We start from the raw sequence: 57,671 nt of genomic DNA on the forward strand, positions 1-57,671 counted from the left end.
CGAAGCAAAATCATCAAAAGAGCCATCAAAAATCATCTTTAACCAGGATCCGCTAAACGATCTGTTTGTTATTGTAGCTTTGCCATTGCTTTGTGATTTTTACAACGTTCTGATTTATATATGATTAGTTAAAAATAAGACTACTATAGCGAGTAGGGAAGACCTCTGTAGTGAGTTAAAAGACTACTATGGAGAGCAATTAAACTGCTGTAGCGAGTAGAATAACCGCTGTAGTGAGTGCTAGTATCCCCAATATCGAGTAACGGCGATCATCGCTTGTTCAGATCACGGATTTTTCAAATGCCGAAAAAAGAACAAGAAAACAAACTGATAGCTGAGGCCTTCAGTGAAACGGATAAACGAACCGGCGAGGTTGTGCACCTCACGCCGAACAGTAATAACACCGTTCAGCCGGTAGCGTTAATGAGGCTGGGACTCTTCGTTCCGACCCTCAAATCCACTGCGAATGGCAGAAAAAATCAGTTATCCACCATGGATGTTACTGATGAGCTGAAGCAGCTGACGATCGTTAAGGCCGAAGGGTATGAAAATATCAAGATCACCGGCGCGCGGCTTGATATGGACAACGACTTTAAAGCATGGGTTGGCATCATTCATGCGTTTGCCAAGTACAAGGTGCTGGGAGACAGCGTTACGCTGCCTTTCGTCGATTTTGCCAAACTCTGCGGCATCCCATCACTTCGTTCTTCTGCGAAGCTCAGAACGCGTCTGGAAGCCTCTCTGACGCGTATTGCGACGAATACCATCCACTTTACCAATAAAGAAGGGGAGTATTACGTTACGCACCTTGTCCAGTCGGCAAAATACAGCGTGAAAAATGACACTGTCACTTTGCAGGCGGATCCCAAGATCTTCGAACTGTATCAGTTTGATCGCAAGGTACTCCTCCAGCTCCGCGCTATTAACGAATTGGCGCGTAAAGAGTCCGCTCAGGCGCTTTACACCTTCATCGAGAGTTTGCCCCCGGATCCTGCACCTGTGTCCATGCAGCGCTTACAGGCGCGATTAAACCTGACTTCGCGACCAAACACCCAATATGCAACGGTCAGAAAGGCGATGGAGCAGCTCAAGGAGATTGGCTACCTCGATTACACTGAGTTTAAGCGGGCCAGTACCGTCTACTTCTCCATTCATTATCGACAGCCCAAGCTCAGACCTGCGAATATCCCTATGAGTCTTCCTGAACTCGGAGAGGACGATCTTGATGGTGAGATGGATATCGTTCCGGTTAAGCAGAAGGTGAGGGCGAAGCCGGTTGCGAGAGCGAAGAAAACGAAGGAAGAACCGGCAGGCAAAATGGTTATGCTCTCTGATGAGGAGCTTGCCATCTTAGAAACCATCAGGAAAACCAAAAAAGCTGACCAGGCTTAGCATCAATCTGCTGAAACTAGTCCCCCCACTGCTGTAGTGAGTTGTTACTCGCTACAGCAGTCTTTTGCCTTCTATCCTCAGAACATATTCAGGCTAGTGACTCGCTACAGCAGTCTTTTTACTCTCTATAGTGGTCATTTTTCTCCTTGGAAGGGAACCGCTGCAGAGAGAGAGAAGACTTAAACACGTGGCAAATATGACCACTATAGAGAGATAGAGGTGAAGCACATTATCTTCACTTTTCATAACCCCCCTGGTACTTACTAACTTGGGAGGCCTTTATACAACTAGTGTTAGTGCTCACTAACATTGAGGGTCGACGTTTATTGAAAATATAGATCCCGCACATTAAATAACCTGTGAGTATCACTCTGATCATCCGATTCTCACCACTGTAGTCATCCTCGGAATGGTGGTTACTCCCCATAGTGGTTATGCTGAAATCCTGCCATTACTCGCCATAGTAGTCATTCTTGAAGTAGGTGCTTCGCATCTGTTCATCGGCAATTTGCACCGTATTTAAGTGGGGGTGTAAGTATCCCTGCAAAACGAACCGTTCACTTTTAGAGATCTTCCGACATACTGTTTATGTTTCCGGAGGAGATTGCCATGCGTAAAGCACGATTCACCGAACACCAGATCATCGCCGTGTTGAAGTCTGTTGAAGCTGGAAGAACGGTGAAAGACGTTTGCCGTGAGGCGGGTATTTCTGAGGCTACTTACGACAACTGGAAAGCAAAGTTCGGCGGTTTGGAAGCCTCTGATATCAAAAAGATGAAAGATCTGGAGGATGAAAACCGACGTCTCAAACAGATGTTTGCCGATCTCAGTCTCGAGTGTCGGGCACTGAAGGACGTTATCGAAAAAAAGCTTTAAAACCAGCGATAAAACGGGAACTCGGCAGGTATCTGTTTCGTCGTAAGGGAAAGCAGCGGTTGCCAGTGCGTAACCCGGCACCACTGGCGACGCCAGAAGCGTTAAACCAGAGTTGGTCTGTCGATTTTATGCACGATGCGCTGGTCTGTGGCCGACGCTTCAGGACCTTTAATGTGGTGGATGATTTTAACCGTGAAGCGCTGGCGATAGAAATCGATCTGAATATCCCGGCTCAGCGTGTCGTTCGGGTTCTGGACAGGATCGTGATAAACCGTGGCTACCCGCTGAAGATGCGGATGGACAACAGACCCGAACTTGTCTCATTAGCACTGGCACAGTGGGCAGAAGAACACGGCGTACAGCTCGAATTTATTAAACCGGGTAAACCAACGCAAAATGCATTTATCGAACGGTTCAACCGGACATACCGGACAGAAATCCTGGATTTTTACCTGTTCAGAACACTGAATGAAGCGCGGGAAATTACAGATCGCTGGCTGATGGAATATAACAGCCAGCGACCTCATGAATCTCTGAATAATCTGACACCGGAAGAATACCGGCTGATGGCTGATAAAACCGAAGTCTCAAAAAGTGCCTGGAACTAAAGCAGGGATACTTACAGGAACAGGGCGGCGCGAAGGTGACTCGCCCGAGTGAATTGCTGGATCCGACACTGATTTTCCCGGTTAATAATCAGCAGAAGCTGACTAAACAGGTAACGCATTACCTGGATGAAGGCGGGAACATCACTTTTTGACCTTTAAAGGCGTTGATCATATGGCGTCTGCACGTAAGTTTTTCTATATCAATGCCGCACGGGCATGGTTGTTTAAACAACAAAGAGTGTGATCCACACCTCTCCTGTTACCCCGTTCGGGTGAAAATACATATCAGCCGAACGGTCATCAAAGTGAGCAATCCCCACAAAAAATATAGATAAAAACCAATTTAATCATGTGGTTATGTCTATTTTTTATCTGAAAAATCTATTGACAGTCTCTTCCTTGCATACCTAGATTATAAAGGCATGTCGTTAATTGTTACAACAACAATCTTTTAATGTTGCAGACATGTAAGTGTGCTGGCGGCAGCAATTCTTACTTCTCGCATCTGCAAGATTTCGCACCGCCAGCCTGTAATCAACTTACGTATTGAGATTACTCATGAATTCATCACTTGAAGGAAATACCAGGATCTCAGGTTGGCGCGGATGGTGCATGGTGGGATTTGGCATCTTGCTGATTCTCATCGGTGCCGTCCTTGCTGTGCCGGGCTTTAAACTGGTTCGACTCTCTGGCAGTCCCTACTACCTGGTGATGGGGGTAGTGTGGATTGTTGCTGGTTTGCTGGCGGTATTGCGTCGCGCGAGCGGATTGTATCTGTACCTGATCAGTTTCCTTGCCACTCTGGTGTGGTCACTTTGGGAATCGGGCCTGGACGGGTGGGCGTTGGTGCCACGCCTCGATCTGGCTCTGCTATTCCTGATTATTACTGTGGTGCTGATGCCAGCCCGCCGCGCAGACGGCTCACGCGCTTATCGACGTTATGGTGTGGGATTACTGGTGGTGACAGTGGTGGGGCTGGCAATTGCCATTCCACTGGCGCAAAAGCCCTATCCGGTTGAAGCGGCGACGACGCCGGAAGGTAATTATTTCGACAGTGCCACCACACCGGCAGCGCAGGACTGGCCGACCTATGGTGGTGGTCACGGTGCACAGCGCTTCTCTGCGCTGACGCAGATCACACCCCAGAATGTCAGCCAGTTGAAACGTGTCTGGATGTACCACACCGGTGAAGCACATACGCCGAATTTTGGTAACGAACTTACCCCCATTAAAATTGGTGATGTGGTGTATGGCTGTACCATCCGCCATAAAGTATTTGCGATCGATGCCGCTACCGGTAAACAGAAATGGATGTTCGATCCGCAAACTCCGGCAGAATCCTCCCCGCCCAACTCGGCCTGTCGTGGTGTGGCTTACTATGAAAATCCTGCAGTCCCTGCCGATCAGGCCTGCTCGCAGCGCATCATTGTGGGGACGCTGGATGCTAAACTGGCGGCGGTGGATGACCGTACCGGTGAACTGTGCCAGGACTTTGGTCATCACGGCTTTGTCGATCTGATGGAGGGTATGGGGAAATGGCCTGCGGGTATCGTTTCCGTCACCGCGGCACCGACAGTGGTGAAAGGCGTGGTGGTCACCGGCCAACAGGTGATGGACGGTCAGCTACGCCATGCACCTTCTGGTGTGGTGCGTGGTTATGATGCCGTGACCGGTCAGTTACGCTTCGCCTGGGATATGGAACAACCGGATATCACCACCACACCGCCAGCGGGTAAAACCTACTCACTTGGTACGCCAAATATGTGGTCCACGGCTGTGGCCGATGAAAAGTTAGGGCTGGTGTATCTGCCGATGGCGAACTCGGCGGGGGATTACTACAGCTCCACTCGTACCCCGGAAGAGCGTAAATACAGTTCCTCGATAACAGCGCTGGATGTCACCACCGGTAAACCGCGTTGGGTGTATCAGTTCGTGCATAACGATGTCTGGGACTACGATACCCCCGCGCAGCCAAGTCTGGTGGATTTCCCTACTGATAAAGGCCCGGTTCCGGCGCTGATTGAGACCACCAAGCAGGGGGATCTCTGGGTGTTGGATCGTCGCACCGGGATACCTTTGCATAAGGTCGAGGAACAACCAGCTCCACAGGGTGGTGTGGAGCCAGAAGAACGTGCTAAGACCCAGCCTCGTTCACTGTACAGCCACACACAGAAACCAGACCTGACAGAAAAAATGATGTGGGGTATTTCGCCCATCGATCAACTGGTGTGCCGTATCCAGTATCGTGAAGCTAACTATCAGGGCATCTTTACGCCACCGAGCGCGGATAAACCCTGGATTGAATATCCGGGTAACAACGGCGGATCAGACTGGGGCAGCATCTCAGTTGATGTGCACAATGGTGTCATCATCTCCAACTATAACGATCTTCCCAGTTATTCGCGTCTGGTGCCTCGCGCAAAAGATGACGAAATGGGCGTGTTCTGGCTGGGTGACTCGCGTTATAAAAAACCACCGCCGGGACGCAATCGTCCCCAGGCCGGTCTGCCTTACGGTCAGGATGTTAACACCGGCTGGGTGTCCAATATCGGCGTGATCTGTAAACAGCCGCCGTTTGGCATGATCAAAGCCATTGATTTGGCGACGGGTAAGACGCTTTGGGATCGTCCACTGGGTACCGCAGAACGTAACGGCCCCTGGGGACTGCACTCCATGTTGCCGTTGCAAATCGGTCTGCCGAATAACGGCGGTGTTTTAACCACGCAAAGTGGCCTGGCCTTTGTCGGTGCAACGACCGATGACTACTTGCGCGCAATCGACGTGAAAACCGGTAAGACATTATGGAAAGATGAACTTCCGGCTGGCGGGCAGGCGACGCCGATGACTTATGAGGTCAATGGTCAGCAATTCCTGATCATCATGGCGGGCGGTCATCACGGCATGATGACGCCAGAGGGTGATGAAGTCATTGCTTATGCCCTGCCTGATAAGGTCTGATTTTCCCTTCAGTTAAATGACCTGCTGTGAAGCAGGTCACAATTCCTTGACAGTGAAAACCCACTTACCTAGATTATCTAGGTAAGTGGGTCATCCGGATTGATACCTGATGACATGGAATCCTTATGAATCAGGAGTCGTTATGGGCAATCAGCCGACTGAACCTGTCCGTCAGTCAAAGGTGCCTTTCTGGTTACGTCTGACACCCGTCAAAGCAGAGGAAGTGAGCGCGCTGCTGATCTGTATGATCTACATCTTCTGCGTTTTATCTGCCTATTATGTCCTGCGCCCAATCCGCGACACCTTTGGTATTGATGGTGGGATGCACAATCTGCAATGGCTGTTCACTGCCACATTACTGGCAATGCTGGCCCTCAATCTGCCCTTTGCGGCGCTCTCCCGAAAACTCCCGCGCAAAAAGCTCATTCCCCTGGTGTATCGCTTTTTTATCAGCCATTTACTGATTTTTGCTGTGCTGAAGTTTTATCTACCGGTTGATGCGCAGGTGTGGCTGGGTAGAGTGTTTTTCGTCTGGCTGTCGGTTTTTAACCTTTATGTCGTGTCGGTGTTCTGGTCGCTGGTGGCCGATATCTTTTCGCGTGAACGTGCCAGTCGGCTGTTTGCCATGATGGCCGCCGGGGCAACGTTGGGTGCGATAGTTGGATCGGCCACCACCGCGTTGCTGGTCCATCGTTTCAATACCATCGGTCTGTTCGTGCTGGCGGCGGTGTTGCTGGAATGTGCCGTGATGTGCGTAAAACGGCTAAACAGCGTGACTCATCTGGCGGATGAGGCCAATGATGGCGTAGTCCAGACGCAACCGCTGGGCGGAGGGGTGTTCTCAGGCATTGTGCGCATCGCGCAATCTCCCTATTTGCTGAACATCTGCCTGTATATGTTGCTCTACTCCGTCACTTCGACGTTGATCTATTTCCGCCAGGCCGACCTGGTACACCACCTTTTTCAACATGACAGCGATCGTACCGCCTTTTTTGCCACCCTTGATTTGGTGGTGAATGTGCTGACGCTGGTGACGCAGTTATTTATCACCAGCCGCCTGATGGCGCGTTATGGCACGAAGCTGGTACTCGGTCTGCTGCCAGTCATTACGCTGCTGGGATTTGCCAGCCTGTCGCTCTGGCCGGTGGCTGCTTCGATTGTGATGTTCTCGGTGCTCAGGCGTGCCAGTAATTTTGCCTTGGCGCGCCCGGCACGCGAAGTCCTGTTCACGGTGTTAAAACGCGAAGACAAATACAAAGCCAAAAACGTGATCGATACCGCTGTGTATCGTACCGGTGACCAGGTGGGAGCATGGAGCTGGGCGGCAATGAATGCGGCAGGTATGAGTGGCGGCATGCTGCTCTGGTTGGCCTTACCCCTTTCGCTGATCTGGCTGGTCAACAGCCAGTGGCTGGGTCGTAAACAGATACAACTTGAAGAGAAAACCTTTTATCCCCTCAAAGAGACATTGCATGAAAACAGTCACTCTTAACGGTCAGACAGTTCCCGCTATTGGTATGGGGAGCTGGCATTTAGGCCAGGGCAGGCATAGCGCACAGGCGGAAATCAATGCGTTACGTGCCGGTATTGATAGCGGGTTGAAGGTGATCGACACCGCCGAAATGTACGGTGACGGCCGTTCTGAATCGCTGATTGGCCAAGCGATTGATGGCCTGCGCGATAAGGTGTATCTGGTATCAAAGATCTATCCTTACCATGCTAATCGCCTGATGATGGAGCGTAGCTGTAACGACAGCCTGAAGCGACTCAACACCGATTGCCTTGACCTTTACCTGCTGCACTGGCGTTTCAGCAGTATCTTGTCTGAAGCGGTATCAGGTTTTGAGAAACTGAAACAGCAGGGGAAAATTAAGGCGTGGGGCGTCTCCAATTTTGATGTCAGCGATATGGAGGATCTGTTTGCTACCGAGAACGGTGATCGCTGTGCAACTAATCAGATTTTTTATAATCCGGCGAGTCGTGGCATTGAGTTTGATTTGATCCCCTGGTGTAACCGGCATCGTATGCCGATGATGGCGTACTCCCCGCTGGGTGGTGAAGGAGCATCGCTGCTGCGCCATCCGTTAATCACCCAGTTGGCAGCTAAATACCAAACCGGACCCTCCACCCTTCTCCTCGCCTGGGTGATCCGTAACGGCAATATGATCGCCATACCGGAGTCAGGTGAGGCGGCACATATTAAAGAGAATGCCGCCGCATTGGGTGTGCAGTTACAAGCGACGGACCTCAACGCGATGAACGAAGCCTTCCCACCTCCGACGCGTAAGGTGCCGCTGGAAACGCGTTAATGCTGCGCGGTTTTCTTCCACAGTGCGCACATGCTGCGGCTGCGTAATTTCAAATGAAGCATACGTGCGGCGAGGATCACAACCGCCGCCGATTCGAAAGAATGGTAGTACAGGGAGCTGTTGGGGGAGCTAAAAATGTTCCACAGCAGCGCCAGTAGCAGGGCGCATGACGTCATCTGGCAAGCGATCATCGGGGTACACAGCCAGTGGTACAGGCGCACCCCTTCAAGCTGATTGCGGTGAATCGCCAGCAGACCCGCCCAGGTGACGCAACCACTGAGTGCAGCAGTGATCACCGCTGGCCCACCGTGGTGATTGGTCAGACAGGTAAACACGGCAAACACGATGGCGATAATGATGCCGAGATTGATCAATAAGGTGTTGCGCAGTTTACGCGTGATCAATACCACAGCAAATTCAGCGGCCAGGTTCTGTGGGGAACCAAAACGTTGCGTCACGCGCAGAGCCGCCTGTTCTGGGGAATCGTTGCTGCATTCCACCGCTTCATAAAAATGCTCACTGATCTCCAGACAGATGTTGTCTGCATATTTCTGCTCAAAACTGAGTTCATGCTTTAACTCCAGCAGATAGCGTTGCGCAGGTTCTGGCAGTTCAGTCAGCGTGGACATTATGACCTCTGCAATAAAGAGGAGACAGCCAGGGAGTAGCTATCCCAGGCTTCGCGTTTTTTCACCAACTCCTGCTGACCTTCTTTGGTCAGTTGATAAACGCGACGTTTCCGTTTGGATGGCGCGATCTCCCATTCGGCACCAATCAGACCGCGTTGTTCCATGCGGTGCAGTAGCGGATAAACCGTACCTTCCTGGAAGGAGAGGACGCCATCAGTTAGCTGGTGGATCAATTCAATTAACGCATAGCCATGACTGGGGCCACGCTCCAGCGCGGCAAGTATGACCATTTCAATATGGCTCTTCAGATTGTCGTCAGCACTGCTTCTCATGGTCATTTTCCGCTTACAAAGATAGATACAAACTTCGCCGTTATCTTAGCTTGACTTAGGCTGCCTTGATACCTAGTTTATCTAGGTATTATGATGAGACCGGATGGTTGATTTTGCAATCTGTTCCGGTACTGGCAGACCACAATATTTCAGGAAGGGATATGGCTCACTTCACCCGACGCAACTTTTTGCAGCACTCGGCGCTACTGGCTTTCCTTTTACCCTCTCTTGCCGTGCAGGCCGCAGACAGTTCAAACGCGATGCCAATGCAGTTGGTCAATCAATGGCGTCTGTCGGCTGATGGGTGGGTGCCCAATAATCCTGCCTTACCTGCTATGCATTTCCACATGGCACAGCCGGAGACGGCTGTGGGCGGGTTGATTAAGGCCGGATGGACGCAGCAATGGCAGGGTAAACCCTTCGGGTATCAGCATTTCCACAGCAACACGCATGTGATTTTTGTCGTGGCGGCGGGTAACGGTCAGTTGCAGATCGGTGGCGATAACGGCGAGGTGGTATCGGCCGTCGCTGGTGATGTGATTTTCTTACCGGCAGGGACGGGTCAGCGCCTGATGCATAGCAGCCATGATTTTTTGGTTCTGGCCTGTTATCCCAAGGGCAACAGCTGGGATGTCTGTCGATCGGCGATCAATGCGGAAACGCTGCAAAGAGCGGCAAACCACAAACTGGAAAATCGCACCCGCCGATTTTTTAACAGCAGCGGTACGGTGATTTAAATCATATTTACACGAGAGAAACCTGATGAGCGGAAATATTAAGCTGGTTATTGCCAAATTTATTGCGCAGGAAGGTAAGGGGGAGGCGTTATATGAAGCGATTGAACGCTGTATCGCACCCAGCCGCGCAGAAAAGGGATGTATTCATTACGATGTTTATAAGAGTACGGAAGATGATCATATCTTTCTCATCCACGAAAAGTGGCAGGGCGAACAGGCCATCCAATTTCACTTCGAGCAAACCCATTTTAAACGTCTGATTGCAGAAACCGATCCGTTACTGGCTGCCGTACCCGATATTAAAAGCATCGATTTATAATCAGTAAGAAAGGAGAAAACCGTGTTATCACGCGTTCATACAGGATTATTTGCAGGCCTGATGTTATGTTCAGCAGGGGCGCTGGCTGCACCCTTTACGCTGCACTCAAACCAGTTCCACAATGCAGGAAAGTTACCTGTTGCGATGGGCGGTGGTGGTCAGTGTCCGGGGCAGAACGTTTCACCGCAGCTGAGCTGGAGTGGCGCACCCGCCAACACCAAAAGTTATGTGTTGCTGATTGAAGATCCGCAGGGAGCTAATGGTCTGGGCATGACCCATTTTCTTGGCTACGGTATCGACAGCAGTCGCCATCAATTTGCTAAAGGGGATCTGACCGGCGTTGTCGGATATACCGCTGGCACTAATGGTAAGAATGTTCAGGGTTATTCCGGCCCTTGCCCACCGGTGAATAGTGATATTCACAACTATAACTTCACCTTAATTGCTACCGATTTTGCTCCGGATGCGCTGCAAAAAGGGCTGGCGAGAGATGCCGTCATGTCGCAATTGAAAGGTCACGTTCTGGCATCAGCGGGTCTGGTCGGTCAGTTTATTATGCCAAAGAAATAAGGGAAGAAAATGCCAGAAATTACTGTGCACATGGTGAGCGGGCGTACCGCTGAGCAAAAGAAAAAATTGATGAATGGAATTTATCAGGCGGTGAAAGACGCGCTGCCGGTTAAAGATGAATACATTGTTATTTCTCTGATTGAAACGGACAAAGAACACAAGTCTCGCGGCGGTGTTTTATTTAAAGATCTCTAATTAACAGGACAGTTGTCATGCTTATTTTAATTACCGGAGCCACCGCCGGATTCGGCTGGGATATGGCACTGCGCTATGCGCAACAGGGTCACAGGGTGATCGCTACCGGGCGGCGGCAGGAACGTCTTGATGATCTTAAAGCCATTGCCGGAGACAACGTTTTCACCCTCAAGCTGGATGTCAGTGATTCACTGGCTGTCGATAGCCTGCTGGAACAACTGCCGCTGACATGGCGGGACATTGATGTACTAATTAATAACGCCGGGCTGGCACTGGGGCTGGAGCCTGCTCAACAGGCCAGTATCGACGACTGGAACCGGATGATTGACGTCAACATCAAAGGTCTGGTGCATGTAACAAGGGTGGTTTTACCGGGGATGGTTGCACGCAATCGCGGCCATATTATTAATCTCGGCTCGACGGCGGGCAGTTGGCCCTATGCGGGTGGCAACGTCTATGGCGCGTCAAAGGCTTTCGTGCGGCAGTTCAGCCTGAATTTACGCACCGATTTAGCGGGTACAGCGGTACGTGTTACCAATATTGAGCCAGGGCTGGTCGGTGGAACTGAGTTTTCCGATGTTCGGTTCAAAGGTGATGCCGGGCGCGTTGAACAGACGTATGCCAATACGCAACCCCTGTTGCCGGAAGATATCTCTGAAGCCATTTGGTGGGTCAGCAATCTACCTGCGCATGTGAATATCAACACGTTGGAAATGATGCCAGTTTGCCAGTCATATGGCGGATTGCGCGTGATTAAAGGGGAGTAAAAGACGGTCCGTGTAGCGGCGCAATTTATCGCACGCCTTTTAAAACAGCGCGATAAATCGTACCGCTATGGGGATTACATTACGGTTTAGCCAGGCTTTCCCTTACCTTCTTCACCTCTTTCTCCGTCACGGTCGGTGCATCGTTACTCCAGCCACTACGCACAAATGTTGCCAGTTGCGCCACCTGTTCATCACTCAGTCGGGAAGCAAAGCCCGGCATCGCCATCACAGAAGGCGCTTTCGGTGTCGAAGGGGTCTGAGCCCCTTGCAGGATGATGTTGATTAAACCGGTTGGGTTATCCGCTACCACCACATCACCCCCGTTCAGGCGCGGGAATATTCCTTTGGCACCGTTGCCGTCGGTCCAGTGGCAGGCTTCGCAGTTATTCATGTACAACATCTGTCCGGCATTAAGATTATGGCCCTGGGTCAGGTAATCAGCGGTTTTCTGTGTCGCCTGTTGTGCATCAGCGCGGCGATTGATCACCGGGGTATCCGCAGGTAATGACTTGAGATACGCCGCGATTGCGTGCAGATCCTGATCATTCATATGCTGCATACTGTGCTCAACTACACCGGTCATTTCCCCGCCCACTGAGGCAAAGTCATTACGGCCTGTGGCGAGGTAATCGGTAATGTTCTGGATACTCCAGGTTGGCATACCGCGCAGGGGCGGCACTGGCCAGCCATTTAATTCCCCACCCGCGAGATACTTGTCGCTGGATTCATTCAGGGCCTTCTCCTGCATGCCGATGCCCCTTGGGGTATGGCAACTGCCGCAGTGACCGAGCGTTTCCACCAGATATTTACCGCGATTGATATCGTCAGGCACAGCGTGGCGGGGTTCAAACGGCTTATCCTCGGTGAACGCAACATTCCAGAACCACATGCCCCAGCGCTGGCTGAAGGGGAACATTAATGACGTTTCCGGTGCTTTTTCAGCTACAGGTTTTACGCCTTTCATAAAATAGACATACAACGCGTGAATATCTTCATCGGTAATTCCGCGATAATCCGGGTAGGGCATCGCCGGATAGAGATGCTTACCATCGCGACGAATACCCTTGCGCACCGCGTCAGCAAATTCCTGTTCGGTGTATTTACCGATACCGGCTTCGGGATCAGGTGAAATGTTGGTGGAGTAGATCACTCCCATCGGGCTGTCAATCGCCAGGCCACCACCAAACTCTTTACCACCAGCAATAGAGTGGCAGGCGGTGCAATCCCCGGCGCGCGCCAGATATTCCCCTTTGGCGATAAGCGCGGCATCCTGATTGTCAGCTGCCTGCGCCGCCGTGCTCATCAGGCCAGCCATCAGCAGATAATGAAGTTGCAGTTTCATGGTTATCTCCTTATGCCTGCACCAATGGGCCGGGGTTGTTCAGATATTGTTCGCGAATCGCTTTTGCTGACCAGTACGCCAGTCCGGCGACCATCGCCGAGGGGTTGGCATAGAAGTTTTGCGGGAAAGCATTGGCGCCCATAACAAAAACGTTATGAACATCCCAGCTTTGCAGATAGCGGTTGAGCGCGGAGGTGCGAGGGTTATCGCCCATAATGGCGCCACCGGCGTTATGCGTGTTGACATAGTTCGGCGAGCTGGCGAAATGACTATCCATCTTCAGAATGTTATGCGAGTACTGAGTTGGATTGAGGTGTTTGGTAATCGCCTCCATTTTCTCTTTCAGGTACTGCAACATCCGCAGATCGTTTTGCACATAATCGTAAGTCACACGCAGCAGAGGCATACCGAAGCGATCTTTGTACACCGGATCGAGGTCCAGATAGTTGCCACGCGTTGCCATATTGCTGGCTTCGAGCTTGACGCCCATCGAATGGCCGTAACTTTCTTTCAGCGCTTTTTTCCAGCCGCTGCCCCATGATGGCGCGCCTTTCTTCACGGCGGCTGCCATCGGCGTGCCGGTCGGCTGTGAACTGTAGATTTTCGCACCACCAATAAAACCCAACGCCGCCGTATCAATATTACCGGTGCCATAGTCGCTGATCACCGAGCCAGTTGGCCCTGCCGTCGCGAATGGGTTGAACTCAAGGTTATCGAAGAACAGGGTAAATCCGCCGCCATACTGGTGGGTATAGTTACGACCAATTACGCCTTCTTCGGTGATGGGGTTGTAGGGTTTGCCGATTGAGGAGTTCAGTAACAGGCGCACATTGTTCAGGCCAAAGGTCGACAGGATTACGATGCTGGCGGGCTGAAATATCTCGTCGCCATTTTCATCAATGTAAGTCACACCCGTCGCTGTTTTACCATCGGCATGTTTTTCCACTCGGATCACGTTGGCGCGGGTTTTATAGTCGAAGTTTTTAAACTGCTTCAGTCGGTCGAGGATAGCGGTTTGCGGCGAGGCTTTTGAGTAGTTCAGACAGGAGTAAAACTGACAAAAACCGCAGTAGTTACAAGGGGCAATCTGCTGACCATACGGGTTGGTATAGGGAACAGAGACCGCAGCCGACGGCATCGAGTAGGGATGAAGCCCCATCTCCTGGGTGGCCTTACGAAACATCGTCGCATTGAGGCTATCTTCCAGTGGCTTGTTGGGGAAGGGGTTGGAACGCGCACCTTCAAACGGATCCCCTCCCTGCTGGATCACGCCACGCAGGTTGCCGGTCTCACCGGAGGAGCCACAAACTTTGTCAAAAAAGTCCATATGCGGCTCAATCTCTTCCCAGCTTACAGGAAAATCAGCAATACGCAGTTCTTCATCCAGTTGACCCGATTTGAAATGTTCGTCGGCGTACGTTTTCATTTTAAGGTCAACAGGTGTTGGGCGGGTGATCATCCCGGTCCAGTGCAGACCTGCGCCACCCACACCATCACCCAAACGGAAAGCACCCAGTTCACGCATCGGCAGCGCAGTTTCTGAGGCGTTGTGGCGAATGGTGAAAGCCGCATCATGTGGGCTTTGCATGATTTTATGGCGTTTGGTGAAGGCCAGTTCATCGGCTGGCTTGGGATAAGCGTAATCGCTGTTCAGACGGTCTTCGCCACGCTCCAGCGCGCGCACTTTTAATCCGGCCTGCGCCAGCTCAATACCCATAATCGAGCCAGCCCAACCTAAACCGACGATGATGACATCGACGGCGTCATTGATCTTTTTCATTTATTTTCCAGGAAGAATCAGGCTTGCTCGCCGCTAAGAGATACCGGGCCAAGGGGATATTTAACGTTATGGATCTTTATCCATTGCGGGAAACTGGCGCGTGCACCGGGGAAATTAATCATCTTCCAGGCTGCCATATTTTTATTGCCGCCGTATTGCGGATCGGCCAGATAGCCTTCTTTGGTATTTTCCAGCAGTCGGGTAAAAAAATATCCTGCGTTCAAATCAGCTTCGCCAAATTGCGCAAAATCAGCGACATTTTTTTGCAGCTCGGTTAACACGGCATCCTTAATTTTATCCGGCAGGTCGCAGAAGTTTTGGTTGTATTTGATGCGAGTGTATTGATTGGTCAGTGAAATACCTTTGCGGTACAGCACCTGTAATGGGAAGGGCATCTGATAGCCGAACAGCAGACTGGCATGGCTGTTGAAGGGGCCATCCATATACCAGTCGTCTCCCTTGCCATAAGGGGTCAGCATCTGCTTATCGATGAAAACCGGCACATGAGTTTCTAATGCACCGGGACCTTCTCTGTCGGCAGGGATCAAACGGTCACAGGCGGCCAGTATAAATTGCCACTCTTCTGCGGTGAAAAATACCGGCTGATATTGTTTTAACTCATCCGCAGTTGAAGGGACTGCGGCAAAGACACTACTCACACCGCCTTTCATCCCGAATGAGGCGATGCCAATCAGCGACCCAATAATAAAAGGACGCCTTCCAATACGACAGGGTTCATTTGCCATTTGCTTTCAGTTTCTCGTTATCGTGCGAAAATCATTCACTTGCCTGGTGGGAATACAACGCTTCATTACTGTTAACGAATCGACGTTAATATTTAAATAGCCTTAGAAATCCTGTTGCCATTTTGTAACGGCGCATAATAGGCGCATTGGTAGCACATGATCACGTCATCTGGTTTATATAAACTATTTGAATAATCAATATCTATCTAGTTACATGATTTATATATAAAAACAAAAATGTATCCAATGGTACATTTACACTTTGTTTTATCTTAACAACCCTGAGAAATGTTTTCGCTCATTAATCATGCAGCTTGCAGACACAGCAGCGTTAACAATTGGCTATTTATTGTTCCTGGAATATTTAAAAAATAACAGCTTTCCCGAATATCCAGGAAAGCTGTGGAGGAAGGTCAGGCAATCAATATGGCGCGAATATCATTCACGTTGGTCAGGGTGGGGCCGGTCATCACCAGGTCGCCGATGGAGTGGAAATAACTGTAGCTGTCATGTTCATCCAGATAAGTGGCCGCATTCAGGCCATTCAGCTTACCGCATGTCAGCGTGTCCGGTGAGATGATGGCACCGGCTGCATCTTCCGTCCCGTCGATACCATCCGTATCACCGGCAATCGCCCAGATACCACTTTCTCCCTGAAGGGCACAAGCCAGACTGAGCAGGAACTCGGTGTTACGCCCGCCTTTACCCGCCCGGCCATGGGTCACCGTGACGGTGGTTTCACCCCCTGACAGCAACACCGCTGGCCCTTTAATCGGATGACCATACTGTTTCACCGAACGGGCGATTCCCGCCATCACGACGGCAACCTGGCGGCTTTCGCCTTCAATGGCGTCACCGAGAATCAAAGGGGTTAGGCCATGCTGACGCACTGCCGCGGCAGCGGCTTCAAGGGCTAATGCCGGGGTCGCAATTAACTTCGTCTCCGCACCTCCCGTCTGCGGAAGTACGCGCTGTGGCTGCGTCAGTACATAACGCACCGGTTCTGCCACCGGAATGCCATAGCGTTCCAGCACCTTCAGCGCATCCGCTGGCGTGCTGCTATCGGCGACCGTCGGGCCAGAGGCGACATCGGTTGGATTATCGCCGGGAACGTCACTGATAATGAGCGTGACCAGCCGCGCTGGTTGCGCCAGCACTGCCAGTTTGCCGCCTTTGACCGCAGAAAGATGGCGGCGCACCAGATTCATCTCCCTGATATTTGCCCCGCTGTGCAGCAATGCGCGGGTAATCGCCTGCTTGTCGGCCAGCGTTAATCCTGGAGCGGGTAAAGCCATCAGAGCCGAACCGCCACCAGAAATCAACGCCAGCACCAGATCATCCGGGGTCAATCCACGCAGCGACTCCACGATCAGCATCGCGGCGGTTTCACTCATGGCGTCAGACACCGGGTGGGCCGCTTCCAGAATACGAATGCGGCCAGCAGGGACAGCGTGACCATAGCGCGTTACTACAACACCACTGACATCTACATCTGGCCAGGCCGCGTCTACCGCTGCGGCCATTGCGGCAGAGGCTTTACCCGCGCCAATCACCACACAACGACCTTTGGGTTTTTCAGGCAATGCCGGGGGAATGACAGGCCCGGGACGGGCACTGTCAACAGCACGCTGAAAGATATCTTGCAGAATCTCTGCGGCCTGTTCATCTCTCATGATTATGCGGTCTCAGCTACGGTGGCCTTCGAGGTGATAAATTCAACCACGGCTTTGGTCACATCTGCGGTTTTTGCCGTACCGCCCACGTCCGGCGTCAGAATGCCTTTGGTGCAGGCATACTCAATACCTTCCATTACCAACGCAGCCGCATCATGTTCGCCGAGATGTTCCAGCATTTGCACCGCCGTCCAGAAGGTGGCGATCGGGTTCGCGATGCCTTTGCCAGTGATATCAAAGGCTGAACCGTGGATCGGTTCGAACATGGACGGGAAACGATGCTCAGGATCGATATTGGCAGTCGGGGCGACACCCAGGCTGCCTGCCAGCGCACCGGCCAGGTCAGAGAGAATGTCAGCATGCAGGTTGGTTGCGACAATGGTGTCCAGGCTCTGTGGATGCACGGTCATGCGATGTGTCATGGCATCGACCAGCATCTTGTCCCATTTCACATCTGGGAACTCCTGTGCCACTTCGGCGGCGATCTCATCCCACATCACCATACCGTGACGCTGGGCATTGGATTTTGTCACTACGGTCAGCAGTTTACGCGGGCGAGACTGCGCCAGTTTGAAGGCGTAACGCATGATGCGGGTCACACCCACACGGGTGAAGATCGCCACTTCAGTACCGACCTCTTCAGGCAAGCCACGGTGTGCACGGCCGCCGTTACCAGAGTATTCCCCTTCAGAGTTTTCACGCACGATCACCCAATCCAGATCGCCTGGTCCACGATTACGCAGCGGCGAGGTAACGCCCGGCAGGATTTTGGTCGGACGCACGTTAGCGTACTGGTCGAAGCCCTGGCAGATCGGCAGGCGCAGGCCCCACAGGGTGATGTGATCCGGCACATCTGGCGCGCCCACGGCACCGAAGTAGATCGCGTCGAATTTCTTCAGCGTTTGCAGGCCGTCTTCCGGCATCATCACACCGTGTTTTTTGTAGTAATCCGAACCCCAGTCAAAGGTCTCGATATCAAATTTCAACTGCGGATTCTGGCGTTCCAGGGCATGGAGCACCTCAACACCGGCAGAGATCACTTCAGGGCCGATACCGTCGGCAGGGATGGCGGCAATTGAGTAGTTACGCATGTTATTTCTCCAGTTAAATCAATGTGTATGAGGATGTGGAATATCGACTGTCTGCGGTTTATTCGCCTGGGCAGACAGAATCAAAACAATCAGGGCCGACAGGGCGAGCAGACCCGCGACGAAGTAAAGCCCCCAGGTGTAGCTACCGGTTTGTTGGCGGATCACGCCAATCATCATCGGCCCCACGAAGCCACCGAGGTTGCCAATCGAGTTGATGGTGGCGATACCGGCAGCAGCGGCCGGGCCACTGAGAAACAGCGTTGGCATACTCCACAGCGGGGGTTTAGAGGCGCTGATACCAACCGTCACGATGGTCAGTGCGATAATCACCGCCACCAGGGTGCTGGCATTCCCGGCGTAAATCAGCCCGGCGGCTGCGAGCAGGCAGGCACCAATAACGTGCCAACTGCGTTCATTTTTGCGGTCGGAATGACGCGCCCACAGAATCATGCCGATAACGCCAATCACTGCCGGGAAGGCATTCAGGAAGCCAATTTCCAGCGATGATGCTCCGAAGCTATGGATGATTTGGGGGGACCAGATCCCGAGGGTGTAGAGGCCAGCTGAGGTGCCGAAATAAACCAGCGCCAGCGCTAACACACGCTTGTCAGCCAGCCCGCGCCAGGCGCTGGTATGACTCTGTTTTGCTGCACGCGCCAGTTCTTCGGCCTGCATAGTATTTTGCAGCCACTCACGTTCCTCATCGGTCAGCCATTTGGCTTTTGCCGGGCGGTCGGTAAGGAAGAACAACACCACGATGCCAAACACCACAGCGGGAATGGCTTCCAGCACAAACATCCACTGCCAACCGGCGAAGCCCATCAGGCCGTGCATCTCGAGCAATGCAGCGGAGATCGGTGATCCGAGCGCGGTGGAGAGTGGCGCAGCCGCCATAAAGATCGCCGTAACCTGAGCGCGTTTTGCCGCCGGGAACCAAAAGCTGAGATACAGAATGATACCGGGGAAGAAACCGGCTTCCGCGACACCGAGCAGGAAGCGCAGCGTGTAGAAGCTGGTGGTACCCTGGACAAATGCCATGCAGCCTGACACTAAACCCCAGGTGATCATCACGCGGGCGATCCAGATGCGGGCACCGACCTTATGCAGTATTAAGTTTGATGGTACTTCGAAGAGAAAATAGCCAAGGAAAAAGATCCCAGCCCCCAGGCCAAATACGGTGGGGGAGAAACCTAAATCCTGATTCATGGTTAAAGCAGCAAAACCAATGTTTACGCGATCGAGAAATGCGATGAAGTAGAGCAGCATGATGAAAGGGACAATGCGCAACGTCACTTTACGCATCACCCTTTTTTCGAGGTGATTATTCATATTAAAGTGCTCCAGATTGTGTAGGGGTGTGTTATTTTTTTGTAATCAAGTTCAGTATGCAGTTTTGGATTAGCAGATCATTAATGTACGATTATATAAATTATTTGAATAATGCTTTGGCGAGGAAAATGTGGATATAAATCAATTGCGTTGTTTTGTCGCCGTGGGCAAAGAGTTACATTTCGGTCGTGCAGCCCAAAGAATGGAAATGATGCCTGCGTCACTTTCTCGCTTCATTCGATTACTTGAAGAGGACCTGGGTGTCCGGCTTTTAAATCGATCAACGCGCAATGTTTCTCTCACTGCGGAGGGGGCGATTTTTTTTGACGAAGCGAATAAACTCATCGATCAATTTGATGCCCTGGCGTTGCGATTTAAAGGTGGGTTAAAAGATGAGCGTCGCACCTTAAGAATTGGCGCGATTGACAGTGCGGCACGCGGATTAGTCCCGGCGTTATTGAACCGGTTTGTTCCGACGCATCCCAATACGGACATCCATATTATTGAAGATAAAACCATCAACCTGTTGCCTAAATTAAAATCGGGCTGGCTGGATATGATTTTTTTTCGTGCACCGCAAATCATCGATGCATCCATTTCCGTGCGTTTTATTACGCGCGAAAGTTGTGTCCTGGCAGTACCGGCCAACCACCCACTTGCCGAACGTAGCGAAGTTGCATTAGATGATTTCAAACATGAAGCGATGATTATCCCGGAAAGACGCACTCGCCCGCATAGTCATGATCTGACCATGAGTATTTATAAACTGGCGGGGCTGACACCGGTGATTGCGCAATTTGCGGAAGAAAAACAGACCATTCTAAGTCTGGTGGCTGCCGGTCTTGGACTGGCGGTGGTGCCTGCATCATATCGCAACATGAATAGCGAAAATGTGGCCTATATTGATCTGCAATTAGATGAAAATATCAAAGGCCTGCCGTTGAGCATTGCCTGGCAGAAGGGCAATGAAGATGAGTATTTAAGGGATATGCTGAAGCTACTCACCGATCATAAGAGTGAACTTACCGGGAAATTGTGATGTTTTGCGTATGCAGACGGGGAAGTTCTCGTCTGCAAAGGTATTGCAGTGATGAGAATCACTTTTATTTAATCATTTTTTCGTTCAATCCTCGCCCGGCAACAATTTGAATCGGATCACATTTTTGCATATTGGTTTTCTGGTCAATTGTTTCTTAATCGTGTAATTAAGTTTGTCTCACTGTAAAAACAAATCATTATCAGCTGAATTAAGTGATCCAGGTCAATCAAAAGGAGGTGGTGGATTTTTTCTGTGGATTGTGTGAATTATTTATATAACCAGGCTGCAATGATTGCCTGAGTTTAATTCATTATAGTTTTTCCAGTGCAATGTAAACATCAGTCCGAAATGTACCCTCTGATAATACTTAAAAGGCTGGAAATTATGAGTAATGATATTGAACATCTCACGTTGCGGAAAATAACGTGGCGCATCGTCCCTTTTGTTATGTTTGCCTACTTTATTGCTTTTTTTGATCGAATAAATATTGGCTTTGCGGCATTAACCATGAATCAGGATTTAGGATTTTCCTCATCGGTGTTTGGTCTTGGTGCTGGGCTGTTTTTTGTTGGTTATTTTATTACCGATGTCCCCTCAAATGTTATTTTGCAAAAAGTTGGCCCACGTATCTGGCTGGCGCGCATTATGATTAGCTGGGGCGTGATAGCCGCCTGCATGATGTTTGTGAAAAGTGCCAGCGGATTCTATCTGTTACGTTTTCTGCTGGGGGTGGCGGAAGCGGGCTTCTTCTCCGGCATCATCCTCTATCTCAGCACCTGGTTTCCGATTAAACGCCGCGCACAAGTGATTGCCTTTTTTATGGCGGCAGCGCCGATCTCGGCCATGCTCGGCTCGCCGTTGGCCGCCACCATTCTCAGCATTCACGGCGCACTGGGCCTGAAAGGTTGGCAGTTGATGTTTCTGCTGGACGCGATTGCCGCTGTGGTGCTGGGTATTTTCACCTTCTTTTATCTGAATGACCGTCCAGAAAAAAACAGCTGGCTGAATAAGAGCGAGACCGCATGGTTAATTACCACCCTGGAGCAGGAAGGTAAGAATAAAGCACCAGGCGAGAAAACCAGCCTGTGGAAAGGACTCTCCGATATTCGCGTGTTGACGCTGGCCATCGTTTATTTTGGCACCTCAGCCGGGTTGTATTCTCTTAATATCTGGTCTCCACAATTCCTGAAATCCTTTGGCCTGACCACCCTGCAAACGGGTTTTATCAATGCGTTGCCCGCTGCTCTGTCGGTTATTGCGATGATCAGCTGGGCAAAACACTCCGACAAAACCCATGAACGTACCTGGCATGTGGTGTCTGCCTGTTTGCTGGCGTGCGTCGGTTTCATTCTGGCGGGTTCGGTGCACAGCTTAATACTGGCGGTGGTGGCGCTGGTGATGGCCAGCGTCGGCATCTCTTCCTGCAAGCCACCACTGTGGAGCATTCCGTCACTGTTCCTGAAAGGCCCGGCAGCCGCAGCCGGACTGGCAGCGATCAACTCAATTGGCAACCTTGGCGGTTTTGCCGGGCCGACAATTATTGGCTGGCTGAAAGAAACCACCGGCAGCTTCTCTCTGGCGATGTACTGCGTGGCGGGAATGTTACTGCTGTCGGCCATCCTGACCCTTTCGATTCAAATTAACCGCAAACGGGAAGCGGTGAACAATTCCCTTGCCTGATTTCTTGCTGGAGAACCCTTGTGAGCACATTAACTGCTGTTGAAAACCTGACGGACATTATGACCCGATTTACGGGCTACGTGGGTAAACGTCTGCCAACGGACGTGATGAAAAAACTGGAAGCGCTGCGCGAGCAGGAGACCGCTCCTTTAGCCTGCGTTGTTTATGACTCGATGTTTGAAAATCAGAAACGCGCAGATGAACTGGACCGCCCGTCCTGCCAGGACACCGGCGTGATTCAATACTTTATTACGGCGGGAGCGCGTTTTCCTTACCTCGGTGAACTTGAGGAGGTACTGCGTAGCGCCACGTTGGAAGCCACACGTAAGGCACCTTTGCGTCATAACGCGGTGGAAACTTTTGTAGAGAAGAACACCGGCACTAATACCGGTTCGCGCGTGCCCTGGTTGGACTGGGAAATTATCCCTGATGACGATGGTTGCACTATTGAGGTGTATATGGCGGGTGGCGGTTGCTCTTTACCCGGCGCGGCGAAGGTGCTGATGCCTGGTCAGGGCTATGAAGGGGTTAACCAGTTCGTGTTTGATGTGATCACCTCCTACGGCGTCAATGCCTGCCCGCCGTTACTGGTGGGGGTCGGGGTATCCACCTCGGTTGAGACGGCGGCCCGGCTGTCGAAAAAAGCCATCCTGCGCCCGGTCGATTCACGTCATCCCAATGCGGATGCGGCAAAGATGGAGGAACTACTGGAATCGGGTCTGAACCAGGTTGGATTGGGGCCGCAGGGGTTAGGCGGCAATGCTTCGGTGATGGGGGTCAATATTGAATCGTCGGCGCGTCACCCCTCCACCATCGGTGTCGCAGTGTCTACCGGCTGCTGGGCGCATCGCCGTGGAGCCATCCGTTTCTCTGCTGATTTATCGTATGAAATCCTGTCTCATAAGGGGGCGGTACTGTGAAAAAAATCCTGACAACGCCGATTAAAGATGAAGATTTACTGGCGTTAAAACCCGGTGAAGTGGTTTACCTGACCGGTACGCTGGTGACCTGCCGTGACGTGGCACATCGCCGTTTAATTGAATTGGGTCGTGAACTTCCGGTGGATCTGCATGGTCTCGCCATCTTCCACGCCGGGCCGATCGTCGTTGAGAAAGGGGACAACCAGTTCCAGATGATCTCAATTGGCCCGACGACCAGTATGCGTATGGAAAAATTCGAAAAAGAATTTATAGAGAAAACCGGTGTGAAGTTGATCGTTGGCAAAGGTGGCATGGGGCCAAATACCGAAGAAGGGTGTCGTCAGCATAAAGCGGTACACGCGATATTCCCCGGCGGTTGCGCCGTGCTGGCAGCAACCTGCGTCGAAGAAATTGAGGATGCCCAATGGCGGGATTTAGGCATGCCGGAGACATTATGGGTGTGCCGGGTTAAAGAATTTGGCCCGTTAATCATCTCTATTGATACTGAAGGTAACAACCTGATTGAAGGTAATAAGCAAGTTTATAATGAGCGGAAATTGCCGATTATTGAAGAGATTAACCAGCAGGTTAAATTTATTAAATAGCCTGATGGCTGAGGGTTTATATGAAACTGTTGAGTTTTATTCATCCCAACACCGGGAAAAGAACGTGGGGATATCACCAGAATGATAAAGTGTATGATCTGGGGCATCATTGCCCGGATTTAAAATCTGCTTTGATGAGTAATTTTCTGCACGATATTCGCGATGTTGATGAGCAATTCCCGGCATTTTCTCTGGATGAAATTACCTTTCTGCCGGTGATTGATAATCCGGGTAAAATTTTCTGCGTGGGTATGAACTATCAGGATAAACGTATCGAGTTTGAACAAACCATTGATGCTCCGACGTTGTTTGTACGTTTTCCGGATTCACTCACTGCCCACAGTACGGAGTTGTGCAAGCCAGAGAGCAGCGATGAATTTGATTATGAAGGTGAGTTGGCGGTGATTATTGGCAAGCACGCCAGTAATGTGAGTTGTGCTGACGCACTGCAATATGTGGCAGGCTACAGCTGCTTTATGGATGGTTCAGTGCGTGATATGCAGTACACCTGGTTTACCTCGGGGAAAAACTGGCAGAAAACGGGTGCATTTGGCCCCTGGATGGTGACTAGCGATGAAATAGCCAATCCTCAGACGCTGTCCATCAATACCTGGCTGAACGGGCAACGGGTGCAGCACGATTCAACACAAAATATGGTGCGTTCTGTTGCAGAACTCATTGCTTATATCTCCCGTTTCAGCCTGCTCAACCCAGGGGATGTTATTATTACGGGATCGCCGGGCGGGGTGGGGAAGAAAAGGAACCCGCCGTTATTTATGCAGGAGGGCGATACCATCGAAGTTGAAATCAGCGGGATAGGGCGTTTATCGAATAGAGTGGCGGGTTTAAGGGTGATTCAGTCACTTAATTCGTAGCCTCAACCGGGCAGTGATCAATATATAAGCGCCACGACGAACTCACGTTAACCCAATAGGGTGTGAGTTCGTCGTTAAAGTAAGGTTTGGTAGTAGGATGCTTCGCCTCGCCGGGCTACGATGATTATGACGTCTATCGTGAAATTTAAAATCCATCATTTCATCAGTGCAATAATCAGGCGGCAGGGCAGGGCAGAGCATGAGTCAGCCCTGCCAGCGCCATTCTGGCTGGCTGAGATGTTTGGCAAAAAAGTCCGACAGGGCCTTTACCTTAAGCGGACGGCTGCGTGATGTCGGGGTAACAAAGTAGAGCCCGCCCTGGGTCATCGTCCACTCATCAAGCAAATGCACCAGTCTCCCGTCTTTAAGATACTCGGCAGCGATAAATTCGGGCAGCTCAGCGATACCCAGCCCCGCCAGCAGAGGCGGCAATAGCGCATCGGAGTTGGTTACCCGCAACGGGCCATTCGGCACAATATCTTCCTGCAAACCAGATGCGTGGTTAAACCGCCACACCTGGCTTCGTGCCCTGTAGGCATAGCTGAAGCATTGCCGGGCTGAAAGCTCGCGCGGATGCTGCGGCATACCGTGTTGCGCGAGATAAGCCGGAGAGGCCACCAGATACTGCGTCACCGCACACAGCCTGCGCGCTACCAGCGAGGAATCCGGCAGCGACGCAATACGCAAGGCGGCGTCAAAGCCTTCCGCGATCAGATCGACTGATGCATCTGACAGATGCAGATCCACGCTAAGTTCCGGGAACTGGCGGATAAGTTCTGGCATCAGGGGGGCAACCCAACGCAGTCCAAATGACATCGGGACAGCCAGCCGCACCTGACCGCGCGGTTGTACTGCCAGATCGTGAGCTTCGCTTTCCATTTCTTCAGCCTGGCGATACATCTCCGAGGCCTTCGTCACCATGCTCTGGCCAAACTCGGTGAGAGCCAGCTGGCGTGACGTTCTGTTAAACAGCCTGCCACCCAGGCGTTCCTCAAGCCGCGCCACAGCGCGTGATACGGTCGGTACGGATACGCCCATCACTCTGGCAGCTGCAGCAAAAGAACCTTCCTCTGCCACCTTTGCGAACATCGCGAGTCCTTCAAAATCGGGAAATTTGTTCATTTCAAATTTGCAATGATGAGTTTCAAATCATTCTATTTTGAAAATCACCTTTCGTCGATATGCTTTTCTCATCGCGATGACAACCGTTGTCGCCCGTGACTCAGATTCGGGTCTTTAACGCATCACAGGGATAAAAAATGAAAACTAACCGCATCGCTTCAACACTGTTTGCTTCCTCTCTGTTACTGGGCGCGGCCAGCGTCTCTGCACCGGCCTTCAGCGCTTCCCAGCCACCGCTGGTCACGATTTCCGGGGTGGATCATGCCGGGATTAACGTCCCGGATTTGAATAAAGCCATCGCATTTTTTCAGACCACTTTCGGCGCGACCCTGGAGTCAGACATCACCCCGGGAGCCATCCCGGATGCGTGGAAAGCGGCTTTCAACTGGCATCAGTCCAGTGAACTTAAGCGTTTTGTCATGATGCGCCTGCCGGATGGCACCGGTGTGGAACTCTTCCAGTACCAGGGTGAGTTAATCGGTCATGAGCGTCCTCATCAGGATGATGACGCAGCGACGCACATCGCGCTGAAAACGCATGACGTGAAGACCAGCTATGAAGCCATCAAGAAAGCCGGGCTGAAAACCCTGAACGAGCCGGTGACAAATGCCGATGGCACCCAGTGGTTTTACTTCCTGACGCCGTGGGGCTCGCAGATTGAGTTGGTTGGCAAAGTGAAAACATCAAACTGACAGGACACTGACATGAACAAGATCTTTAGCCAAGGCTTACTCCTGACCGCTCTGTTGGCAGGCACCTATAACGTATTTGCGGAGAACACCACCATGAATATCACCACAACTGAAACCGTTCCTGCGGGTTTGCAGCAGCTGATCGATCGCCACTTTGCGATTTGGAACAACCCCGATGCCGCTGAACGGGCAAAAGGCTTTGCCGGTGTCTATACATCAGATTTTTTCGTTGCCGATTATGACGGACTGAATAAGGGGGCGGAACATGTGAACGCTGCCATCAGCCGGGTGCAGTCAAAACACCCAGGTTTTACCTTTACCCCGGCCCCCGTCGAGTGGAATCACGGTATTGCCCGTGTGACATGGGGATATGGCCCGAAAGATAATCCTTACCTGGTGCGGGGGGAGGATGTCATTACCGTCAGTGGCGACAGGCTGTCGAGCGCCCGTGTTTTTCTCAGCAAATGATGCAGTACGGGCAACCATTATCGATTATCCACCTGTGTGAAGAGTGTTTTTCTGATTTGCACGTTTTTCCATACTGATTAAAGACGTTACAGTGCTCGTCGGACGTAATAACCGGGTTTTCACTGTAATTCATTGATTAAAAATTAATATTAAGGGGTTACACCATGAGTAAAAAACTTTCGGACAAAATCGCGTTAGTGACAGGCGGCAGCTCTGGCATTGGCCTGGCATCGGCGCAGGCGCTGGCAGAGCAGGGCGCGAAAGTGTATATCACTGGCCGCCGTCAGGAGGAACTCGATGCCGCAGTGGCCTTAATCGGGTCGTCAGCCAGAGGGATCCGTGCTGATGCCTCGGTATTAAGCGACCTCGATACCGTGTTTTCGACCATCGCCAGTGAGTCAGGCAAACTGGACATCCTTTTCGCCAATGCCGGCGGCGGTGACATGATGCCGCTGGGCAACATTACTGAAGAACACTTTGACCGTATTTTTGGCACTAACGTGCGTGGTGTGCTGTTCACCGTTCAGAAGGCGCTGCCGCTGCTGACTGATGGTGCTTCCATCATTCTGACCGGTTCAACAGCCGCGACGAAAGGCACGGCCAACTTCAGCGTTTACAGCGCAAGTAAGGCTGCGGTGCGTAACCTGGCGCGTTCCTGGGCTCTTGATCTGAAGGATCGTGGTATTCGCATCAATGTGGTCAGTCCTGGACCTATCCGCACGCCAGGCCTGGGAGGGCTTGTTCCGGAAGAACATCGTCAGGGTCTGTTTGACATGCTGGCAGCTGGCGTACCGCTGGGTCGCCTTGGCGAACCAGAAGAAGTGGGTAAAACAGTCGCGTTTCTGGCATCTGACGATGCGAGTTTTATTAACGCGTCCGAAATCTACGTTGACGGCGGACTTGCTCAGATTTAACTCGCATTTCACCTGATTTATTTCTGATCCGAAGCAATTTGTATGCTTATCGGCCGCATAGCTTTGCGTCATGCATTACAGAATGAATGATCGATGCTCGTTAATAAATAACGGCAAGCGTTTATTTTTGGCATGACGTAAGGCGGGAATAACCTGCGCATCATTAATGGAGAATTAAAATGAGCTTTATTACTGCATCCGACAAAACCCGTATCTTTTATAAAGACTGGGGTGACAAAAATGCCCAGCCGGTTATTTTCTCTCACGGATGGCCACTCAGTTCCGATGCATGGGATGGGCAAATGCTCTTTCTGCAGCAGCAGGGTTATCGGGTGATTGCACACGATCGTCGCGGGCACGGTCGCTCAGATCAGCCTGCTTATGGTAATGATATGGATACCTACGCGGATGACCTGGCGGCCGTATTGGATGAGCTGGACATTAAAAATGCGGTGCTGGTTGGTCACTCTACTGGAGGCGGTGAAGTTGCTCACTACATCGGTCGTCACGGTGTAAGGCGTGTGGCTAAAGCAGTACTGGTGGGTGCAGTGCCGCCGGTCATGATTTCAACGACACAGTGGCCTGAAGGCACTGATATCTCGGTGTTTGATAATATTCGTCAGGGTGTAATGGATAACCGTTCGGACTTTTATCTCAACCTGGCGATTCCTTTCTTTGGCATGAACCGGGAGGGTGTCGCGATCAACGAGGGGCTGCGTCTGAGCTTCTGGAATCAGGGGATGGCGGGTTCCATTGTCGGCCAGTACGCCTGTATCAAAGAGTTCTCCGAAGTGGACTACACGGAAGACCTGAAAAAGATTACCGTTCCGACGCTGGTCATACACGGTGATGACGACCAGATTGTCCCCATCGCCCACTCTGGCATCCTTGCTGCCGATATTATCCCCAATGCCGAGTTGAAGATTTATACCGGTGCGTCACACGGCCTGGCAGCAACACATCAGAACCAACTTAATAATGATCTTCTGGAATTTATTAAATCCTAAACCAGGAACGCAGTGCCGGAAGAGGTTGCCGTAAGGCGACCTTTTTTGATTTGCAACCAGGACAGTGGTTGGTCAACGTACCCTACGTGGAGTCACGATAATGGCTTCATCTGCCACCCTGGCGCGGAAACTCGAGTGTAAAAAATGGTATGCACAAATACTCATTTACTCAAATGCTCAATTTACTGAAGCCTGGTATTCATCGGCTGATTAGACGTATCAATTCTCCATATTCCTGATTGCATCGAAACACCACAGATCATCGAGAAGTGGCATAAGAAAACGGCTTCCTGTTATGGAAGCCGTTAGAGTGTCGTCAATTAAGGATCGGTCAATCAATCCTTAAATGATCAGCATTGCGGCATTGCCGGGCATTTTGCTCTCTGATTAGCGGAACGACACGCCCAGTCTGACCTGACCGTAGTAGCCGCCGGATTCCCCGCCGTGCAGTGCATCAGACCAGCCCGCCTGCACACCCAGCGTCACGTTTTGACGGATGTGTGCATCCACACCACCGTTAATCCCGACGCCCGTACCCGACAGATTGCTGCGGAATGACGCTGCCGAATCTGCCACATCCGGCACTGATGCCGTTACCTTGCTATGACCACCGTAGGTTTGCGTTAACGATGGGGTCACCCACCAGCCTAACTTCGCCTTCGTGTCATCCGATGTGCCCACCTTCAGCCCAGCCCGCACCGACTGGCGGTGACTGTCGGACCAGCTGAGCGAAGCCGCGCCATCCTGCCCGTCGTCCAGGCTGAGGCCCTGCACCGTGTACTGCAACTGAGGTTCCAGGGACAGATCTGTTGCCACGCTGAAAGCCTGTCCAATTTCCGCTGTCGCCAGCCAGCCGGTGCCGTTGGTCGACAGACGTGTGCCGTCGTTTGAATCGGTCGAGAGGCTGTGGTGCGTTGCCTGCACCAGACCGTCAATACGCAAGCCCGCGTGACTGCGACCCGACAGGTAGGCACCGCCGGTGTAGGCCGTGTCGCGGTCCGTACCCGCTGCACTGCGGCCACGGTCGCGCCAGACGTCACTGCGCATCAGACCGGAAGCCGCGTAGATACCTGCGCGCCAGTCGGCATTGGCACCGTCAAGCTGCCAGAGATCGCCACCCAATTGCAGGAAGGTATACGCACTGCTGCTTTGCGGTACGCTGCCGCCGGCCAGGCTTCCACTGTCCGCATGGTGTGACTGACCTGCCGCAAAGCGCCCCCACATCCGGCTGTCCGGTGCATAATGGAATCGGGTGTCAGCCGAACCGGCCACCAAACGATCGAAGTCAAGCGACAGCGACGGCAGTGCCGCGTAGCTCCACATGCCGTCGCGGTAGTTCACCTCAGTTGACGGCGTGGAGCCGCTGTCATCAGTATCCGTGTCAGGCGTTTGCGTCAGCTGGGAAGTCAGATACCAGCTCTGATCAGCATTGCGGTAGAGGGTGTAAGAGTAGGCACCCGCCACCAGCGGTTGATTCAGGGTGAACGCGCCCACATCGGTCGTGGCCCCGTTAATCGCTTCGATCAGCGCGATGCCGTTGCCGGTGGTCTGGGCACCCAGCCCGCCCCGGTTCAGAACCAGCAGGCCGGTACTGCCCGTCGCTTGCCCGCCATCAATCACCAGTTTATCGGTCGGTGAGCTGCTGTCGCCCGCCACGGTATACATGGTGATAGTGCCGCCATTGCCGACCAGGTTGGTCACGGTCAGGGTATAAGGGGTAAATGCCCCCTGCGACGGCACGAAGGTGATGCTGCCTGCGTTAGTCAGGGTATCGACCAGTGAGTCGCCGGTGATGTTCCAGCTACTGCTCTGGTCAATACTCACGTCAGTCGGGTCGATGATACCGGTCAGGGTGGTGCTGTTGACCAGCGACAGGGACGTTCCGGACTGCGCCACAATGTTGGTGGTGGCCTGCAGACCGTCCATGATCAACGAACCGTCATTCAGGTTAACCTGCGACTGGCTAAAGGTGCCGCCCAGCGTGAGCGCACCGGTGCCGTTCTTGGTTAACTGCCCATTACCGGTTATCACGGCGTTCAGCGCAGCACTGGTGCTGGTGTCATAGGTGGTAACGCCGTCGTTCACGAAGCTGCTGTTAGCGAGCGTCAGAACGCCGCCGTCAGCAATGTTCAGCAAACCACCCGATGCCACGGTAGTATCCGTGGCCGTACCGCCACTGCTGACCGACAGGAGACCGCCGTCGTTGATAACAGAACTTGAGGCGATGCCGCCGTTAAACACGGCAAGCGTACCGCCGGCGTTGACGGTAGTTGAGATAGCGGTGCCTTCAACATCCTGCTCGCCGCCTGAGTTCACAACCGTGCCGGTGGTGGTGCCACCAACTTTCACCGACTGTAATCCGCCTGAGTTCACGGTGGTGCCGGTGGCACTGCCGTTAATGTATTCCCAGCCGCCCTGATTAATGACCGTCCCGGTTGCCGTGCCTCCAGCTTCCACGTTCAGGAAGCCGTTGTTCTCCAGCAGTACGTTTTGCGCCTGCCCGCCACTGATGGAAAAGGCACCCAGCGCGTTGGTGCCAGCCAGAGTTGCACCGGTGCTGGTATTGAGCACTGCGCCGGATGCCAGCGTCAAATCGGTGACGACAGCACCATCATTGGCATACAGCGTGCCTCCGGAGTTCACTGTGGTACCCGACGCAGCGCCACCGCTCATGACGTTCATGTAACCGTTATTGGTGACGGTGGTCCAGTTCGCACTGCCGCTGTTGTAAACGTATTGTGCACCGCCCGCCGCGACTGTAGTTGAGTTGGCTGTCCCGGAGATGCCCTGTGCGGCACCACTGCCGATCAGCGTATCGGTCACCATACCGCCGCTGTAAACATACTGTGCGCCGCCTGAATTCAGCGTGGTTGACCTGGCCTCACCGAAGACCTGCTGAGTACCACCGGACACGGTAGCAGCGACGGCTGATCCTTCGGCGTATACCGTCTGGTAGCCACCTGCATTCACCGTGGCGGAAGTGCTTGATGTACCTGAATTGACGTATTCGCCGCCACCCGAATTGATCTGCGTCGAAACGGTCGATCCTGTACCGTAGAGGAACATTCTACCGTCAGCATTAAGGGTGGCGGAGGTCACACTGCCGTAGTTATTCAACTGACCGTAGGCATTCACCACCGTGTCAGTTGCAGTGCCGCCGCTGACGACGAACTGGTTTCCGCCCTCGACGGTCGTTGCGCTGGCGTTGCCCCCGCTTTCAACGAACTGCACACCGCCAGAATTCACGGTGGTAGCCGTGGCGCTGCCATAGACTTCCTGAGTACCCATAGAATTGACGATGGTGCTGGTGGCAACGCCTCCTGTGCTGACGTATTGCTCGCCATTCAGGTTAATCGTGGTCCCGGTTGCCGTCCCTGCGACCGTTTCCCGTCCACCGTTAAGAACTGAAGAGGTGGAGGAGCCGCCGTTGTAGACGATCTGGTGGCCGCCGCTGTTCACGGTAGTGGCGTTGGCACTGCCATCGCTCTCAACATACAGCACACCGCCGGAATTCACGGTGGCAGAAGTGGCAGTGCCGTAGACATCCTGTGTACCGGTCGAGTTGATGATGGTGCCGGTGGCCACGCCTCCTGCACTGACATATTGCACCCCGTACAGGTTGACTGTGGTCCCCGTTGCCGTCCCTTCTACGCTCTCCTGTCCCCCATTTAGAATTGAAGCGGTAGCGGAGCCACCACTGTAAATTATCTGTCTGCCATCGCTGTTCACCGTGGTGCCGCTAGCTGTGCCTCCGCTCATAACGACAGCCGCTCCTGCGGAGCCAACGGTGGTATTTGTCGCGCTACCACCAGACAACACACTGAATATGCCGCCATTCTCCAGCACCAGGTTATTTGCCTGTCCAGCACTAACAGAAAATGCGCCCAGGCTGTTGGTACCGTAAAGCGTGGTACTGGTATCCGCAGTCAATGCCCCACCTGACAGCTGAGTGATATTCGTTGCGACACCGCCAACCGTTACCGTTAAGGCACCCCCAGAATTCAGCGCTATAAATCCGGCTGAGCCACCAGCAATATGCGCCCGCCCGCCCGAGTTCACGGTAATATCAAAAGCCGTGGCATTTGGATTCAGTTCGAGAGTTCCGCCGCTACTCAGGTTGGTATACTCAACGTAACCACCGGCTGAGACATATTGTGTCGCCTGGTTGTTGACAGTCGTAAACAGTGCCTGCGCGCCGCTATTGACGTACTGAAAAGACCCTCTGTCACTTAACGTCGTGTCGTACGCCATGCCCCCCGCATAAATCACTTGATTGCCACTATCGGTCACCGTCGTATATTCTGCTGTTCCGCCACTGATGTACTGCCAGGCATCGCTGGTCACAGTGACATCATATGCGAGATCACCTGCGTTGAGCGTTTGCGAGACTCCGGCTCCTGAAATAACGTCGTCCATGTAAACCGTCGCCCAGACTGGCTGCGACACCATGCCAGCCCCCAACAGCAGGATCGCGCCCGCTGCCTTCTTCACCGCCAGCGGGGGACGTCCACCGCTTCCGGCGCGCTCTGATGCCACTACCCACGCCTGACGCGCAGCGCTCCAGACAATTCTATAAGCCTTATTCATTTCCCAGTCTCTCTTAGATTTATTGTTTGCAGGTGAACACGTCACCTTGTGTGTAGTTTTTATTGCCCATGCAGCTGTGCATGGAGCTGGTCAGTCACGCGACAGACCTGTTTTCCGGTAATCAGGCGGGTGCACTCGAATTGCCGCTCGGTTCCCTTGTGACGGGGACACCAGAAAAAGTCCCGGTGGTCAAAGGTCTCGTGCAGGCTGTCCCAGCAACCACTGCAACCATGACTGCTGAATACCCGCCAGGGGGTGTAAAATTCGGCCCCCGGCAGGCTGAAACCGCTGATGAGCACCACCGGTATCTGCGCCGCCCAGGCAAGCCAGGACAGCCCGCTGGCCAGGCCAATGAAGAAACTGGCGTGACGGAGCAGATCCACCCGCTCTTGCAGGGGAAGATTGCCGGTAAAGTCTTCGGCACCAAAGGGGATGTGGTTCCAGACAAAGCCGCGCCCCGTGCGGGCCTCACGGTCAATGCACAGCACCCGGTATCCCAGCGACTTCAGGTGTGCCACCACCTCCGCCCAGCCGTGCCCGTTGTTCCAGAACTTAGCCTGAGAGGTGGACTGGACAGCGATGCAGACATAAGGCTCCGAAATGGTGCGCGGTGCGCTCAGGTTGAGGCGTGGTGCCTCCTCGCGATGGTCTACGCCAAGGATGTGTCCGGCGATACGGTGAAAACCGGTCTGGCGGAAGTCGATCGGCTGGTGCGTATCGTTGCCGCCAAAGAACAGACCGACCCGATAGGTGGCGTACGGGGAACGCTGCACGACAGCGTCCGGGGCGGAGAAGCGGATATCCGGGTACTGTCCTTCCAGCAGGGGAATGATGTTGGGTGCCATCGCGCATTCCAGTTGGCACTGGTGCAACACGCGGAAGCGCTCTGCATAGTGGAACCAGCCCAGCAGATCACCGAGCGTGCCGGTGGGGAAGGAAATCAGCACGTCCCGCCCCTTCAGTGACAGGGTTTCATCCAGCAGGGGAATCTTTTCATCACCACGCCAGACCTGAATGCGGAAACGGACAAAATACTTTTTTGCCGACGTAACCCAGCCAGCCCCGGACTCACAATGGAACAGGATGTTGTCCGAGTCATCGTCCAGTAAGGCAACGCGCCAGCGCCCTTCAGGCAGCAGTATCCGCACGCCATCATTAAAGTCGTAGAAGATACCCGCAGGTCCCTTGATTGAAGGACGATCGGGTGGCAGGACAAAGGGATAAGGGACGGATTCTGCGGTGTTGTCAGGCACGGGTGCAGCGAGGCTCACCACCGGGATAATTTCAGTCATGGCAGGCTCCGCTATGTTTTGCTTTGAACAAGCGAACCCGCCGCATTAAGCGGTAAATATATCCCCTCACACTCACTCCCCGATGACCTCAAAAAAGATCATTTATTATTTTAATGACGACATAGAGGGGTTATCGGAGGGGCCAGGGTTTTCAGTAGAGGGGAACGGTAAAAAAAGTTACCGGCAGGTTACACAAAGGTAAGCGCTATTTTTATGAGCAAATTATAAAGAAAAGGCGAATCTTTATGGCTTTATATAGAGGGCATACCAACGGGCATCAGGACGCGTTATGCGTCCTGTCGTGTTTATGGCGCGAAGCGTGCGATATCAACAAAGATAACCTCGTATCAATCTGTTAACAGTCCAGCCAGAGAATCACTCTTCCAATTGTTTCGGCGTTGGCGGTGTGCCGTGAGTATGGAAGGTTTCAATCGTCTTCAGGCCCCATGCCTGTCCTTTTTTACGCTCGGTCTCCGTCCAGACTACGGTCTGCCAGTCAGGTGCCAGAATAAGGCGTGCCCCTGAATTTGCCAATTCAACACGGTTGCCCGCAGGTTCCCAGACATATAAGAAGAATGTCCCCTGAATGGCATGCTTATGTGGGCCGGTTTCGATGTGGACGCCATTTTCGAGGAAAATATCTGCCGCGCGGAGAATATCTTCACGGGTATCGGTTGCATAAGTGACATGATGCAGACGACCATTGCCACCAGCATGTTCTTCGGTGCAGGCCAGATCGTAGGTTTTATTATTAATCGTGAACCAGCAACCCCCGATACGTCCGTTATCCAACTGAATCATTTCGGTAACGCGGGAACCGAGGCAGGTTTCCATAAAGTTTTTAAACTCACGCACATCAGCGGCCAGCAGGTTTAGATGGTCGAGACGACGTGGGCAAGCACCGCGGCCGTGATAGCGCTGCGCTAAGTTTTTTAATGAAGGGCGTTCAGCCACATCTGCCTGATAGCGTACCGTGTCGTAATAGATTTCAAATACATGACCGAAGGGATCGGAGAAGCGAAAAGCACGTCCATGTCCTGGTTCGTCATCAACCCAGCCAATAACGTCATACTTACTGGCTTCAATAGCGGCGACCCGTCGCATCAACGCGGCTTCAGAGCTGGCGCGATAGGCGATGTGACCCACGCCTGTCGTATGGTGACGAGTCAGTTTCAAGGTATGGAATTCGTAGTCATCCCACGCCCTGAGCCATGCATGGTTTTCATCCTGAGCCGTAATGGTGAGGCCATATACATTGACAAAGAAATCAAGACTCTCTTCGAATTTATTTGAGAACATCTCAACATGTGCCAGGTGTGCAATATCATAACATGGCTCGGCTAAGTGGTTTGTCATTGGAAGCTCCCAAAATGTAATCGAATCGTAGAGGTTTATTTATTCCTCCCTAGAGTATCCACTTTACCGGGTAAATCAGGTGGTTTTACCTTCTGAAGGTATGAGTTTCATTTATACTGTGACGGATGTATCACCTTGTGGTGGGCCACATGCGAACAACCGACGGAAATAATTATTGCACTTTTGGTGTAAGGGGGTATTTCTTCGAATTGTCACCCGTTATTTACTTACCATTTTCGGGGTAACATATAATCGTATCAAAAATAAAAATATTTCCTTAAGAAGGGAATCAAAACGCATCACTGATTATTCACGCCATTATGCATTCTCTGTATGGATTAATATCGGGACAAGTGATGGGAATCAGGTGTAAAACGATTATTCATTTCGGACATTTCATAAGTTTTTTATTCTTTGTTTCCATCACAGAGATATGGGAGCGTAGGAGGTACACACATGCACTGATTTTAAAGGATTTTTATGATTAACCTAAAATCAACACATAAGAATAATATATTAACAACTGCGGTCCTCGCCACACTGCTGGTTTCAACCGCCGCCAGTGCCGATCAGTTAGCGGATATCAAAGCTGCCGGTGAAATCAAGGTTGCCACTTTTGATGCCAATCCACCGTTCGGTTCGATAGATGCCAAAAGCCATGAGCTGGTGGGCTACGATGTGGACTTCGCTAAAGCGCTGGCTAACTCGCTTGGCGTGAAGCTGAAACTGGTTGCCGCCAATCCGGCCAACCGCATTCCGTTGCTGCAGTCTGGCAAGGTCGATTTGATTGTGGCGGATATCACCATCACCCCAGAACGCGCGCAGGTTGTCGATTTTTCCATCCCCTATTTTGTTACCGGTCAGCAGTTCCTTGTCCCGGCCACATCGCCGGAGCAACTGGATAAATACAGCCACACGCGCATTGGCGCGGTGAAGGGCACCACCGGTGAACAGGCGTTGCATCAACGCTACCCACAAGCCCGAGTGCTTGCCTACGATGATATTCCGCTGGCGCTGACCGCATTACGCAATGGCAACGTTCAGGCGATTACGCAGGACAGCACCATCCTCGCCGGACTGCTGGCCGCTGCACCGGACAAAGCGAACTTCAAAATCCTGCCAACGTTACTCAGCAAAGAGGAAATTGGCGTCGGGATGAAAAAAGACCAACCTGCCTTGCTGAAGGCCGTGAATGATGAACTGCTGGCGCTGGAGAAAAATGGCCAGGCGGCACAAATCTACAACAGCTGGTTTGGACCGGGCACACCGGCACCGTCTCCTCGTAACTTCAGGATTGCAGCGAAGTAAGCGGCCATGCTCCTTATCAAATCTCTGTCCGCGGCGCCGCGTGCCAGCGAGTTGCTGGCACATGTCGGACTGGCGGTTTAGCGGCGTGGTGCGATCCTTACTGTTTCTGTGGGCAGAACTGATTCGCGGGATACCGCTGATATTTGTCATTTTCTGGATGTGGTATCTGCTGCCTGCCCTGACGGGGGAACGATATGCCCGGCGCGCTGACGGTGGCACTGGCCTGGTTCACCTCCGCTTCGGTGATGCATACCACGCTGGCCGGATTGCAGGCGTTACCTCCGGGGCAACATCATGCCGCGCTGAGCCAGGGATTTTCGGCAGGAAAGTTGTTATGGCATATCCTGTTACCGCAGACGTTGCGCAATATCAGCCCCTCACTGACGGGCATCGGTATCAACCTGATTAAAGATACGTCGCTGGCCTTTATCCTCAATGTGCCTGATCTGACGACGCTGGCAGGCCAGGTCAACAACCGGGTACAGGTTTATCCTGCGGCACTGTTTGTGTTTACCGGTCTGGTCTATTACCTGTTATGCACCGGACTGGCGAATCTGGTGGAACGGCGTTGGCTGTCGAAATAAGACGGAGTGAGAGCCTTCCAGCTGTTCGCTGAAAAAAGCGAATAGATAAACCCGCTAACTGGCTGGAAGGGATCTATGCCGGAAATCAGCGGGTTTATGATACAGGGATGTAATAGCGACCTTCGATTAAATCCGTGTCGGAAGAGTGTCGACCTGCGTTAGAAATAAAAAAATCACACCCATTTCTGAGCGACTCAGATCTAAGTGGCATCAGATGATGATAAATGTCGATCTGCATTTCGGTCAGTTGAGACTGAGTGCCCTTAAAACGAAAACAAAAAAACTTTCCACCTTCACAGTGAATATTGGTTTTTTTTTAAAACGAAGCTGTTTCTATTTTGGGTGCGAGAATTAAATTGAATTTAATGTTTTCACTGAGTTTGGCGGGCAAACAATATTCGGCAATGATTTGTGCGTTACAACCGAAAATGTGACTTGCCTGTTTCAGGGCGTCATGTCGGTGTGTTGAATGAAACTGTAAATCTGTCAGGCTTCCGCAATCACACAGGTAACTCAATACGATCCCGCTAAGGTTCCGCTCTTCCATGAATACAACTTCAGGTTCAAGGTCCCTGCTCTTTTCCAGGCGGAGGTCGGAGGTGATTCCCTGGAAACTCCAGGCAGGCTGCGTACGATATTTACCGGGTGCTATACCGAAATGTCGAGTAAAGGTACGAGTGAAAGTCTGCTGCGTACTGAAGCCAAGACAATCTGCAATATCGCAAACTAATACCGAAGTCATCCTAAGCATGATTGCCGCTTTGCTTAAGCGCCGCTGCCTGACATAACTCGCCAGGTTAATATTTGTTTCTGATTTGAACATCCGTTGCAGATGCCATTTACTATAACCTGATTTTTCAGATATGTTATCCAGCAAAATATTATTATCAAGATTGCTTTCGATCCAGCTAACCAGCTCTTTCGTAAATGAATTCATAACATAGATGTCTTATAACAAAATACCGTCATTCACTATCGTAACTAAATTTTTATTTTAAAAACAGTATTGAAATTATCACGCGGCTGTGTGCAATGGTGCTGGGCTGTCATGTTATTATTTTGCTTGCCAGCCAGTTTGGCTGTTGCATTATCCCGAACCCTCTCCACTGCGGCATGAATCATATAATCAGTTGAATCCAGGCATCTACCGGAACGAAAAGCCGCAACTACGTTAATGCTATTTGGCCCTCTGCATACCCGAATGTCTTAGGTCATAACTTATAACGCATGACGAAAGACAGTGACTAAAACCAACATATCTCCTCATTGGCAGGGAAATAACCGAAGCCTGTTTTCGGCTATGCAGAGGAGATATCACCACCATGAGTTCGCCAGAAGCGCTGTTGAGAAATCTGTTAACCCGGCTGTTAGGTGTACCTGCCGAGCATTTGTGTGACGACAGTGATTTGATCTACCACGGTCTGGATTCGATGCGCACCATGCGTGCAGCCAGTGAACTGCGCCGGGCGGGTATCGCCGTCAGGTTCACCGAGTTGATTGGAAAAAGAACACTGGCTGAGTGGGTTGCCATTGTGCAGGCAGCCAGTGGCGTAACGGCGAACCCAACCATTCCCAGCGGCTCAGGCGAAGCCCCCTTCGAGCTGGCAGCGATGCAGCATGCCTTCTGGATTGGTCGACAGGAGCAACAGCAACTGGGTGGTGTCACTGCCCATTTTTATGCTGAGCTTGATGGAGCGGCGATAGATTCTGTGCGTCTTAATCAGGCATTTCAGCAGCTTCTGAACCGCCATCCCATGCTGCGCCTGCGTATCAATAGCGAGGGGTTACAACATACCGTCGCCACTGCAAATTGTCGGTTGCAGGTGAATGATCTGGCCCACCTCTCCGACACGGCAGTGGCGGTAGAGCTGGAAAAATACCGTCAGCGCTACACCCATCAGCAGCTGGATATCGAACAGGGCCAGACGATGATGCTGGCCCTGTCATTGTTACCCGGACAACGCAGCCGCCTGCATCTGGATCTGGATATGATCGCCGGTGACGCCGCCAGTCTGCGTATATTGCTGCGCGAGCTGGCCTCATGTTATGCCCAATCCGATGTATCCCTTCCTGCGCTGAGTTTCAGTTATGCAGACTATCTCCGGCAAAAACGTGAAAACCAGCAATCGCAGTGGCAGCAGGATCGTCTCTGGTGGCAACAGCGTTTAGTTGATTTGGCCGGTCCACCCGCCTTGCCATTACGTACCTCGAGTGATGCTCCGCGTACCGAACGCAAACACGTCTGTCTTGATGAAGCGCAAAGCCGCAAGCTGACACAGCTTAGCCAACAGGCCGGGCTGACAGTGCCAGCGGTGTTGGCAACCTTGTTTGCCGAAACGATTGGTTTGTGGAGCGGTGGCGCGCCCTTCGTGTTGAATCTGCCAGTATTTTCCCGTCACTCAGACCATCCCCATGTCGATCATTTGGTCGGTGATTTCTCCAGCTCGGTGCTGGTGACGGTGGAACCGGCCAGTCAGCCTGACTTTATCGCGCAGGCAAGGGCATTCCAGGGGCAACTGCATCAGGCAATGGCGCACTCGACTTACAGTGGCGTTGAAGTGCTGCGCGATCTGACCCGGCAGCAACATGGAGAACAGGTACTGGCCCCGGTGGTTTTCACCAGCGCGCTGGCGCTGGGTGAATTGTATGAACCACAAGTCAGACAGACGCTGGGCGATCCCGTGTGGTCTATCTCGCAGGGGCCTCAGGTGTGGCTGGATGCGCAGGCCACCGAGTATCAGGGCGGTATCCTGCTGAACTGGGATTTTCGTGCCGACCTGTTCTTGCCGCAGGTTATTGATGCGATGTTTAACTGGTTCAGCCAGCGCACGCTGCAGTTGCTGGAGGATGCCGTCAGCTGGCAGAAACCGCTATCCGCACTTGCCCCGCTGGTGTCATTCCCGCAGCCTGAAACACCTGTACCATCGGTGCTCCCGCTCCATCAGCGCTTTTTCCGCCTGGCACAGCAACAGCCCCAGTCAATTGCCCTGATGTGGGGGGATAAGCAGCAACTCACCTATGGCGAGTTGGCGCACCAGGCGTTATGTGTCGCCGGCTATCTGCAACAGCAGGGCGTGCAAGCGGGCGAGTTCGTTGCTGTTAGCATGGGGAAAGGCGTAGGGCAGGCTATCGCCGTGTTGGGGGTGCTGGCCGCCGGTGCAACCTATGTCCCCTGCGGGATAGATGTGCCCCTAAAACGCCGCCAACAGGTTTATCAGACGGCTGACGTGCAGTGGGTTTTGAGTGATGATCGCCCCAACTGTCAACCGTCCTGGCCGGAAGGGGTCACCGTGGTGGCGCTGAGTGAAGCGTTAGCCAGCCCTCCTTTGCCCTCATGCTTGCCCATTTCATCCCGGCAGGCCATGTACGTCATTTTCACCTCTGGCTCGACGGGCGTGCCAAAGGGTGTGGCTGTCTCACATGACGCAGTTGCGAACACCATCGATGCCGTTGACGGCTTGTTCCGGTTCACGCCGCTGGATCGCACCATCTCACTTTCGGAACTGGATTTTGACCTGTCGGCTTACGATATCTTTGCCAGCCTGAGCCGTGGAGCCGGTCTGGTGGTGGTCGATGAATGCCAGCGCCGTGATGCCCATGCCTGGGTGGATTTGTTACAACGCTGGCAAGTCACGGTCATCAGTTGCGTCCCGGCGTTATTGGATATGATCCTCACCGCTGCGGCGGATAAACCCTTGCCTTCCTTGCGTCTGGTGATGATGGGTGGCGATCGCATCCCGACAGAGATGGCCTCGCGCTGGTGGTCACTGACCGGGCAGGCTGCCTTTGTCGGGCTGGGCGGTATGACGGAAGCGGCGATCCACTCGACGGTCTTTGTGTTGCAACCCGATGATACGCGCTGGTCCGCGGTGCCTTTCGGGCAGCCGCTGGCAAACATGCATTGCCGTATCGTCGATGCCGGTGGCCGCGATTGCCCGGCCTGGGTCGGCGGGGAGTTATGGGTCAGTGGACCCGGTCTGGCGCTGGGGTATCTGAAAGATCCTGCTCGTACCGCAGAAAAGTTTGTTGAGTATGCTGGCCGACGCTGGTATCGCAGTGGTGACCGGGTCCGTTACTGGCCTGAAGGCACCATTGAGTACATTGGGCGGACCGATCACCAGATCAAAATACGCGGTCATCGTATTGAACTGGGTGAGATCGAAACCGCGTTGCTGAGTCACCCTCAGGTGCTTCAGGCAAGCGTTGGCGTGGTATCACCGGCTGCCCGACAGTTGTGTGCCAGCCTGGTGACGTCTCACCCCCTGAGTCAGGCAACGCTGCGCGACTGGTTACAGGCGCAACTGCCAGCCTATGCCGTGCCTGAACACTATCAGTTCCTCGTGGAAATGCCGCTGACGGCTAACGGAAAACTGGATCGTCGTGCTTTGCAGCAGCAGGCGGAGCAACAACTGGCGAGCGCTGAGCGGCAATTTCAGCTTCCCACAGGGAAGATTGAGCAACAGGTCGCCGCGCTCTGGCAGCTGTTGCTCCAGGTCGAGGATGTGGGGCGCGAGGACAATTTCTTCGTGCTGGGGGGTGACAGCCTGATAGCCACGCGTCTGATTGCAAAGATGCGTGAGCAAAGCCTGACCGCCCCCCTGGCGGAACTCTTCGCCACACCAACGCTGGCGGCATTTTGTACCCATGTACGGCACCAGCAGCAGATGCCTGATCAGCCACTCAGCGTTGATGAAGCCAACCGTTATCAGCCGTTCCCACTCAGCGATATTCAGCGTGCCTTCTGGATTGGCCGCTCAGGGGAAATGACGCTGGGAGCGGTGGGTTCGCACTTCTACATTGAATTTGACGGTCAGAATCTGGACGTTGTGCGGCTGGAGCAGGCCTGGCGTCAACTGATACAGCGTCATGACATGTTACGCGTTCGCGTCACGGAGGAGGGGCAACAGCAGGTCGCTGAGCAACGACCCGCGTGGGAAATCCAGCAGCACTGGCTGGGTGAAGATGCGCAGTCTGGACTGGCAACCCTTCGGCAAACACTGTCGCATCAGGTTTACGATCCTTGCCAATGGCCGTTGTTCGCCATCCATGTTGCCCATTACGCGCAGCGTCAGCGTTTATTCGTCAGTCTGGACAGTATGATGCTGGATGGCCGTAGCATCATGGTGCTGTTCACTGAATGGGATCAACTGTATCGCGATCCACAGCACAGCCTGCCGGAACTGCATATCCGCTATCGCGACTATGTATTGCAAAATCGCCCTGCGTCGGAGCGTGAGCAGCAGGCTCAGGCCTGGTGGCAACAGCATCTCTCAACCCTGCCGGAACGCCCCGCGCTGCCGCTGGCGGTCGCGCCGGAAACACTGCAACAGCCACGTTTTCGTCGCTGGAGTCATGAGTTATCCCCCAGCCGCTGGCAACAGTTAAAAGCGGCGGCGCAACGTTACGGCATCACGCCGAGCGTGGTGCTGGCTGCGGCCTATGGCGAAGTGCTGGCGCGCTGGAGTAATCAGGCCGCGCTGGCGATTAACCTGACCATGTTTGATCGTCAGCCGCGCCATCCACAGATCAATCATGTGGTGGGTGATTTCGCCTCAATTCTGCTGCTGGGTTATCAACGCAGTGCCGGAGGCGATTTCCTTGCGGCGGCACAGCGTCTGCAACAGCAGGAGGGGGCGGCGCTGGCGCAACGTGATGTCTCCGGGATTTGGGTACTGCGCGAACTGGCACGCCAGAAAGGTCAGGCGATGGCCTCCATGCCGGTGGTGTTCACCAGCGTGATCGGGCTGGATAAAGACGCGTCGCTCGATCTTTCGGAGGCCTTCCCGCGCCAAATCTTTGCCCTCACACAAACACCACAGGTGTGGCTGGATGCAAAAATCAGCGAGTCACGCGGGCGTCTGTTACTGGAATGGGATGCGCTGGAGGCGCTATTCCCGGCGGGCATGATCGAGGCGATGTTCAGCAGCTACTGTCAACTGGTGGAGCAGTTAACCCAATCCGACTGGCGACAGCTGGTGAAGTTGCCTTTACCGGACAGCCAGCAACAGGTTCGTCAACTCACCAATCAGACCGCGTTGTCCTTCCCGGACTCACGACCGTTGTACCTGCGTTTCTTTGCTGAGGCCCGTAAACATCCCCACGCAACAGCGCTGCTCTGGAGTAATGAATGGCAGATGGATTACGGCACCCTGGCCCAACAGGCGCTGGCGGTTGCGGGTTATCTGCAACAGCAGGGTGTGCAACCCGGCGACAGAGTCGCCATCACCCATGCCAAAGGCCCACAGCAAATTGTCGCAGTGCTGGGCGTGCTCGCGGCGGGGGGATGTTATGTGCCCTCCGGCATCAGTTTACCGGAAGCACGTCGCGCGGTGGTTTATCGCGATGCCGGGGTAAAGCGGGTGCTGTGCGATGAAAACAGTTTGCAGCAACTCCGCTGGCCGCAGGGCGTAGCGGTCACCAGCCTCAGCGAAGCCTTACAGGCAACGCCACTGGCGGCCCCCTGCATACAGCCTGCTGAGGCAGCAAAGTACATCATCTTTACCTCCGGCTCCACCGGCACCCCAAAAGGGGTAGTGGTGAGTCATGGCGCGGTAGCGAACACCGTTGATGCCGTCGCCGCGCTGTTCGGGATTAGCGACAACGATCGTTCCATCACCCTGTCGGCTCTCGATTTTGATCTCTCAGCCTACGACATCTTCACTTTCCTCGGACGTGGCGCTTCGCTGGTGGTGGTGGACGAGGCACAGCGGCGTGATGCCGCCGCCTGGGTGGCGTTAATCAATCACTGGCAGGTGAGTGTGATCAGTGCCGTACCCGCCTTGATCGAGATGATTACCGTTGCGGCTCAAGCACATGGACTCACCCCGGCACTGCGCCTGGTAATGGTCGGGGGCGACCGGGTGGTGCGCCAGCTACCGCAGGAGTTATGGCGACTGTCGCCGCAGACGCGTTTTGTCTCGCTCGGTGGCATGACCGAAGCGGCGATTCACTCGACCTGTTATGAGATCCAGCCGGACGACCCCTGGTGGGCATCAGCGCCGTACGGTGTCCCGTTAGCGAATATGCAATGCCGGGTGGTGGACCAGCAGGGAAGTGATTGCCCGGACTGGGTTAAGGGCGAGCTGTGGGTCAGTGGGGCCGGAGTGGCGACGGGCTACTACGGTGATGAAAAGCGCAGCGTAGAGAAGTTTGTCGAGTGGCAACAACGCCGCTGGTATCGCACCGGCGATGTCGCCAGCTATCGTCCCGATGGCGTGCTGGAGTTTTTTGGTCGGGCCGATAATCAGGTCAAAATCCGTGGGCATCGCATTGAATTGGGCGAGGTTGAAGGTGCGCTTAGTCGCTTGCCACAGGTGGACAGCGCCGTTGCGGTGGTATTAACCGGCACGACGCGACAGCTGGCGGCCGCGCTGGTGGCCTCTCAGCCGATCGATCTGGCTGCGGTAAAACAGGCCGCGCAGGCCAGCCTGCCGGATTATGAGGTGCCTGAGCACCTGATTCAGATTGGCCAGATTCCGCTGACCGCCAATGGCAAAGTGGATCGCGAAGCCATCACCCGACAGATTGCGGATCAGCTGGAGCAGGCATCGGGTGCGGGTGAACAGCTGCCCATCAGTGGCGAGGCGGAAACCCTGTTGGCGCAGTTGTGGTGTGAACTGCTGGCGGTGCCGCACGTGGCAGCCAGTGACAATTTCTTCAGCTTGGGTGGCGACAGCCTGGTGGCCACCCGCCTGATGAGCCGCCTGCAACAGGCGGGCTTCCGTGGGGCGCTGGCGTCTCTGTTCAGCACCCCTGAACTCCGCCCGTTTGCTGCCAGCCTGAGACGTGAAGAAACGGTGCAACAACCGGTGTTAACGCATGATGCCATCGGGCGCTACCAACCCTTCCCGCTGACTGATGTGCAGCAGGCGTACTGGCTGGGCCGCCAGGAAGCGTTCACACTCGGCGATATCGCGGCGCAGTGCTACAACGAATATGAACTGCCGGGGATGGATGTCGCGCGTATGGAGCAGGCATGGCATCAACTGGTGCTGCGTCATGACATGCTGCGTTGTCGCATCACGCCAGACGGCCAACAACAGATCGTGCAGGAGGTGCCTTTCTACCACTTCCGCCAGCATCATCTGGATGACGCTTCCCTGGTCGAACGGCGTCAGCAGATGGCGCGGCAGAAACTCGCGCCCGAGGGTGGCCGACTCTACGACGTCCAGGTGATCCACTACGGTGATAATCAGCTGCGGCTGGCGGTGCTGCTCGACAACCTAATTGTCGATGGCCTGAGCATGCTGACGCTGTTCACCGAATTGTTCCATTACTACCAGCACCCTGACCAACCCTTGCCGCCGCTCGACGTCGGGTTCCGCGATTACCAGTGCCTGCGTCAGCAGCAGGGACCGTCTGCTGAATCCCTCCAGTACTGGCGGCAGCGGCTGTCTTCGTTACCGGCAGCGCCTGCGTTACCCACCCAGGTTGAACCGGACACGTTGACTCAGCCTGCGTTCCGTCGCCTACAGGCCAGGCTGGCAACCGCGCAGTGGCAAAAAATCCTGCAACGGGCGCGCCAGGCGCAAATCACGCCGTCAGTGCTGCTGTTGACCTGCTTCTCCGAGGTGTTGAGCCGCTGGAGCGGGCAGCGCTCGCTGGTGGTCAATATGACGCTGTTTGACCGTAAGCCACTCCATCCTGATATCAACCGGGTGATCGGCGACTTTACCTCGCTGATTCTGGCGGAGTACCACGCCAGCGCGGATGGAAGCTGGCTCAGCCATGCCCAGCGGATGCAGGCGCAAATCTGGCGCGATTTGGATCATCAGGATGTCTCCGCTGTCAGCGTGATGCGCCAGCTGGCGCAACATCATGGTGGTGAAATGCGCGCCGTGCCGGTGGTGTTCACCAGTATGCTCGGCGTTGCCGATGCGCTGGCAAAAGCCGCGCCCTGGCCGGATTTCACGCTATCGCAGACGCCGCAGGTATGGCTGGATCATCAGGTGATCGACCTCGAAGACGGCCTGTTGCTGAGCTGGGATTATCTGGAAGAACTGTTCCCGCCACAGATGGTGGAGCAGATGTTTGCCAGTTATTGCGCGGCCCTACAGCTGCTGGCAGATGATGACTGGCAGTTGCCACCGCTGCGCCAGTTGCCACTCGCTCAGCAGCGGGTGCGTGAACAAATCAACGCTACCGAGGCACCACAACATGGCCCGGTCCTGCTGCATCAGGGGTTCTTTGACCAGGCGCGCCGTCATCCACAACGGATAGCGGTATGGGACGGGCAGCACGGCGGCATCAGCTACGGTGAGCTGCGCGAGCGAGTGCTGGCTGTCGCGGCGGGTCTGCAACAACAAGGTGTAGAGGAAGGCAACTGCGTGGCGATATCCCTGCCGCGTGGCGTCGATCAGATAGTGGCGGTGCTGGGGGTTCTGGCGGCAGGTGCCGCGTATCTGCCGGTCAATGGCAAGCATCCGCCAGCGCGGCAGGCATTGTTATGCCGCAAAGCGCAGGCGAAGCTGGCGATAGGCCGTGTAGAAGGTGTCACATCGTTTCTCCTGCCACAGCTGCTCAGCTGTACAACGCTGCGTGAGCCGGTGCTGCCTGATGCCGCCAGTCTGGCTTACATCATCTTTACCTCGGGTTCGACCGGTGAACCCAAAGGCGTGGAAGTCGAACACCGCAGCGCCAGCAATACCGTTGACGATATTTGCCAGCGTTATGGCATCCGCAGTCAGGATGTGTTTCTGGGTGTGGCCGCGCTCGATTTTGATCTCTCGGTATTCGATATCTTCGGTGCATTGAGCCAGGGCGCGAAGCTGGTGCTCAGCGCAGAAGAAGAACATCGCGATGCCGAGGGCTGGCTGGCGTTAATGCAGCAGCACCAGGTCAGCGTCTGGAACAGCGTACCCACGCTGATGGAGATGGTGATTGAAATCGCGCAACTGCGTGGTGGTGAATTACCGGCGCTGCGTCTGGCATTGCTGTCAGGCGATTGGGTCAGTCCGGACGTTGCGGCCAGACTGGAACGTATCGCACCGCTGTGTCAGACCATCGCCCTGGGCGGCGCAACGGAAGCGGCCATCTGGTCCAACGCCTGGGCGGTCCCGGCGCGGCCGCCGCGCGACTGGACATCGGTGCCCTATGGTTTACCGCTGCGCAACCAGCAGTTCAGGGTGGTTGATGAACTGGGCTGCGATCTGCCGGATTGGGTGGCGGGGGAGCTGTGGATCGGCGGGATGGGGGTGGCGCGCGGCTACTGTGGCGATCAGACGCTGACTCAGGCGAGTTTTAGTGGCGCATACCCGCAACGCTGGTATCGCACGGGTGACATCGGGCGTTACCGTCCCGACGGCATCCTCGAATTCCTCGGACGCCGCGATGGTCAGGTGAAGTTACGCGGTCACCGTATTGAATTGGGCGAAATTGAACAACAACTGCAACGTTGTGCGGGGGTTCGCCGTGCGGTGGTGTTATTGCAGGGCAGCGGAGCCAGTGCCAGCCTGCACGCCTTCTATGAAGGCGAGACGACGTCTGTCGAAAAGGTGCAGCGTGGGTTGCGTGACCTGTTGCCTGGCTGGGCGGTCCCTGCGGACATCACCGCGCTCAGCCACTGGCCGCTCACCGCCAACGGCAAAATCGACCGCAAAGCGCTGGCGCAACTCCCCCCTCAGACCACGCAAACCGCGTTGACTCTGGACGATCCCCACCAACAGGTACTGGCAGACATCTGGCGACAGGTGTTGGGTGCGCTGCCAGGCCATGCCAGCGAAAGTTTCTTCAGCGCTGGCGGCAATTCGCTACTGGGCACTCGCCTGGTGGCGCAAATCTGCAAACACTTCGGTATCCGTCTGACACTACGAGACTTTTTTGCTGACGCTACCCTCTCGGGCCTTTGCGCATCCGTCGAAAGGCATTTGGCTGACAAAAACAGTATGGAAGAAGGTTTATTGTGAAAATTTCTGACATTATCGCACGACTGGAAACCCAGGGCATTGAACTGTGGCAGGAAGACAACAATCTGCGCTTCCGCGCACCTGCTGGGGTAATGACCGACGCTATTGTGCAGGAGTTGCGAGACCATAAACCCGCCATCCTCGACTGGCTCAGGCAGCAGGAGAGCGGGGCTGTGCTGCAAGCCGATCCCGATGCACGGTTTGCCCCTTTTCCCTTAACCGAAGCGCAGCAGGCGTATTTTGTTGGGCGTCATAGCGCGTTCGCGTTCGGCGGTATAGCCTGTCGCGGATATCTGGAGATTTGCTTTGATCAGCCTGTCACGTCGGCGCAACTCAACCGGGCGCTTAACCAGCTGATTGCTCGCCATGACATGTTGCGGGTGGTGATTGAGGAAGAGGGATTCCAGCACGTTCTGCCGCAAGTGCCGCTGTTCCAGCCACTACAACACGCATGGCCCGATCTGCCCGCCGCAACGGTCAGGGCGCGTATTGATGCGTTGCGTGAAGCGATGCTGGCTGCCCCGGCGGATTATCAGCGCTGGCCGCTTTTTGCTGCGGCCAGTGTCCAGACGGCAGGACAAACCCGCCTGTTGCTGGCGATTGAGCTGATCCTGGTGGATTCCGCCAGCCTTTATCTGCTGGTGGATGAACTGGAGCAACTGCTGTTTGCGCCCGAGACACTGCTGCCCGCTCCCTCGTTGGCTTTCCGTGATTACGTGATCGCCCGGCGTGCCGCACGTCAGGGTGTTCGCTACCGTAAGGCGCAGCAATACTGGCGGACTCGCATCCCTGAATTACCGAATGCCCCGGCTTTGCCGGTGAGCACAGCCAGCGAGCAGGCTGCATTTGTCCGTCGTCACCTTCGTTTGTCGCATCAACAGCGTCAGCAACTGAATCAGTTGGCCGCGCAAGCCCGGGTGACGCTGAACGCACTGCTGCTGGGCGCATTCTCGCAAGTGATGGGGTTCTACAGTGACAGTCGCCACTTCACCCTCAACCTGCCCATTTTCCGCCGTGAAGGGCAACATAGCGACCTTGAACGCGTGGTAGGCGATTTCACCTCAGTGACGCTGCTGGAAGTGGATCTGCGTGGGGAAGAGACTTTTGCGCAGAAACTGCTGACCCTCAACCAGCGCCTGTTTGCCGATCTCGACCATAGTGCATTCTCAGGTCTTGAGGTGCTGAGTGAACTGTCACGCCATCATGGTGAGGCGTTGCTGATGCCGGTGGTGTTTACCAGCACCCTCGGTCAGGGAGAACGGCAAGAAAAACCGGCGCGCTATCGTATCGAGCAGGGATTGACCCAAACCCCTCAGGTGTTGATTGACTGTCAGGTCACTGCCCAACCCGATGGCATGATGCTGGCGTGGGATTCACGCGAGGGACTCTTCCCCGACCAGTTTATTGAACACGCGTTTAATGCCTTCAGCGGTGTAATCCAGCGCCTGCTGGAGGAGGGTGAATCTTGCCTAAACCAGCGCCAGTTGCTGACGCTACCTGCGGCACAAGCCGTCATTCGTCAGCAGACCAACGCGGATAGTCAGCCAGACTTCGCCCAATTGTTGCAGCAGGGATTCCTCGATCAGGCTGAACAGCAGCCGGATGCCATCGCGTTGTGGGACGATGAAGGGAGCATGACTTACGGCGAACTGGCCGCCCAGGCTTACGGGCTGGCGGCGGATTTGCAGCGGGCAGGACAGGGGCCGGGCGAAGCCGTGGCAGTGATGTGCGGCAAAGGACGTGCTCACGCCCTGGCCCCGCTTGCCATCCTGCTGAATGGGGGGTGCTATGTGCCGGTTGATGGGCAACAGCCGGCGCGCCGTCGGGAAGCGATCTTACGCAACGCCGGGGTACGTTGGGCCATCTGCGACGATGCTGAACCGTTACCTGAGGATATTGAGCCGATTTCCTGGCGTACCGAGACTTCTGCGGGAGATTTCCAGCCGCTGAGGATCGGCCTCCATCAGCCTGCTTATATTATTTACACCTCCGGCTCGACCGGAGAACCCAAAGGCGTGGTCATCAATCATCATGCCGCCTGGAACACCATCGCCGATATCAACCATCGCTTTGCCGTGAGCGCCGGGGATCGGGTACTGGCGGTCGCTAACCTGAGTTTCGACCTGTCCGTGTATGATCTGTTTGGTGTGCTGGCGGCGGGTGGCACTCTGGTCTATCCGCAGGAGACGCGTAATGCCGATCCTTCTCACTGGGCTGAACGTATCACCCAATACGGCGTCACGCTATGGAACACGGTGCCAGCCCAGTTGCAGATGCTGGCGGATACGGCACAGCCGCTGCCGACACTACGCCTGGCGATGGTATCGGGAGACTGGGTGCCGCTTAATCTGCTGACACAACTGCGGGCGATTTCAGCCGATGCTCAGCTGATTGCGTTAGGTGGTGCCACCGAAGCGGCAATCTGGTCGGTATTCCATCCGGTCACGCACGTCGCTCCCCACTGGCAAAGCATTCCGTACGGTAAGCCGTTGGCTAATCAGCAGCTTCATATTCTGGATGAGAACTTACACGATCGTCCTGACTGGGTCAGTGGGGAGATCGCCATCAGCGGTGACGGGCTGGCAGATTGTTACTGGCTGGACCGGGAGAAAACCGCCGCGCGCTTTGTCACCCGTGCTGACGGTCAACGTCTGTACCTGACCGGGGATCGGGGGCGCTACTGGCCGGATGGCAACATCGAGTTTCTCGGGCGTGTCGATAACCAGGTCAAGATTCGCGGCCACCGTGTCGAGCTGGGTGAAATCGCTGCGGTGATACGTCAACACCCGGCGGTCACCGATGCGGCGGTCTGCCTGACGCAAGGTAATGGCACCGCCAGTAATCTGCTGGGGTTTGCTGAACTGGCGGCGGGCGAACAGCCCAGTGCCTGGCCAGCGATGGAACATGCCCAAAGTCGGGCACAGCAGATTGAGCAGCAGATTGACGGTGCGGCTTTCGAGGCCTTAATGACCGGAGCAGATCGCGTGGCGATCCTCGCGATGTCCGATCGCCTGCGTCAGGATGGCCTGTTCGCCACCGTCGCTTCCCGTCATTCGCTGGAGGAGATTTATTATGCGACAGGGGTGGCGGAGGTTCATCAGCGACTTCTGCGCCGCTGGCTGGAAGGATTGGTCAGTGCCGGTGCGCTCACCCAGGATGCGCAGGGGCGTTACGGAGACCTCATCCCTTGCGACACCACCAGGTTGCAGCAGTGCTGGCGCGAGGTGGAGCAACTTGAACAGCGTGCTGGTTATGGTAGCCAGACACTGCACTATATCCGTGTTTGCAGTGATTGCCTGAGTGGGCTGCTGCGCGGTGAAACCGATGTGCGCGGCATTCTGTTCCCGGAAGGCGAGCTGTCGACCGCCCACGCGGCCTACCGGGATAACCTGGTCAGCCAGAGCATGAACGCGATCGTGATCGCGGCGGTCACTGCGCTGGCTGCCTCCAGCCCCCGTCCGTTACGGGTGCTGGAAGTGGGGGCCGGGGTGGCGGGCACTGCCAGCGACCTTGTGCCCGCGCTGGCGCAATACCAGCCTGAATACTGGTTTACCGATCTGTCAGAGTTCTTCCTCGTGGAAGCACGTAAACTTTTTGCCCCTTACCCCTGGATGCACTACGGCATTTTTGACATGAACGAGGATGCCGGGCGGCAGGGGATGGCGGCGAACAGCTTTGATGTGATCCTCTGCGCCAACGTGCTGCATAACGCGCGTAATGCAGGTGACGTGCTGGCTCAATTCTCCTCATTGCTGGCACCCGGCGGCACGTTGGTGTTTATCGAACCTTTCCGTCGTCATAACTACCCGCTGCTGGTGTCGATGGAGTTCTTCCCGGAACTGACAGGCTTTACGGATCTGCGTGCCACCACCGATCAAACCTTCTTTACCCGCGAGCAGTGGCTTTGCCTGTTGGCGCAGGCGGGGGCGACGTTAACCGATTGCGCTCCGCTGGCCGAGAGCGCGCTGTCCAGCTCCGGGCAAGGCGTCTTTATCGCGCAGTTCAAAACGGACCGTGCCACCCTCCACCATGATGAGCTGCGGGATTTTCTGCGCGATCGGCTGCCGGGTTATATGGTGCCTGCGCATTTACATCTGCTGGATCGTCTGCCGCGTACCGCCAATGGCAAAACCGATCGGCAGCGCCTGGTGAGTGCAGTACCGCAGCATATGACCACGACAGAGCAGACCGGCGGTGGTAATGCCCCGCGTGATGCCCTGGAACAGCAGATTGCCACTGTCTGGGCGGAGGTCCTCGGGGTGACAGACGTACAACGCGATGCAGATTTCTATGCGCTGGGCGGTGACTCTCTGTTGTTATCTCGCATGATCGGACGTGTACGCGCCCAGGTTGAGGCTGCGGCTGGGTTCGAATGGGAAACCCTGCTGCGCCATCTGTTGCGGGAATCCACGGTAATGGGGCTGGCGGATTTGCTGCGCAACAGCGCGAAGCAGGGTGAGCAGCAGCAACAGGCGCGGGCGGTGCTGGTTCCCTTATGGGGGCAGCAGGATGATCACAGCCACTGCTGCATACTGCTGCACGCCGGGACGGGCAATCTCCAGCCGTATCAGCATCTGCTGGCGAACCTCGATAAGTCACAATTTGCCCGTGGTGTCGGCCTCGAACTGCCCAGCCAGCAGGCGTTTATGGCGCTGGCCCCGCATCAGGCGCTGGTGACGCTGGCCGGTCACTATGCCGATACGTTGTCAGAGCAGGGCGAAAGCTTCACGCTGCTGGGATATTGCCTCGGTGGCTTGCTGGCTGCGGAAATCGCCCGTCAGCTCAGCGAGCGCGGCAAAAATGTGCGCGAACTGGTGGTCATCAGTGCGTATCAACCGCCGCAGGTGGATGACGCACGCCTGGTGGATTACGTGTTTGCCCGTGCGATCGGGGCCGATCTGGAGAAACTGGGTTTGCCGCAGGAGCCAGCCCTGGCGGCAGCCGTCAGCGCTATCCTGCAACGCACCCCGCAGCGTATCGCCGAAGACGCCTTTGATGGCCTCGACAGCCATCCACAGGTGGCGCAGGCACTGACGCGTTGGATCCAGCAGCCACAAGCCATTCGCCTGCAAGCCTTGCAGACCGCTGGTATGGCGCAGGGGGCTTACCATCAGGAGGATGAAGCCAGCCCGCTGTTTGCCAGTCGTTACGCCCTGTTCGGACACAGCATGGCGTCAGTGGGGCAATATCGCCCCGATCCCTGGTTTGGCAAAACCATTCTGCTGCGTAACAGCGAAAGCGATCCTCTGTTGCCCGGTACGCCCGGTGACGTCCACGACTACTGGAGCCAGTTGTGCCTCGGCGAGCTGATTGTTGAAGACACGCCCGGCGACCACTTTAGCTGTCTGTCCCGACACCATGCGCCAACCCTGGCGGCGTTGATCGCCCGTCATACCAATCCGGGAGCCGCCTGATGAACAACAACATCATTGCGGTGCTCGGTGCCAGCGGCGGCGCAGGACGTGATGTCAGCCGCTGGCTGGCTCAGGCGGGATTTGCCTTGCGGCTCGGTGGTCGTCGTCGCGATCCCCTACAGCAACTGGCGACACGGTTGGGTGTGGAAGCTCAGCCGGTAGACTTATGGCAGGAGGAGGAACTGCGCGAGTTTTGCCGTGGCTGCGCCGTGGTGGTGAACTGCGCTGGCCCCTCCTATCAGGTGCTGGATCGGGTAGCACGAGCGGCTGCCTCGGTGCATGCGCATTATGTGGATGTCTCAGGTGATGGTCCGGCATGGCATCTGTTACAGCAGCAACCCGCTGGCGATCAGCACTGGGTGGCGGTGTTCTCTGCCGGCATGTTACCCGGTCTGGCAAATCTGGTGCCGGGTTGGATGAGCCAGCGTGCAGGCGGCAATCTGACGGTCTACAGCGGTGGTATTGAGCGCGTGAGCGGCGCAGCCGCTGCGGATCTGGTGCTGTCGTTAAATGAGCAGTGCAATGCGTTGCAGGGCAGCGATTACTGGTACGGGGAAGCGGGTGCCAGTTGGCAGCTCGGGCGTCGCAGTCGCCACAGCCTGTCAACCCAGCAGACAGATACGCTGCCGCATTTCCCCGGTCAGGTCACGTTACTGCCGTGGCTGAGTGCCGACGCTGAGCGGCTGGCACTGCGCCACAACCTGTCCGGTCTGAGCTGGTACAACGTGTTCAGTGGTCAATGTCTGCGGGAAACCCTGACCGGCCTGCGTGGCAAGGTGGATGGCACATCGCAGAGTCTGGCGCTCGCCAGTGCGGCAGTGGAGAAGGCCAGTGAAATTGACCTGGCGGGTTACGCCCCGTATTACCAGATGGTGTTTGACTGGCAGCAGGAAGGGGAGCCGCGTCGGCGCGTGGTGATCCGCACGGATAGCAGCCTGGCGCTCACGGCAGCTACCGCCGTCAGCACGGTGTTGAGCCTGCTGCGCGGTGAAATCACACCGGGTGTACATTTTGCCGATCGCGTGCTGACACCGACGACGGTGCTGGCGGATATCACACGACTGCATGCGGGCACTCACATCAGCCAGTATCTGCCAGATAGGCAGCCAGAGCAGGGGGTGATATGAGTTCCGTTTCTACTCCCCGCTGCCGCGCGATTGTGTGTGGCACCAGCTTTGGTCGTTTTTATCTGCGCGCGCTGGCGAATAATCCGGCGATTGAACTGGTCGGAATCCTCTCCAGTGGCTCTGCCGCTTCAGCAGGTTATGCGCGTGAGTTGAATATCGCCCACTACACGTCGGTGGCAAGTTTGCCAGCCGATATTGATCTCGCCTGTGTGGTGGTGAGGGCGGCGGTCTCGGGTGGCAAGGGGGCGGAGATCGCCGGCCAGTTGCTAAGCCGGGGCATTCATGTGTTGCAGGAACACCCACTCCATCCTGACGAGCTGGCCGACTGCCTGCGCACGGCACATCAACATCGCGTCCGGTTTGGTATCAATGCGTTCTACCCCTTTGTTGCGCCGATCCGTCGCTTTCTCCATGCGGCAGAGGTCCTGCGTCAGCACCAGCCGGTGCAATACATTGAGGGCGTGTGCGGTGCACAGGTGCTTTACCCACTGCTGGATGTGATCGCCCGTACACTGGGGAAACTGCGCCCGGCGCAACTGGAACTGATGCAGCCGCGCCAGGTGGGACCTTATACCTGCCTGCACGGCAGTATCGGCGGGGTGCCGTTGACGCTGCGTGTCCAGAACCAAATCCATCCGGCCGACGCCGACAACCACGCGCTGTTGCTGCACCGACTGACCATCACCGCCGAAAGCGGCGTGCTGGCGCTGGCGGATACCCACGGCCCGGCGATCTGGAGTCCCCGCCTACATACCCATCGTGATGAGACCCATCGGCTGGTGCTGGAAGGGCCAGGGACCGAACGCTTATCAGCACTCAGCAGCACCGTTTTGCCGGGTAGCGAAGCCGTCAGCTTCAGCGAAATTTTCGAACAGGTCTGGCCGCAGGCCATTAACTACGCGGTAGCGGATTTCCAGCGTTCCATTGACGACACCGCGCTGGCGCAGCAACAGGTGCAATGGGCGTTGGGCGTAACCGGGTTCTGGCATCGGGTGTCATCGGTGCTGGGTCCGCCAGAACTGATTTATCCCGATACGCCCGCCATGCTGCCGCTGATAGATCAGATAACTGCGGAGACGACGCGATGAACCAACATTTTTTACGCTTTTATCAGCCCGCACCCCATGCCCCGTTGTTGCTGGTTTGCTTACCTCATGCCGGTGGGGCGGCCAGTACCTTTCGCCCGTGGCCTTACTTATTCGATACCTCTGAGGTGGAACTGGCGGTGGTGCAGTATCCGGGACGGGAGGATCGCTTTGCTGAACCCTTTATCGACAATATGCCCGCATTGCTGACGGCTTTGCTGGATGAGTTGCTGCCGCATCTGGCAGGACGTCGCTTTGCCCTGCTCGGGCACAGTATGGGCGGTGCCATCGCCCATGAACTGGCGCAGATGCTGGCCGCCCACCGTCTGCAACCGGAGCTGCTGATTATCTCAGGTCGCCAGCCACCGGCTTTTCATCCGCTGGATAGCTGCATCCACCTGGGTAGCGATCAACAAATTCTCGACGAACTGCTGCGGCTCAGTAGCGATAACCAGACACTGCGTGAACAACCGGAGCTGGCTGAGTTGTTATTACCGGTGATCCGCAATGATTACCGGCTGATTGAGAATTACCGCCCACAGCCCGCGCGGTTGCTCTCCTGCCCGATCGTGGTGCTGAGTGGGGAAGAGGACAGTGAGTTGCCACTGTCACACGCTCAGGCCTGGGCGGCATGTACCTCAGCAGCCAGTATCGTGCATCGCTTCCCAGGCGATCACTTCTTTATTGCCAGCCAGCGCGCCGCCGTGGTGGCCTGCGTGCAACAGGCGCTACGTCAGTTCTCACCCTTGTTCAGTGAAGGATAATCTATGGACGACTTCTACTCTCCGGTCGCTGAGTTCTACGATCTGGTTGGCCGCGCACACTCTGCGGGGGAAACCGCGCTGCGTGAACGGCTGTCGGCATTCACCGATATTCATGACCCGGTGCTGGATATCGGTGCGGGCACCGGACGAACGGTGTTGGCGATAGCCGAAACCGTACCGCTGGTGGATATTCTGGCAGTGGAGCCGGCCCCGGCGATGCGTGCGGTGCTGACGCATTGTGTGGCACAACAGCCTGAGCTGCGGCAGCGCGTCAC

The 57,671-nt window shown here is 54.6% G+C and carries 38 protein-coding genes and 3 pseudogenes (1 of these 41 running past the window's edge); 28 read left to right on the forward strand and 13 right to left on the reverse strand.

Translation table 11 applies throughout. The features are described 5' to 3' along the window. The first annotated feature begins 300 nt into the window (after nucleotides 1-300). The 6 genes and pseudogenes from AC6I8W_RS24990 (at nucleotide 301) to AC6I8W_RS25015 (ending at nucleotide 8,143) form a co-directional block, all read left to right on the forward strand. Nucleotides 301-1,392, forward strand: coding sequence for a RepB family plasmid replication initiator protein (locus AC6I8W_RS24990; protein ID WP_497839254.1), 1,092 nt, complete (start codon nucleotides 301-303; stop codon nucleotides 1,390-1,392). Between the two features lie 609 nt (nucleotides 1,393-2,001). After that, a pseudogene (locus AC6I8W_RS24995) lies at nucleotides 2,002-2,876 on the forward strand (IS3 family transposase). A 17-nt stretch (nucleotides 2,877-2,893) separates the two neighbouring features. Then, nucleotides 2,894-3,120 (forward strand): annotated as a pseudogene (locus AC6I8W_RS25000) (peptidase); the annotation flags it as partial. Nucleotides 3,121-3,488: 368 nt separating this feature from the next. After that, nucleotides 3,489-5,834, forward strand: coding sequence for a membrane-bound PQQ-dependent dehydrogenase, glucose/quinate/shikimate family (locus AC6I8W_RS25005; RefSeq protein WP_497839255.1), 2,346 nt, complete (start codon nucleotides 3,489-3,491; stop codon nucleotides 5,832-5,834). Nucleotides 5,835-5,976: 142 nt separating this feature from the next. Beyond that, entirely contained in the window at nucleotides 5,977-7,326 is a 1,350-nt protein-coding gene (locus AC6I8W_RS25010; RefSeq protein ID WP_497839256.1) for an NTP/NDP exchange transporter, read from the forward strand. Further along, nucleotides 7,307-8,143: an aldo/keto reductase gene (locus tag AC6I8W_RS25015; protein WP_497839257.1), complete on the forward strand. Its 837-nt coding sequence runs from the start codon at nucleotides 7,307-7,309 to the stop codon at nucleotides 8,141-8,143. The genes AC6I8W_RS25010 and AC6I8W_RS25015 overlap by 20 nt, the downstream gene beginning before the upstream one ends. Here AC6I8W_RS25015 and AC6I8W_RS25020 read toward each other — a convergent pair. Both AC6I8W_RS25020 and AC6I8W_RS25025 read right to left on the reverse strand, forming a co-directional pair. Next, nucleotides 8,140-8,772 (reverse strand): hypothetical protein, encoded by a 633-nt coding sequence (locus AC6I8W_RS25020; RefSeq protein ID WP_497839258.1) that lies wholly within the window; start codon nucleotides 8,770-8,772, stop codon nucleotides 8,140-8,142. The genes AC6I8W_RS25015 and AC6I8W_RS25020 overlap by 4 nt on opposite strands. Beyond that, nucleotides 8,772-9,104 carry a PadR family transcriptional regulator gene (locus tag AC6I8W_RS25025; RefSeq protein ID WP_497839259.1) on the reverse strand — a complete coding sequence of 111 codons (333 nt, stop codon included), beginning with the start codon at nucleotides 9,102-9,104 and terminating at the stop codon, nucleotides 8,772-8,774. Before AC6I8W_RS25025 ends, AC6I8W_RS25020 begins: the two co-directional genes overlap by 1 nt. Nucleotides 9,105-9,265: 161 nt before the next feature. Here AC6I8W_RS25025 and AC6I8W_RS25030 point away from each other — a divergent pair, with 161 nt between their 5' ends. From AC6I8W_RS25030 to ydfG, 5 genes are read left to right on the forward strand one after another with little or no spacing between them, the layout of a single operon-like run. Continuing rightward, a complete protein-coding gene (locus AC6I8W_RS25030) occupies nucleotides 9,266-9,841 on the forward strand; it encodes a cupin domain-containing protein (protein ID WP_497839260.1) in 576 nt (191 codons plus the stop codon). A 25-nt stretch (nucleotides 9,842-9,866) separates the two neighbouring features. Beyond that, nucleotides 9,867-10,160 (forward strand): putative quinol monooxygenase, encoded by a 294-nt coding sequence (locus tag AC6I8W_RS25035; RefSeq protein WP_497839261.1) that lies wholly within the window; start codon nucleotides 9,867-9,869, stop codon nucleotides 10,158-10,160. Nucleotides 10,161-10,181: 21 nt separating this feature from the next. After that, entirely contained in the window at nucleotides 10,182-10,730 is a 549-nt protein-coding gene (locus AC6I8W_RS25040; RefSeq protein WP_497839262.1) for a YbhB/YbcL family Raf kinase inhibitor-like protein, read from the forward strand. A gap of 9 nt (nucleotides 10,731-10,739) precedes the next feature. Then, the gene (locus tag AC6I8W_RS25045; RefSeq protein WP_497839263.1) at nucleotides 10,740-10,925 is read left to right on the forward strand and encodes a tautomerase family protein; all 186 of its coding nucleotides are present in this window, start codon (nucleotides 10,740-10,742) and stop codon (nucleotides 10,923-10,925) included. Between the two features lie 17 nt (nucleotides 10,926-10,942). Continuing rightward, on the forward strand, nucleotides 10,943-11,692 hold the full coding sequence (gene ydfG, locus AC6I8W_RS25050; RefSeq protein WP_497839264.1) for a bifunctional NADP-dependent 3-hydroxy acid dehydrogenase/3-hydroxypropionate dehydrogenase YdfG: 750 nt from the start codon (nucleotides 10,943-10,945) through the stop codon (nucleotides 11,690-11,692). Nucleotides 11,693-11,771: 79 nt separating this feature from the next. Here ydfG and AC6I8W_RS25055 read toward each other — a convergent pair whose 3' ends face one another. The 6 genes from AC6I8W_RS25055 to AC6I8W_RS25080 form a co-directional block, all read right to left on the reverse strand. Beyond that, complete coding sequence (locus AC6I8W_RS25055; protein WP_497839265.1) at nucleotides 11,772-13,034, reverse strand: c-type cytochrome; 1,263 nt, start codon at nucleotides 13,032-13,034, stop codon at nucleotides 11,772-11,774. A gap of 10 nt (nucleotides 13,035-13,044) precedes the next feature. After that, nucleotides 13,045-14,814 (reverse strand): GMC family oxidoreductase, encoded by a 1,770-nt coding sequence (locus AC6I8W_RS25060; RefSeq protein WP_497839266.1) that lies wholly within the window; start codon nucleotides 14,812-14,814, stop codon nucleotides 13,045-13,047. Nucleotides 14,815-14,831: 17 nt separating this feature from the next. Next, nucleotides 14,832-15,560 carry a gluconate 2-dehydrogenase subunit 3 family protein gene (locus AC6I8W_RS25065; protein WP_497839267.1) on the reverse strand — a complete coding sequence of 243 codons (729 nt, stop codon included), beginning with the start codon at nucleotides 15,558-15,560 and terminating at the stop codon, nucleotides 14,832-14,834. Nucleotides 15,561-15,973: 413 nt separating this feature from the next. After that, the gene (locus AC6I8W_RS25070) at nucleotides 15,974-17,233 is read right to left on the reverse strand and encodes a glycerate kinase type-2 family protein (protein WP_497839268.1); all 1,260 of its coding nucleotides are present in this window, start codon (nucleotides 17,231-17,233) and stop codon (nucleotides 15,974-15,976) included. Nucleotides 17,234-17,235: 2 nt separating this feature from the next. Then, nucleotides 17,236-18,324, reverse strand: coding sequence for a tartrate dehydrogenase (locus AC6I8W_RS25075; RefSeq protein WP_021183859.1), 1,089 nt, complete (start codon nucleotides 18,322-18,324; stop codon nucleotides 17,236-17,238). Nucleotides 18,325-18,342: 18 nt separating this feature from the next. Beyond that, nucleotides 18,343-19,653 (reverse strand): MFS transporter, encoded by a 1,311-nt coding sequence (locus AC6I8W_RS25080; RefSeq protein WP_497839269.1) that lies wholly within the window; start codon nucleotides 19,651-19,653, stop codon nucleotides 18,343-18,345. 130 nt (nucleotides 19,654-19,783) lie between these two features. Here AC6I8W_RS25080 and AC6I8W_RS25085 point away from each other — a divergent pair, with 130 nt between their 5' ends. The 5 genes from AC6I8W_RS25085 (at nucleotide 19,784) to AC6I8W_RS25105 (ending at nucleotide 24,772) form a co-directional block, all read left to right on the forward strand. Continuing rightward, nucleotides 19,784-20,692 (forward strand): LysR family transcriptional regulator, encoded by a 909-nt coding sequence (locus AC6I8W_RS25085; RefSeq protein ID WP_497839270.1) that lies wholly within the window; start codon nucleotides 19,784-19,786, stop codon nucleotides 20,690-20,692. A 384-nt stretch (nucleotides 20,693-21,076) separates the two neighbouring features. After that, nucleotides 21,077-22,372: an MFS transporter gene (locus tag AC6I8W_RS25090; protein ID WP_497839271.1), complete on the forward strand. Its 1,296-nt coding sequence runs from the start codon at nucleotides 21,077-21,079 to the stop codon at nucleotides 22,370-22,372. Between the two features lie 59 nt (nucleotides 22,373-22,431). Then, complete coding sequence (ttdA, locus tag AC6I8W_RS25095; protein WP_497839376.1) at nucleotides 22,432-23,292, forward strand: L(+)-tartrate dehydratase subunit alpha; 861 nt, start codon at nucleotides 22,432-22,434, stop codon at nucleotides 23,290-23,292. Further along, a complete protein-coding gene (gene ttdB / locus AC6I8W_RS25100; protein ID WP_497839272.1) occupies nucleotides 23,289-23,897 on the forward strand; it encodes a L(+)-tartrate dehydratase subunit beta in 609 nt (202 codons plus the stop codon). The genes ttdA and ttdB overlap by 4 nt, the downstream gene beginning before the upstream one ends. A 20-nt stretch (nucleotides 23,898-23,917) precedes the next feature. Next, nucleotides 23,918-24,772, forward strand: a complete 855-nt coding sequence (locus tag AC6I8W_RS25105) for a fumarylacetoacetate hydrolase family protein (RefSeq protein ID WP_497839273.1) — start codon at nucleotides 23,918-23,920, stop codon at nucleotides 24,770-24,772. A gap of 204 nt (nucleotides 24,773-24,976) precedes the next feature. Here AC6I8W_RS25105 and AC6I8W_RS25110 read toward each other — a convergent pair whose 3' ends face one another. After that, nucleotides 24,977-25,894, reverse strand: coding sequence for a LysR family transcriptional regulator (locus AC6I8W_RS25110; protein ID WP_497839274.1), 918 nt, complete (start codon nucleotides 25,892-25,894; stop codon nucleotides 24,977-24,979). 137 nt (nucleotides 25,895-26,031) lie between these two features. On the opposite strand from AC6I8W_RS25110, the gene AC6I8W_RS25115 reads away from it, so the two are divergent. The 4 genes from AC6I8W_RS25115 (at nucleotide 26,032) to AC6I8W_RS25130 (ending at nucleotide 28,975) form a co-directional block, all read left to right on the forward strand. Continuing rightward, nucleotides 26,032-26,586, forward strand: coding sequence for a VOC family protein (locus AC6I8W_RS25115; RefSeq protein ID WP_497839275.1), 555 nt, complete (start codon nucleotides 26,032-26,034; stop codon nucleotides 26,584-26,586). 12 nt (nucleotides 26,587-26,598) lie between these two features. Next, nucleotides 26,599-27,054, forward strand: a complete 456-nt coding sequence (locus AC6I8W_RS25120) for a nuclear transport factor 2 family protein (RefSeq protein ID WP_497839276.1) — start codon at nucleotides 26,599-26,601, stop codon at nucleotides 27,052-27,054. Between the two features lie 164 nt (nucleotides 27,055-27,218). Further along, nucleotides 27,219-27,968 (forward strand): SDR family NAD(P)-dependent oxidoreductase, encoded by a 750-nt coding sequence (locus AC6I8W_RS25125; protein WP_497839277.1) that lies wholly within the window; start codon nucleotides 27,219-27,221, stop codon nucleotides 27,966-27,968. Between the two features lie 179 nt (nucleotides 27,969-28,147). Next, the gene (locus tag AC6I8W_RS25130; protein ID WP_497839278.1) at nucleotides 28,148-28,975 is read left to right on the forward strand and encodes an alpha/beta fold hydrolase; all 828 of its coding nucleotides are present in this window, start codon (nucleotides 28,148-28,150) and stop codon (nucleotides 28,973-28,975) included. A gap of 387 nt (nucleotides 28,976-29,362) precedes the next feature. Here the strand turns inward: AC6I8W_RS25130 and AC6I8W_RS25135 are convergent, their stop codons facing one another. The 3 genes from AC6I8W_RS25135 to AC6I8W_RS25145 form a co-directional block, all read right to left on the reverse strand. Then, nucleotides 29,363-33,562 carry an AIDA repeat-containing protein gene (locus tag AC6I8W_RS25135; RefSeq protein WP_497839279.1) on the reverse strand — a complete coding sequence of 1,400 codons (4,200 nt, stop codon included), beginning with the start codon at nucleotides 33,560-33,562 and terminating at the stop codon, nucleotides 29,363-29,365. Between the two features lie 59 nt (nucleotides 33,563-33,621). Next, nucleotides 33,622-34,854, reverse strand: a complete 1,233-nt coding sequence (locus AC6I8W_RS25140) for an autotransporter strand-loop-strand O-heptosyltransferase (RefSeq protein WP_497839280.1) — start codon at nucleotides 34,852-34,854, stop codon at nucleotides 33,622-33,624. Between the two features lie 375 nt (nucleotides 34,855-35,229). Further along, nucleotides 35,230-36,210 carry a VOC family protein gene (locus tag AC6I8W_RS25145; RefSeq protein ID WP_497839281.1) on the reverse strand — a complete coding sequence of 327 codons (981 nt, stop codon included), beginning with the start codon at nucleotides 36,208-36,210 and terminating at the stop codon, nucleotides 35,230-35,232. Between the two features lie 480 nt (nucleotides 36,211-36,690). Between AC6I8W_RS25145 and AC6I8W_RS25150 the strand changes: the two genes are divergently transcribed. Continuing rightward, entirely contained in the window at nucleotides 36,691-37,518 is an 828-nt protein-coding gene (locus AC6I8W_RS25150; protein ID WP_497839282.1) for an ABC transporter substrate-binding protein, read from the forward strand. A 61-nt stretch (nucleotides 37,519-37,579) separates the two neighbouring features. Continuing rightward, a pseudogene (locus tag AC6I8W_RS25155) lies at nucleotides 37,580-38,102 on the forward strand (ABC transporter permease subunit). A 316-nt stretch (nucleotides 38,103-38,418) separates the two neighbouring features. On the opposite strand, the gene AC6I8W_RS25160 reads toward AC6I8W_RS25155, so the two are convergent. Continuing rightward, nucleotides 38,419-39,039, reverse strand: coding sequence for a helix-turn-helix domain-containing protein (locus AC6I8W_RS25160; RefSeq protein ID WP_497839283.1), 621 nt, complete (start codon nucleotides 39,037-39,039; stop codon nucleotides 38,419-38,421). 385 nt (nucleotides 39,040-39,424) lie between these two features. Between AC6I8W_RS25160 and AC6I8W_RS25165 the strand changes: the two genes are divergently transcribed. The 6 genes in view from AC6I8W_RS25165 to AC6I8W_RS25190 are tightly spaced (at most 3 nt apart) and all read left to right on the forward strand, a layout consistent with a single transcriptional unit that may run on beyond the window. Continuing rightward, nucleotides 39,425-49,006, forward strand: coding sequence for a non-ribosomal peptide synthetase (locus AC6I8W_RS25165; RefSeq protein ID WP_497839284.1), 9,582 nt, complete (start codon nucleotides 39,425-39,427; stop codon nucleotides 49,004-49,006). After that, nucleotides 49,003-54,420 carry a non-ribosomal peptide synthetase gene (locus AC6I8W_RS25170; protein WP_497839285.1) on the forward strand — a complete coding sequence of 1,806 codons (5,418 nt, stop codon included), beginning with the start codon at nucleotides 49,003-49,005 and terminating at the stop codon, nucleotides 54,418-54,420. Before AC6I8W_RS25165 ends, AC6I8W_RS25170 begins: the two co-directional genes overlap by 4 nt. After that, entirely contained in the window at nucleotides 54,420-55,547 is a 1,128-nt protein-coding gene (locus tag AC6I8W_RS25175) for a saccharopine dehydrogenase NADP-binding domain-containing protein (RefSeq protein WP_497839286.1), read from the forward strand. The genes AC6I8W_RS25170 and AC6I8W_RS25175 overlap by 1 nt, the downstream gene beginning before the upstream one ends. Next, nucleotides 55,544-56,635: a Gfo/Idh/MocA family oxidoreductase gene (locus AC6I8W_RS25180; RefSeq protein WP_497839287.1), complete on the forward strand. Its 1,092-nt coding sequence runs from the start codon at nucleotides 55,544-55,546 to the stop codon at nucleotides 56,633-56,635. The genes AC6I8W_RS25175 and AC6I8W_RS25180 overlap by 4 nt, the downstream gene beginning before the upstream one ends. Next, nucleotides 56,632-57,396, forward strand: coding sequence for a thioesterase II family protein (locus AC6I8W_RS25185; protein WP_497839288.1), 765 nt, complete (start codon nucleotides 56,632-56,634; stop codon nucleotides 57,394-57,396). Before AC6I8W_RS25180 ends, AC6I8W_RS25185 begins: the two co-directional genes overlap by 4 nt. Nucleotides 57,397-57,399: 3 nt before the next feature. Then, nucleotides 57,400-57,671 carry the start of a class I SAM-dependent methyltransferase gene (locus AC6I8W_RS25190; RefSeq protein WP_497839289.1) on the forward strand. Its footprint extends 433 nt past the window's final position, so only the first 272 of its 705 coding nucleotides appear in the window; it begins with the start codon at nucleotides 57,400-57,402; its stop codon lies beyond the right edge, outside the window.

This window comes from Pantoea sp. X-Soil-TKNS-1211 (assembly GCF_059730495.1).

What these genes read in the sequence shown, in the direction of transcription:
- AC6I8W_RS25130 (WP_497839278.1), top strand. Translation starts at nt 28,148, where the DNA reads ATGAGCTTTATTACTGCATCCGACAAAACCCGTATCTTTTATAAAGAC.
- ttdA (WP_497839376.1), top strand. Translation starts at nt 22,432, where the DNA reads ATGACCCGATTTACGGGCTACGTGGGTAAACGTCTGCCAACGGACGTG.
- AC6I8W_RS25135 (WP_497839279.1), bottom strand. Translation starts at nt 33,562, where the DNA reads ATGAATAAGGCTTATAGAATTGTCTGGAGCGCTGCGCGTCAGGCGTGG.
- AC6I8W_RS25060 (WP_497839266.1), bottom strand. Translation starts at nt 14,814, where the DNA reads ATGAAAAAGATCAATGACGCCGTCGATGTCATCATCGTCGGTTTAGGT.
- AC6I8W_RS25185 (WP_497839288.1), top strand. Translation starts at nt 56,632, where the DNA reads ATGAACCAACATTTTTTACGCTTTTATCAGCCCGCACCCCATGCCCCG.
- AC6I8W_RS25045 (WP_497839263.1), top strand. Translation starts at nt 10,740, where the DNA reads ATGCCAGAAATTACTGTGCACATGGTGAGCGGGCGTACCGCTGAGCAA.
- AC6I8W_RS25160 (WP_497839283.1), bottom strand. Translation starts at nt 39,039, where the DNA reads ATGAATTCATTTACGAAAGAGCTGGTTAGCTGGATCGAAAGCAATCTT.
- AC6I8W_RS25105 (WP_497839273.1), top strand. Translation starts at nt 23,918, where the DNA reads ATGAAACTGTTGAGTTTTATTCATCCCAACACCGGGAAAAGAACGTGG.
- AC6I8W_RS25110 (WP_497839274.1), bottom strand. Translation starts at nt 25,894, where the DNA reads ATGAACAAATTTCCCGATTTTGAAGGACTCGCGATGTTCGCAAAGGTG.
- AC6I8W_RS25055 (WP_497839265.1), bottom strand. Translation starts at nt 13,034, where the DNA reads ATGAAACTGCAACTTCATTATCTGCTGATGGCTGGCCTGATGAGCACG.
- AC6I8W_RS25070 (WP_497839268.1), bottom strand. Translation starts at nt 17,233, where the DNA reads ATGAGAGATGAACAGGCCGCAGAGATTCTGCAAGATATCTTTCAGCGT.
- AC6I8W_RS25180 (WP_497839287.1), top strand. Translation starts at nt 55,544, where the DNA reads ATGAGTTCCGTTTCTACTCCCCGCTGCCGCGCGATTGTGTGTGGCACC.
- AC6I8W_RS25090 (WP_497839271.1), top strand. Translation starts at nt 21,077, where the DNA reads ATGAGTAATGATATTGAACATCTCACGTTGCGGAAAATAACGTGGCGC.
- AC6I8W_RS25120 (WP_497839276.1), top strand. Translation starts at nt 26,599, where the DNA reads ATGAACAAGATCTTTAGCCAAGGCTTACTCCTGACCGCTCTGTTGGCA.
- AC6I8W_RS25030 (WP_497839260.1), top strand. Translation starts at nt 9,266, where the DNA reads ATGGCTCACTTCACCCGACGCAACTTTTTGCAGCACTCGGCGCTACTG.
- AC6I8W_RS25175 (WP_497839286.1), top strand. Translation starts at nt 54,420, where the DNA reads ATGAACAACAACATCATTGCGGTGCTCGGTGCCAGCGGCGGCGCAGGA.
- AC6I8W_RS25075 (WP_021183859.1), bottom strand. Translation starts at nt 18,324, where the DNA reads ATGCGTAACTACTCAATTGCCGCCATCCCTGCCGACGGTATCGGCCCT.
- AC6I8W_RS25125 (WP_497839277.1), top strand. Translation starts at nt 27,219, where the DNA reads ATGAGTAAAAAACTTTCGGACAAAATCGCGTTAGTGACAGGCGGCAGC.
- AC6I8W_RS25150 (WP_497839282.1), top strand. Translation starts at nt 36,691, where the DNA reads ATGATTAACCTAAAATCAACACATAAGAATAATATATTAACAACTGCG.
- AC6I8W_RS25115 (WP_497839275.1), top strand. Translation starts at nt 26,032, where the DNA reads ATGAAAACTAACCGCATCGCTTCAACACTGTTTGCTTCCTCTCTGTTA.
- AC6I8W_RS25080 (WP_497839269.1), bottom strand. Translation starts at nt 19,653, where the DNA reads ATGAATAATCACCTCGAAAAAAGGGTGATGCGTAAAGTGACGTTGCGC.
- AC6I8W_RS25145 (WP_497839281.1), bottom strand. Translation starts at nt 36,210, where the DNA reads ATGACAAACCACTTAGCCGAGCCATGTTATGATATTGCACACCTGGCA.
- AC6I8W_RS25020 (WP_497839258.1), bottom strand. Translation starts at nt 8,772, where the DNA reads ATGTCCACGCTGACTGAACTGCCAGAACCTGCGCAACGCTATCTGCTG.
- AC6I8W_RS25025 (WP_497839259.1), bottom strand. Translation starts at nt 9,104, where the DNA reads ATGAGAAGCAGTGCTGACGACAATCTGAAGAGCCATATTGAAATGGTC.
- ydfG (WP_497839264.1), top strand. Translation starts at nt 10,943, where the DNA reads ATGCTTATTTTAATTACCGGAGCCACCGCCGGATTCGGCTGGGATATG.
- AC6I8W_RS25140 (WP_497839280.1), bottom strand. Translation starts at nt 34,854, where the DNA reads ATGACTGAAATTATCCCGGTGGTGAGCCTCGCTGCACCCGTGCCTGAC.
- AC6I8W_RS25010 (WP_497839256.1), top strand. Translation starts at nt 5,977, where the DNA reads ATGGGCAATCAGCCGACTGAACCTGTCCGTCAGTCAAAGGTGCCTTTC.
- AC6I8W_RS25015 (WP_497839257.1), top strand. Translation starts at nt 7,307, where the DNA reads ATGAAAACAGTCACTCTTAACGGTCAGACAGTTCCCGCTATTGGTATG.
- AC6I8W_RS25065 (WP_497839267.1), bottom strand. Translation starts at nt 15,560, where the DNA reads ATGGCAAATGAACCCTGTCGTATTGGAAGGCGTCCTTTTATTATTGGG.
- AC6I8W_RS24990 (WP_497839254.1), top strand. Translation starts at nt 301, where the DNA reads ATGCCGAAAAAAGAACAAGAAAACAAACTGATAGCTGAGGCCTTCAGT.
- AC6I8W_RS25005 (WP_497839255.1), top strand. Translation starts at nt 3,489, where the DNA reads ATGGTGGGATTTGGCATCTTGCTGATTCTCATCGGTGCCGTCCTTGCT.
- AC6I8W_RS25035 (WP_497839261.1), top strand. Translation starts at nt 9,867, where the DNA reads ATGAGCGGAAATATTAAGCTGGTTATTGCCAAATTTATTGCGCAGGAA.
- AC6I8W_RS25165 (WP_497839284.1), top strand. Translation starts at nt 39,425, where the DNA reads ATGAGTTCGCCAGAAGCGCTGTTGAGAAATCTGTTAACCCGGCTGTTA.